This window comes from Sphingomonas sp. P4_G2, assembly GCF_056401155.1.
In genome coordinates, this window is sequence record NZ_JBFUJY010000001.1 from 1,078,608 (window position 1) to 1,136,278 (window position 57,671).

Here is a 57,671-nt window from a genome sequence, read left to right on the forward strand (position 1 = left end):
CATCGATCTCGATCGCGGGATCGCTCAGCCGTTCCTCGAACCGTTCCGGGCCGGGCTTCACGCCGGCGGCGAACTCGGCGCCGGTCAGGCGGCGGACGCTACGCGTGCCGTCGGGCTTTTCCGCGGCGACTATGGCGGTGGCGTCGGGCCGCATCGCCGCGAGGATGATCGCGGAATCGCGGCGGGCGAGGCCGTCGAACATTGCGTTGATCGGCGCCATCACCTGGCCCTCCTCGCTGGCGGGCGGGGGAAGCGGATTGGCGGGCGGGAGCTTGTCGCTCGACTTTTGGTCGGCGACGGATGCGAGCAGAAGGAGGGGGAAGAAGATCATGGTGCGTCCTTAAATTCCTCCCCGGACCGGGGAGGATTTCGTTGGCTACATTTCGCCATCACATCCGGAACACGCCGAAGCGCGGGGCTTCGGGGATTGGGGCGTTGAGGCAGGCGGCGAAGGCAAGGCCGAGCACGTCACGGGTCTGGGCGGGGTCGATGATGCCGTCGTCCCATAGCCGCGCGGTGGCGTGCCAGGGGGAGCCTTGCGCTTCGTAATCGTCGCGGATCGGCTGTTTGAAGGCTTCGACTTCCTCCGGCGTCCATTTGGCGGCATCGCGATGGACCGTCGCCAGCACGGACGCGGCCTGCTCGCCGCCCATCACGCTGATCCGGCTGTTGGGCCAGGTGAACAGGAAGCGCGGACTATAGGCGCGGCCGGCCATGCCGTAATTGCCCGCGCCGAAGCTTCCGCCGATCAGCACGGTGACCTTGGGCACGCTCGCGGTGGCGACCGCGGTGACCAATTTGGCGCCGTGTTTGGCGATGCCCTCGGCCTCGTACTTGCCGCCGACCATGAAGCCCGAAATGTTCTGGAGGAATAGCAATGGGATACGTCGCTGGCAGGCGAGCTCGATGAAGTGCGCGCCCTTGACCGCGCTTTCGCTGAACAGCACGCCGTTATTGGCGAGGATCGCGACGGGCATGCCCCAGATGTGGGCGAAGCCGCACACCAAGGAGCTGCCGTACAGCGCCTTGAACTCCTGGAATTCTGATCCGTCGACCAGCCGCGCGATGATCTCGTGCACGTCGTAGGGCGCACGCACATCCTGCGGGATGATACCGTACAGGTCATACGGATCGAACTTGGGCGGACGCGGTTCGCGCAGCTCGATATCGTGCCCGCGATCGCGTTGCAGCGTCGAGACAATGTCGCGGACGATGGTCAGCGCATGCTCGTCATTCTCGGCGAGATGATCCACCACGCCCGACTTGCGTGCATGCAAGTCACCCCCGCCGAGATCCTCCGCGCTGATCACTTCGCCGGTCGCGGCCTGAACGAGGGGAGGGCCGGCGAGGAAGATCGTGCCCTGGTTGCGGACAATCACGCTCTCGTCGCTCATCGCCGGGACATAGGCGCCGCCGGCGGTGCAGCTGCCCATCACGCAGGCGATCTGGGGGATGCCCTTCGCCGACATATTGGCCTGGTTGAAGAAGATCCGCCCGAAATGGTCGCGGTCGGGGAACACCTCGGCCTGGTGCGGCAGATTGGCGCCGCCCGAATCGACCAGGTAGATGCAGGGCAGGCGGTTCTGTTCGGCGATCTCCTGTGCGCGGAGATGCTTCTTGACCGTCATCGGGTAATAAGTGCCGCCCTTCACCGTGGCGTCGTTGCAGACGATCATCGCCTGGCGGCCCGAGACGCGGCCGATCCCGGCGATCATCCCGGCCCCGGGGACCTCACCATCATACAGGTCGCAGGCGGCGAGTTGGCCGATCTCGAGGAAGGGCGAGCCCGGGTCGAGCAGCCGCTCGACCCGGTCGCGGGGGAGCAGTTTGCCGCGCGCCGTGTGGCGCTCGCGGCTCTTCTCGTTGCCGCCGAGAGCGGCGGTCGCGACGTCGGCACGCAAACGGTCGACCAGCGCGCGATTGTGCGCAGCATTGGCGCGGAACTGGTCGCTGTCGGGGGAAAGGCGAGTGTCGAGAACGGGTGCGCTCATGCCGCACTGACTAGCCGTGCGGATTGGTATTGGGAAGCCGCGCGGGGCCCTAGCGCGGCAAACTGTGTTGGTGTAGCCAGCGAGTCATACACCAGATAAAAAAGAGGGTTCCCGATGAAGCGCTCAATTCTCGCCGCTATGTTGCTCGCCACCACCGCAGGCGGGGTCGCCGTGTGGCAGGCTCCCGCTCTTGCTCAGGCGGTGACGGGGACCAAATCGGGCGTCGACAAATCGCTCATCGACCAAAACGCCAAGCCCGGCGACGACTTCAACGCTTATGCCAATGGCGCCTGGCTGAAGACCGCCGAGATCCCCGCCGACCGCTCGTCGATCGGGGTCGGGCTCGACGTGTTCAAGGTCGCCGAGAGCCGCAATGCCGACATCATCAAGGGTGCCGCGGCGTCGCAGGCGAAATCAGGCAGCGACCTGCGCCGCATCGCCGATTATTACGACGCCTATAACAATACCGCCGCGATCGAGGCGCGCGGGACCGCCCCGCTGAAGCCGATCCTGGCGCCGATCGACGCGCTCAAGACGCGCGCGCAATTGTCGGCGATGCTCGGCGCCAACATGCGGGCTGATACCGATCCGTTCAACAACAACAATTACGCCTCGACCGACAATCTGTTCGGGCTGTTCGTCGGGCAGGATCTCAACAAGCCGACGATCAACGCGCCGTATCTGATGCAGGGCGGCGTCGGCATGCCCGACCGCGACTATTACCTGTCCGACAAGAAGGAGATGGCCGAGCTCCGCGACGAGTATAAGGACTATCTGGAGAAGGTCTTCACGTTGGCGGGGATGAGCGATCCCAAGGCGCGGGCCGGCCGCGTTTTCGCGCTCGAGACGAAGATCGCCCAGGCGCAGACCGACATCGTCACCGCGCAGGATGCGCATAAGGGCGACAATCCCTGGACCCGCGCCGATTTCGCGAAGAAGGCACCGGGAATCGACTGGAATGCCTATTGGACCGCGGCCGGCCTGCCCAAGCAGCAGAATTTCATCGTCTGGAACCCCGAGACGACAACCAAGCTCGCCGGCCTCGTCGCCAGCGAGCCGATGCAGTCGTGGCAGGACTGGCTCGCCTTCCACCGCATCAACGAAGTCGCTTCTACGTTGCCCAGGGCGTTCGACGACGCCAAATTCGACTTTTTCGGCAAGCAGATGACCGGCACGCCGGCGCAGCAGCCGCGCGACAAGCGATCGATCGGCGCGGTCAACGGTGCTTTGGGGTATGAGGTCGGCAAAATCTACGCGGCCAAATATTTCCCCGCATCGTCCAAGGTGGCGATCCAGACAATGGTCAAGAACATCGTCGCGGCGTTCGACAAGCGCATCGCCGCGCTCGACTGGATGGCGCCGGCGACCAAGGCCGAAGCGCGCAAGAAGCTGTCGGTGCTGAAGGTCGGCGTCGGCTATCCCGACACCTGGCCGATGCGTCCTTATTATGCGGTCAGCGCGACCGATCCGGCGGGCAATCTGCTCCGCGCCAGGCTGTCCAATTACCGCTACCAGATCGGCAAGCTCGCCAAGGCGCCCGATCGCGGCGAATGGTGGATGACACCGCAGACCGTCAATGCGGTCAATTTGCCGCTGCAGAACGCGCTCAACTTCCCGGCCGCGATCCTCAACACGCCCTATTTCGATCCGACCTTCGACCCGGCGGCCAATTACGGCGCGATCGGTGCGGTGATCGGGCATGAGATCAGCCACTCGTTCGACAATCTCGGATCGGATTTCGATTCGACCGGCCGCCTGCACAATTGGTGGACCAAGACCGACCTCGCGCGGTTCGAGTCATCGGGCAAGGCGCTGATCGACCAGTATAACAAATATGAGGTGCTGCCGGGCCTGTACGCCAATGGCCAGCAGGAACTGGGCGAGAATATTGCCGACACCGCCGGCCTGACCGCGTCGTATGAGGCGTATCACGCGTCGCTGGGCGGCAGGCCGGCGACGGTGATCGACGGGCTGACGGGTGATCAACGCTTCTTCCTGGCGTTCGCGCAGAGCTGGCGGACCAAGATGCGCGACCGCGCGATCCGGGCGCGGATCGCGACCGACGTTCACGCGCTGGCGCCGCTGCGGGTTGAGACGGTGCGCAATCTCGATGCCTGGTATGACGCGTTCGGCATCAAGCCGGGCGACAAGCGCTATCTGGCGCCGGGCGACCGCGTCCACGTCTGGTAAGGCGCGTGACGCCGGACGATCGCACGCCGGTCATTGTCGGCTGTGGCGAGGCGGTCGATCGTCCGGCGGCGCTCAGTCACGCGCTCGATCCGATCGGGCTGATGGCGCTTGCCGCGCGGCGCGCGGACGAGGATGCTGGTGGCGGGTTGCTTCGCCAGGTTGATCGGCTCGATGTCGTCAACCTCGTAAGCTGGCGCTATGCCGACCCGCTCGGCGAGTTAGCGACGCGGCTTGGCATCGCGCCACGTTCGCTTAGCTATGGGCTGATCGGCGGCGAGACGCCGACCAAATTGACCCACGAAGCCGCGCTGGCGATCGCGCGAGGCGAGGCGCAAGTCGCACTTATCGCGGGCGGTGAAGCGCAGCACAGTGCGGCTCGAGCGCAGAAGGAAGGCACAGACCTTCCCTGGCCACCGTTCGCACATGACGCGCCGGCCCGGGTCGAGCGGGCGACCTATCTCCACCCGCTGGCGATCGCGCTGGGCGCGTCGTTGCCAGTCAACGTCTACCCCTTCTATGAGATGGCGAGCGCGTGCACCTGGGGCCAGACGCCCGCCGTGGCGCAAGCGGAATCGGCTGAACTATGGGCAAGATATGCGGCGGTCGCGGCCGACAACCCGTCGAGTTGGCTCGGGCGCCGATACGCTGCCGACGACATTGCCCGTGTGACGACCGACAACCGGCTAATCGCTTGGCCTTACACCAAGCTGATGGTCGCCAACCCCATGGTCAATCAGGGCGCGGCGGTGATCGTGACGAGCCTGGCCTTAGCGCGAGCGGCCGGGATCGATCCGGCGGCGATGATCTATCTCATCGGAGGTGCTGTAGCCGACGAGCCGCGCGACTACCTGGCCCGCGACGGTTATGCGGCAAGCTCGGCCCAGAACGCAGTACTGGATCGCGCGAGCGGCTTGAACGATGGCCGGCCGTTCGATGCGATCGAACTGTACAGCTGCTTTCCCTGCGTGCCCAAGATGGCGCGGCGGACGCTGGAATTGAGCGAGGATGTCGTGCCGACAGTGACCGGCGGGCTCACCTTTTTCGGCGCGCCGCTCAACGATTATATGCTCCATGCGACCGCGGCGATGGTGCGGCGGCTGCGGTCGGGCGGCGGCGCCGGACTGCTTTATGGGCAGGGCGAGTTCGTCACTAAGCATCACGCTTTGGTGCTGAGTTCCGCCCAGCCCAACCGCTCGTTCGACCAGGACTATTCGGTTGCGAGCGATGCCGAGAACCGGCGCGGAACGGTTCCGCCGATCGTGAGCCCCACCGACGGCGCCGCGACACTCGAAACCGCGACGATCCTCTATCGCCGCGATGGGACGGTCGACCGCGGCGTTGTCATCCTGCGAACCGAGGACGGTGCGCGCACGATGGCAGCCGTGGCACCCGACGACCGCGCGACGCTTGCGGCGATCACCGATCGCGAACGCTATCCCGTTGGCCGTAACGGGACGGTCACGGCGGGGGATGTTCCGTGCTGGGTGATCGCCTGAGGCGATCGACCCATTCTCGACCTAATCGGGCAATTGTCTTTGTCCGTGACCGGTCTAAGCTATCAGGTCGAAGGGGTTGTTTTCGGGGGCGTAACATCATGATCCGGGCGTTGCTGATCGCCGCATGCGCGATGCTGAGCATTGGACAGGCGCGTGCCGACGATGTGTTGCATTTCGGCGAGCGGCCTAGCTGGGCGACCGACATTGCCGAACCGGCGCCGGGCACGTTCGACGGCGCAATCACCGTGCGCCTGATGACCATGCAGCTTCGCTATGATGATAGCGGCACGCATCAGGTCACGCGCCAGATCATGCGGGTCAACACGCCCGAGGGCCTGCAGATGGCGGGTACGATCTACGTCATCTGGCAGCCGACGATCGGCAAGATGACCGTCAATCGAGTGCTGATCCACCGCGGCGCGGAGACGATCGACGTGATGAAGGACGGCAAGGGGTTCCAGATCCTGCGACGCGAAAGCCAGCTCGAATCGGCGATGATCAACGGCATGCTTACCGCGGTGCTGCAAGTGCCGGACCTGCGCGTCGGCGACGAGATCGAACTCGCTTATACTACCGACATGAGCAATCCGGTGCTGGCCGGCCATGCCGAAACGGCGATACCGCTTGACGTGCTGCCGTCGAGCGATCGTCTGACGGTCAAGGTAAGCTGGCCGATCGGTCGCGCGGTGCGCTGGATGGCTGGGCCGCTGGCGCCGGTGCCGGTGCTGACCAAGGCGGGCGGATTCCAGATCGCGACGTTGACCCGCGACGATTGGAAGAAGCCCGAAGCGCCGGCGAGCGCACCCGATCGCTACAGCAGGATGGCGATGGTGCAATTCTCCGACTTCGCCAGTTGGGATGCGGTCTCGGCGTTGATGCGACCATTGTTCGAGACGGCGGCGACCATCACGCCCGATTCGCCCGTCATGGCCGAGGTGAAGCGGATCGCGGCCATGTCCAATGATCCCAAGATTCGCGCGACCGAGGCGTTGCGGACCGTGCAATCGCAAGTGCGCTATCTGGCGCGTGTCGATGGGCTTGGCGCCTACAAGCCCGAGGCCGCCGACGTGGTCTGGAGCGGGCGCAGCGGCGATTGCAAAGGCAAGACCGTACTGCTGCTGTCGATGCTGCACGCGCTCGGCATTACCGCCGATCCCGCGCTGGTTTCGGCGACGGACGGCGATGGGGTCGATGCCGCGCTGCCGATGCCGGGGCGGTTCAATCACGTCATCGTGCGCGCCGTGATCGACGGCAAAGTCTATTGGCTCGACGGCACGCGGTTCGGCGACGGTAATATCGATCGGATCGCGGTACCGGAATTCAAATGGGCGCTGCCGCTCGAAGCACAGATGCCGAAGCTGGTCGCGCTGACCCCCGCCCCGCCGACGGCACCGCAAAGCGAGATGGCCTTCGATCTCGATGCGCGCTCCGGCCTCGACAAGCCCGCAAAGGCGAGCGGAACGCTGGTCTATCGCGGCGAATTGGCCAGCCGGACGCGGATGATGCTGTCGATGCTGGCGGCAACCGATCGCGAGACCGTATTGCGCAAGATGTGGACGGGGCGTTTCGACTTCCTGACCGTTTCGAACGTGGGGTCCAAGATCGACGAGGTGACTGGCGACGTTACGCTGAGCTTTGCCGGTACCGCGGAAATGGACTGGTCGGGTGAGGATTACGGCCGCAAGAGCTATGAAGCCGACAATGCCCGGGTCGGACACTATCTGAAGTCCAAGCGCGACAAGAATCCCGACGCCGCGCCGGTCGAGGTCGATGACAATTACAATGCCTATCGCGAGACCATCCTGCTGCCCGATGGCGGCAAGGGATTCTCGCTCGACGGCGAAGCGGTCGATTCCACCATCGGCGGTGTTCATTATGTGCGCACCGTCGCGCTGAAAGGCGAGCGGTTCGAGATGACGACGATGGCGCGCAACAAGGCGGCGGAGATCAGCTATGCCGATGCCAAGGCGGCCGACGATCAAGTTGATGAATTGTGGAAGAAGCGCGTCTTCGTTCGCGCACCTGCCGGCGCCGCCATCGCGGCCAAGCCGGGAGCGAAGTCGGACGAGCCGGGGGCCGGCCAGCTTGAGGCCGACCTAAGGCAGGTCGCGCAATTCTGGTCGACCGGTAAAAGTGATGAAGCGCTCAAGCTGATCGATGGGCGGATCGCGCGCGGCGACAAGAGTGTTCAGATGCTGGCCGGGCGTGGCCAATCGCTGATGCTGCTCGACCGGATGGATGAGGCGTCGAGCGCGTTCGACCAGGCGCTCGCGAGCGACAGCCGCTTTCCCATGGCAATCCTTGGAAAGGCACAAGTGCTGCAGCGGCAGGGCCGTTTCGATGACGCGCTGATCCTCTACGATCGCATGGTGTTGCTGTTTCCCGACAAGGCCGAGTCGTACACCATGCGCGCAGGAGCGCGGGTGGCCGCCGGACAATATGACGGAGCACTCGCCGACTTGGGCGTGGCGATCGCGAAGCAACCCGATAATGTCGAGGCACGCACCATGCGTGTCCGCATCTATTCTTCGCAATCGAAACGGGATGCGGCGCTGGCCGATGCGCGCGAGGTCGTGAAGCTCAAACCCGACGACGCGACGGCGCACGCGCTGCTTGCCAATATTCTGGCGGTGATGGGCCAGGTCGACGAGGCGCTTGGCGAGACGACCAAATCGATCGCAATCGAGCCAACTGGCGATGCCTATTTCTTGCGGTTGCAGTGGAACTTGCGCCCCGCGCCAAAGGATCAGCTCAACGACGTGCTCGGCCAGATCAAGACCGAACCGGAGCGTGACATCCCACTGATCGTGCTTCGTAAGCTGGTCGCCGACCCCGCTGCGAAAGCGGCGATCCTGGCGGCATATGATACGCAAGTCGCCGCTCATCCGAACGTCAATGCGATTGCCCAGCAACGTGCGATGGTCGCCGCCGTGACCGGCGACGGCAAGGCATTGCTGCCGTTGGTCGACAAGCAATTAGCCAAAGCTCCCACCGACTGGATCGCACTCAATTCCGCGTGCTGGACGCGGGCGACGCTGAAGCTCGACCTTGATACGGCGCTGGCGCAATGCGACAAATCGGTGACCGCAAAGCGCGTGTCCGCCAACCTCGACAGCCGCGGGTTGGTGCATTTCCAGCGCGGCGAATGGGCGGCGGCGATCAAGGATATGGATGACGCGCTCGCCTTGGAGCCGAAACAGAGCGGCAGCCTTTATGTCCGAGGCGTCGCGCGCAAGCGATTGGGTGACGCGGCTGGGGCGAAGGCCGACATCGATGCCGCGATGGTGATGAGCAAGCGGATCGACCAGACCTATGCCGGTTACGGCGTGGTGCCGTGACGCTTCTTTAATGCGCATCCGGCGGTGGCGCCGCGCCGACGCGTGGGGGCCGGCAGAACGGTACCATCACCAGCGCTGCGAGGAACAAATACGCCATCAGCCGGAAGACGTCATCGAACGCCAGGGTCAGTGCCTCGCGCCCGACGATCCGGCTCATCAGTCCTTGTGCCATCAACAGCGCCTGCGCGGGATCCGGCGTCACTGCGCTTAGTTCGTGCGCCAGTGCCGCGGCCGTGTCGTTGGCGGCTTTCGCCGACTGACCCAGCGCCTCGCTCAGCCGCAGTGCGTGGAGCCGCGTATTGTCGGCCAGCCAGGTATTGGCCAAGGCAATCCCGACCGCGCCGCCGGCATTGCGCATCAGGTTGAACAGGCTGGAGGCATAACGCAATTCCGGCCCTTCGAAATTGCCGAGCGCAAGGCCGACCGAGGGCACGATGCACAACATCACCGCGAAGCTGCGCACCACTTGCGGCCAGAACAACGCGGCGAAGCCCCAGTCCGGGGTCATTGCCGAGAACAGCCATAAGCCGAAGGCGAAAAGCGCCAGGCCGAACGTGATGACGATGCGCTGGTCGACGCGCTGCGACAGGCTGGCGGCGATCGGCACGCCAAGCAATTGCGCGCAGCCGGCAATGACGACGGTGCTGCCGATCTCCGACGCATTGTATCCGCGCACGCGGCCCAGAAAGAGTGGGATCAGATAGGTGCCGGCATAGAGGCCGAAACCGATGACAAGGTTAAACACGCAGGCGAAGACAAAGGTGGGTTTGCGAAACGGCGTCAGCTTGACGATCGGCCCCTTCGACCGGAATGACCGTTCTAGGAACAGGACGAAGGCGACGATCGTCAGCCAGGCGCCGATCTGGATGCGGATGTCGGTGAACCACTCGTTCTTGGGCCCTTCCTCCAGCACATATTCGAGACCCGCCAGCGCCACTGCCATCGAGGCGAGGTGGACCCAGTCGATTCGCTTGAGCATGGCGAGATTGGGCGTGTCGACGCGGATCAGCACGAGCGTCAGCGCGGTCACCATCAGGCCCGGCGCGACGTTGATGAAGAACACCCAGCGCCAGCCCATCGCGTCGGTGATCCAGCCGCCGACGGTGGGCCCGAGCGTCGGCGCGAGCACCGAGACCATGCCGAGGATCGCCGGGATCATCGCACGCTGCTTGCCGGTGAACAGGACATAGCCGGTCGCGAACACGGTCGGGATCATCGCGCCGCCGACAAAGCCCTGGATCGCGCGCGACACGATCATCGATTCGATATTCCAGGCAAAGCCGCAGAACATGCTCGAGATGGTGAACAACCCGGCCGACAGCGCGAACAACCAGCGCGTCGACAGCGCCTGGGCGAGAAAGGCCGAGAAGGGGATCATCACCAATTCGGCCATCAGATAGGCGGTTTGTACCCAGCTGATCTCGTCGGGTCCGGCGGACAGGCCGGCCTGAACCTCGTTGAGCGAGGCGGCGACGATCTGGATATCGATCAACGCCATGAACTGGCCGAATGCCATCACGCCGAAGATCAGATATTTCTGGCGGTTGGTCAGGCGAGAGGGATCGAACGGTGCAGCCGGAGCGCGCGCCGACCCCTGGGGGGAGAGTGGTATCGACGCCAACGTACTTGCCTCCGGCTGCGTTTATATTATATGCGTCATATAAAGGAGGCGTTCAAGTGCGCTATTCGAACGAACATAAGGCCGAGACGCGCCAGCGCGTGTTGAAAGAGGCCGCGCAGGAGATCCGCGCCAAGGGACCCGAGGGCGTCGCGGTGGCGGGGGTGATGGCCCGCGCCGGGCTGACGCATGGCGGCTTCTACGCGCATTTCGAGTCGAAGGACGCGATGATCGCGGATGCGATCGGGACGATGTTCGACGACGCGCGCGGACGGTCGGACGCGATCGAGCAGACCGACGATCCGCGCGCCGCGCTCAGGGCCTATGTGGATTTCTATTTGAGCCCGGCGCATCGCGACCGTCGCGAGCGGGGGTGCCCGCTGCCGACTCTGTCGGGTGACCTCGCGCGGTCGGGCGAACAGCAGCGCGGGCGCTTCGGCCAGGGCGTGGAAGCGCTGACGGTCCGATTGGCCAAGGCACTCGGCGGCATCGGCATCGCCGACCCGCATGCCGAAGGATCGGCGATGCTGGCGCAGATGGTCGGTGCGGTGGCGCTGTCGAGGGCGGTTGCCGATCCGGCGCAATCGGACGCGATCCTGGCCGATGCGCACGCCTTACTGGTCGCGCGCTATGGATTGGAGGGGCGGCAGTGAGCGACGTGGCCGATGCGCCTGACGGTCTGCAGCAGGTTCGCGACTTGCTCGCCCGCGGCGCCCAGCCGCCGATCGGACGGACGCTGGACTTCTCCCTGGTCGAGGTCGAGCGCGGACGTGCGGTGTTCGAGGGAACGCCGGATGAGCGCCATTATAATCCGATGGGCGGGGTCCATGGCGGCTATGCCGCGACCTTGCTCGATTCGGCCTGCGGGATTGCGGTACATTCGATGCTTACGCCCGATCAGGGGTTCACCACGCTCGAGCTCAAGGTCTCGTATCTGCGCGGCATGAACGACACGACGGGACCGGTCCGCGCCGAGGGCCGAGTGGTCAATATCGGCCGCCGCGTCGCCTTTGCCGAAGCCGATATCCGCGATGCCGACGGGCGCCTGATGGCGACCGCGACGTCCACCTTGCTGGTGCTTGCCAAATGAATGCTCCCTTCAATTCGACCGACGCCGCGACGGCGTCCGAACTTCCCGCCAGGAAGCGTTTCGCGGTGCCGCGCAGCGCCCTCGTCATGGGGCTGATCGCGCTCGCGGTGGCGATTACCGGCATTCTGTGGCTGACAGCGCCGCGATCGAGCGAGTCGACCGACAATGCCTATCTCCACGCCGATTCAAGCGCGGTTGCGCCCAAGGTCGGCGGGCTGGTTGCCGCGGTGCTGGTCAAGGACAACCAGATCGTGCGCGCGGGCGATCCGCTCGTCCGGATCGATACCCAGGACTATGACGCCAAGGTTCAGGCGGCCCAGGCCGCGCTGACCGACGCCGAAGCCGGCGTTGCGACTGCGCGCGCGTCGCTGGCGGCACTCGGCGCCGACGAGCGCCTCGCGTCGGCGCAGGTACGCGCCGCGAGCACGGTGATCGCTTCGGCCGATGCCGAGCTCAGCCGCGCGAACGCGGACAAGGTTCGCTACGATTCGCTGCTGGGGCTGGGGTTCGCCACGCGCCGCGACGCCGAGCGGATCAAGGCGACCGCGATCGGCGCGGCCTCGGCTGCAGACAAGTCGCGCGCCGAACTCGGCGTCACGAGCGAACAGGCCGATGTAACGCGCGCACGACGTCCGGTGCTCGAAGCGCAAGTCGCATCCGCTGAAGCCGCGGCGCTGAAAGCGCGCGCCGCGCTCGACCTCGCGCGCCAGGATCGCGGGCATACGCTGATCGTCGCCCCGATCGACGGCGTGGTCGGCAATCGCCAGGTCCAGGTCGGCGATTTCGTCCAGCCGGGCAGCCGCGTGTTCACCGTCGTCCCGACACGCTCGCTCTACGTCGTCGCCAATTTCAAGGAGACGCAGACCCGCGGCATGCGCGAAGGGCAAAAGGCGAAAATCTATGTCGACGCTCTTGGCGAAACGCTGAACGGCACGGTCGAAAGTTTCGCGCCGGGATCGGGCAGCGAGTTCACTCTGCTGCCGTTCGAGCCTGGGTCGGGTAATTTCACCAAGATCGTCCAGCGCGTTGGTGTGCGCATCCGGCTCGACCCCGGCCAAGCCGGGCTGGCGACGCTCAGGCCGGGTCTGTCCGTGACGGCGAAGGTGATGCTGCTCTGACGTTTGTGCGCGCGGGCAGCAGTCGCGGATTGCAGAATATGGTCGAGGCGAGCGCGACCGGCAGGGCGACCGGTGCGATTTCCATCGCCGTCATCGGCAGGCGGATCAGCGGGTTGGCGTACATCGTTCGCATGGCGTCGAGGTCCGCGCTCAGCTTTGCGATCTCGACTGCGCTCTTCCCGCTGGCGCGCGCCTTGGCGAGCACGCCTGCGATAAAGTCGTCCATGAAACGATAGTTGGTCGCCGCCAGGTACAGCTCCCAGATCAGGATGTAGGCAATGGTCGCGATCAGCGCGATCAGCAGACCGAGCCCCAGCGCGTGCCAGAATCTGATCACGCCGCCGCCCTCGACGTCGCGATACCGCTTTACGCCGATGAAAACGAAACTCATCGCTACCAGCATGACCGAATAGCCAAAGGTCTGTGTCGCGACCCATTCCACGCGATGATGCAGGAAACCGATCACCGCGATGAAAGCGGCGAGCACGGCACTGGCGAGCCCGCCATAGATGAGCGAATAACGAAGTGTCGGAGTCATGATGTTTCCCCTGTTGCGAACGGCGAGGTCATCACCGCTCGCTCCCCGGGACACTATCGCCCGAACGGGTGATTTTCGCGAATCCGGTCGAAGTCGGCACCAAAAATCCTCCCCGATACGCGGAGGATTTTGCTACTCGATCAATGCTAGGAACCGCGCTTTCTCGATCGCCTTGACCCTACGGTCGACCTCGAGCTTGGCGAACAAATTGGCGAGGTGCGTCTTCACCGTATTGGGCGACACGCCAAGGACGCGCGCCAACTCCTGGTTCGTTTGGCCCGAGGCCAGCAGATCCAGGATCTCACACTCACGCGGGGTAAGACCGAGCGAAGCGATCGCCGCATTGTTGCGCTCGAACGGCGCGGCGGGCTTCTTCGCCGTCAGCCGATGACCCACCCACAACCCCAACGCGGTAAAGCCGAGGGCGAGCAGACCGACATAGAGATCGGTCGAAATCTCATCGGCGGCGTAGCGGAACTTGAGTTGCTCAAGCGCGACCGCGGCGACGGCTAGCCCCAGCGCATAGAGGATGACCGTCCGCCACATCGCTCAGTCGTTGGGCGGTGTGAGTTCATATGGTTGGTAGATCGCGCGGAAGGCAGGCGTCTTTTCGCATGCTTCGGAATGCGCGACCAGCGCCGGCCAGCGGGCAAGGTCGAACTGTCCGGCGAGCGCTTCGCTGATGAAACGAAAGACGGTTGCCGTCAACAAGTCGGCATGGCTCATCGATGAACCGCCGAACCATTTGCCTGCCGCGGCGCGCTCGCGATCGAGCAGATCGAGCGTATCGGTCACCTGCGCGCGGCAGCGCTCGACCCACATTGGCAGGCCGTCGCGGAACGCCTTTTCATAGACCAGGCTCACGCCCTTGTCGGCGGCGCCGGCGGCGAGCGCGCACCAGCGCAACATGGTCCGCAGGTCGGCACCGGTTCGCGTCAACACGGCGTTATTGGCCGCCATCTCGTCGAGCAACGTGACGATGGCGCCGGAGTCCATCACCGACACGCCGTCGTCGAACACCAGAACGGGTACGCGTCGCAGCGGATTGTATGGCGCGATCTTGTCGGCATCGCCGAAGGTCGACCAGGGCAGGTGTTCGAACGCGATGCCATAGAGTGTCAGCGTGATCCCGACGCGGCGGACGAAGGGTGAATCGTACTGACCGATCAGCTTCATGGGCGGATAGCTCCTATGATCCCGCGCCGATCAGTTCGCGGCCGATCAGCATGCGGCGGATTTCATTAGTCCCTGCACCGATGTCGAGCAATTTGGCGTCGCGCGCGAAGCGTTCGACCGGCCAGTCCTTGGTATAGCCGGCGCCGCCCAGCGCCTGGATCGCCTCGAGGCTGACCTTCACCGCATTTTCGCTCGCCAGCAGGATCGCGCCTGCCGCGTCGAACCGGGTGGTCTTGCCGGTATCGCACGATTTGGCGACCGCATAGACATAAGCCCGCGCCGAATTGAGCGCGACATACATGTCCGCGATCTTGGCCTGCATCAGCTGGAAGGTACCGATCGACTGGCCGAATTGCTTGCGCTCGCGGACGTAGGGAATGACGACATCGAGGCAGGCTTGCATGATGCCGAGCTGGATGCCGGCGAGCACGGTGCGTTCGTAATCGAGCCCCGACATCAACACGCCGACCCCGCCGTTAAGCGGGCCCATGATGTTCTCCTCGGGCACTTCGCAATCGTTGAACACCAGTTCCGCAGTCGGGCTGCCGCGCATCCCCATCTTGTCGATCTTCTGGCCGATCGAGAAACCGGGCATGCCCTTCTCGATGATGAAGGTGGTGATGCCGCGCGAGCCTTCGCCGGTCTTGGCATAGACGACGAGCGTGTCGGCATAGGCCGCATTGGTGATCCAGAATTTGGTGCCGTTGAGGACATAGCCGCCCTGAACCTCTTCGGCACGCAGCTTCATCCCGACCACGTCCGATCCGGCACCCGCCTCCGACATCGCCAGGCTGCCGACATGTTCGCCGGAGATCAGCTTGGGGAGATATTTCGCCTTTTGCTCAGGGCTGGCCCAGCGGCGCAACTGGTTGATGCACAGGTTCGAATGCGCGCCATAGGACAGGCCGACCGAGGCCGAGGCGCGGCTGACTTCCTCGCAAGCGATGACATGCTCGAGATAACCGAGCCCGAGCCCGCCATATTCCTCTTCGACCGTGATGCCGTGCAGGCCGAGTTCGCCCATCTGCGGCCACAGCTCGACGGGAAACCAGTCCTCGGCATCGATCTTCGCGGCCAAAGGCGCGATCCGCTCGCTCGCGAACCGCCTGGTGGTGTCGCGGATCATGTCGGCGGTCTCGCCGAGCGCGAAGTCGAGCGTGGCGTCCATTGTCATCTCCCGCGGGACAGTTTCGTCTGTTACGACCTGCCCTAGACGAGCAAATTAGGGGTGCCAATGCCAAGTCTTCTCCGCCGCAAGACCATCACCGAAGCGCCGCCCGAGCATCAGCTCGCGCGGACGCTGAGCTGGCCGCATCTGGTCGCGTTGGGTGTCGGCGCGATCGTCGGCACCGGGATCCTGACCCTGATCGGGGTGGGCGCCGATCGTGCCGGACCCGCAGTGCTGTTGAGCTTCGTTGTCGCGGGCGCGATCTGCGCGGCGGCGGCGCTCTGCTATGCCGAGATGGCGACGATGATCCCGGCTTCGGGGAGTGCCTACACCTATAGCTATGCGACCTTGGGCGAGGTGATCGCCTGGGTGGTCGGCTGGTCACTGATCCTCGAATATTCGCTGGTCGTGGCGACGGTGGCTGTCGGCTGGTCCGGCTACGCTGTCGGATTTCTGAAAGGACTGGAGGTCGTGCTGCCCGATGTGTTGACGCACGGGCCGACGCTCGCCGGGACATTGGCCGGGGGCGATCTCCATCTTGCGACGCCGGGGATAAATGTGCCCGCGATCTTCATCATCGCGGTCGTCGCTGGCCTGCTGATGCTGGGCACGCGCGAGAGCGCGCGGATCAACTCGGCATTGGTGGTGCTCAAGATCGTGACGCTGGCGCTGTTCGTCGCGGTGGCACTGCCGCATTTCGACGCCGCTAACCTGCATCCGTTCGCGCCGCTCGGCTATGGCAGCACGCCGGGCGCGGGCGGGGTCAAATACGGCATGATGGGTGCGGCGGCGATCATCTTCTTCGCTTTCTACGGGTTCGACGCGATCTCGACCGCCGCGGAAGAAACCAAACGGCCCGAACGCGATCTGGCGATCGGGATCGTTGGGTCGATGCTAGCATGCACCGTAATTTACATGGTCGTCGCCGCGGTCGCGGTCGGCGCGCTGCACTTCTCCAAATTCTCGAACAGCCCCGAGCCGCTCGCGCTGATCCTGCGTGAGATCGGGCAGGGAAGCGTCGCGACAGTGGTCGCGGCGGCCGCGGCGATCGCGCTGCCGACCGTCATCCTCGGCTTCCTCTACGGTCAGAGCCGGATCTTCCTGGTGATGGCGCGCGATGGCTTCCTGCCGGCAAGTCTCGCCAAGGTGTCGACCCGCGGCACGCCCGCGCGGATCACCGCGGTGACGGCGGTTTTGGTGTCGGTGCTCGCCGCACTCGTCCCGCTCGACGTCATCGCCAGCCTCGCCAATGCGGGGACATTGTGCGCATTCATCGCGGTGGCGGTGTGCGTTTTGGTGTCGCGCCGGCGCGATCCGGGGGTGACGCGGCCATTCCGCACGCCTCTGGTGTGGCTGGTCGCGCCGATCGCGATCCTGGGCTGCCTCTACCTCTTCACCAGCCTGCAGAGCATTACGCAGATATCGTTCTTCATCTGGAACGGGATCGGGCTGGCGATCTATTTCCTCTACGCCCGGCGTCGCGCGTCGATCGCCTGAGTCAGGACTTCAGCGCCCAGCGCACGACCTCGGCGATGCCGCGCGTGCCGGCATGGACGACCGGGCGGCTCAGGCTCGGACGACGGAGGCCGTGCATGCGGCGTGCCCAGTCGGGCAGCAGGTCGATGGCGGCGCGCATCGTCATCGCCTGGAACGGCAGCAGCATCAGGCTCGGTGGGGGCTGGTCGAGCAGGATGTGGAGCACTTCATGGCTGCGCGTATCAGCCTGCAATTCGGGCAGGAAGTCGCGGATGATCGCGTCCGCCTCGGCGCGGCTGCGCGGGATCGGATCCGCGCCGAGCAGCTCGGCGATCAGCGCAACCTCGGCATAATAACGATCCTGGTCGGCGACGCTCATCGCGGGTTCGCCGTAGCGGATCCAGCCGGCGAGAAAGCTCGACACTTCCGCGACGTGGACCCAGGCGAGCAAATGCGGATCGCTAGCCCGATACGGGGTGCCGTCGGGCAGTATTCCCGACACCGCGTCGTGAATGTTGCGGACGCGTGCGATCTGCTCTTGCGCGGACGCACGCGTCTCGAACGTGGTCTGGGCGATGAAGCGCGCTGTGCCTCTCAGCCGAGCATTCATGTCGTCGCGAAAGCTCGAATGATCCCACACGCCCGCCAGCACGCGCGGGTGCAGCATCTGCAGCATTAGGGCAGCGATGCCGCCTACCATCATACCGGTGACGTCGATATGGACGCGCCAACTGACCGAATCGGGCGCGAACAACCCGCTACCGTCGAACGCGCGCTCGATCGGCCGATTGGCGGGATCGGACAACAAGCTGCGCACCTGGCGCGCGATGGCGGAGCGGAGGCCGATCATGCGCGATGCATAGGCAAAGTCGTTGCCGCAAGCGAGCGGCTGGAAATGCTCGGCGTGGCTAGCTGCCTGTTTTGTGTGCGGACGCAGGAGCCCAGCGGTCGAATGCGGATACCGCCTTGGCGGGTCCGGCATTGAACCAGCTGTACCCGTTGCGCCGTTCCTCGCTCAGTTCGTTGACGTCGTCGTGGATCGTTTTGTCGCGGTCGCCGAAGATCGGCTTGCCGGTGGCGATGTCGTAATAACGCGACCAGAGCGGCCCGGCGCCATCTTTCGCGATCAGCTTGCGGCCGCCGCTGCCGGGCTCGTTGCGGGTCCATTCGACGCCGTACAGGGCATGTGCCTTGAGCCAGCCGATACCGTCGCGCACCGCTGCGATGATCGCGGGCGAGGGGTTGGGGCGCTTCATCAGAAACAGCAGCAGGTCGGCGCTTTCGTCGGACGACAAGGCGATCGGCTCGAAGTTCCTGGCACCGGCGGGCGCCAGCGTCAGCGCGTCGTGCTGCTGACCCCAGATGGTCCGCTTTCCGTCCACCACGACTTGCGTCGTCAGGATGACCTTGATCGCTTTCGCCTCGGCGGCTTCGGCCTGGGCAGCGAGCGGGGTAGGGACAAAGGTATAGTCGCTCCGCCGTACCGCGACGTCGGCGAGCAGCTCGGCGACTTGCGACAGCGCGTCGTCGTTGAAGGTCAGCGCGTCGTGATAGCCGCCTTGCAGCGGATAGACTTGCGGCCAGCCGCCGTTGGGGAATTGCGCGTCGAGCAGATAGCGCACGCCTTTCAGGAAGGCACGGCGATAGGGCTCTCCCGCCGGACCCGGCGCCTGCGCCTGGACGCGGGCGAGGAAGCGCAACTCGGATGTCGTCGCGTTGTTGTCGATCGTGCCGACATAAGCCCAATTGGGATCGGCGGTCTTGATATCCTCGCGGGCATTGGCCGGCAAATTCTCGATCGGCACATAATGCTGGCCGCGCGCCCGCACCGGACCGCTGCGGTCCATGTTCTTGCCCCAGCCGCCGGCGGGAGTCTGGAAGCTGACGATGGTGTCGCCGATGTGCCGCGCCTCGTCAGAGGCATACCAAGCCGGCGGCCGGTCCATCGGCATGCCGCAGCCGCCGGACCGGCCGGGATGCGGCGCCTCGGGATAGGCCGCATTGCCGCGCTCGGCCGCGAGCGCCGCCTTGTCCGCCGCCATCAGCGCACGCGATTTGGCGAGATAGGCCGTCCAAACCGCCCGTTCTGCGGCCGGCAACGTCGCGATCCTGGCCTCGGTGATCGGCGCCGCGGGGGTCATCGAACCGATCACTCTCGCCTCAACCGTCGCCGCCGATCCAAGCGCACCGCCCAGCAACAGTGCCATCGTCCAACTACGCATATCTATCTCTCCCTCGATTTCGATGTCAGGCGCGCGCGCCGACGGCGAGCCAGCGGACGGCATTTTCCAGGAATCGGCGCTGCAACGGCGCCACCATGTCGGGCATGCGATGGACCGCGACGCGCATGCCGGCATGGCGCGCGATCAGCGTCGCTGCGCCGTTGCGGCGGTCATGGTCACGGCTGTAGCCTGCGATCACCTCGACGCCCTCGCCATCGACGATCAGGCCGTTCGACGCCTGACCCTCGACCTGATGCAGCACGCCGGTCGCCATGTCCGCGGGGATGCCGTCGAACAGGGGATGCGCACGGAGGTAATTCCAATTCCCCATCCATGGCGCGCGGAGGTCGCCGACCTGGCCCTCATAACTGAACAGGCCGAGCGCGGAGAGCTGGCGGGCGACCCCGTCGGCCAGACCATCCTCTGGCACGAACGCGAGCAGGGGCGTTCCCGATTTCACCGCATCGAGCACGGCGCCGTCGATCTCGCCCAGAACCAGTTTGGGCTTCTCGCCTTTCTTCGGCTGCGCCTCGAGGCCAGTCTGCTCGCCGATCTGGCGCCGCGCGATCTCGTCGACCTTGAGGCCCTGCGCGACGATGCCGTCGTAGCGGCCGCCCGGCTTCCAATCCTCGGCCGACACGCCGGTGAGGGCCGTCAGCTGCGCGCGGAGGGACTGCGCTACCCCGGTGACCGCGATTCTGATCGGGCGGGCCGGCTTTGCCGCGGGCGCGACGATCCACAAGGTACGTTCGAATGTCGCGTCGGGATGCGCCGAATGCGCGAAACGGACGCGGTGCGGGCCGGGCACTCCAAAAGCGGGAAGTGCGACCTGCTCGGCGATCAAGTGCCGCATCACATCCGGCTCGAATGTTGGAGCAGGATAGGTCGCGACGTCGCGCTCGCTGCCATCGGGTCCGATCACCGACAGGCGGAGCGTTCCCGGCACCTGTTCGCCGCTGTCGTTGAACAGATAGAGGTCGACCTCCGCGCTTTCGCCCAACGCATAAGCCAGCCGGCGCTGCTTCGCGACCGGCCGTATCGGCAACAGGCTCGCGCGGACAAGCGCCGGATCGGCCTTGAAATAGCGGAGATTGTCGACGATTCCCGAATGGTTCTCGATCGCGGTCGTTTCCCATCCGCTGATGCACGCGATGTCGACTTCGTCGCCGATGCGGATATTCTCGAGATAATTCTGCCAGCTGTCATAGGCTTTGCGGCCGATCGACAGGAACAGGCTTTCCGCGGTGGGGAAGGCTTTGCGAAAGCCCCATTTGTCGAGAAACGCCTCGGTCGCGGTCAGGGTCGCGCGATGGTCGGCAAGATCGTAGGAACTGCCTCGCTGGGTGATGTCCGCGACCATCTTCGCGTGGTTATCGGCGACCGCGCAGCCTTCCATCTCGCCGAATTCGACGATGAACGGCTTGCCGGTCTGGCGGTGGATATAATCGTCCTTGCCGCGATAGAATTTGTCGTACCATTGGTCGCCCGCGCCCTGGTGATTGTTCCACCAGCCGCCCCATTGCTCCCTGTCCGACCGATAGAAATGGTTATCGTAAGGCAGGTACATCGCCTGCGCCGCGCCGCGCTGGACGAAGCCGTCGTTGAGCACGACCGTTCGGCTGGGATCGACGTTGTGGATCGCCGTCAATACCGCCTGGACGTCCGGATTGGCGAGGTTGGCGCCAAGTTCGTTCTGCAATGTGTATTGAACCAGCGAGGGATGCGAGCGGAACGCCTTTGCCATCGCGACGCATTTTTCGACGAGGAAGGTGCGGCTGAAGCGATCCGCGGGCGACAATTGCTCGCCCGGCTTCACGTCGCGTCCGATCGCGAAACGGCCGCCGCCTGGCTCCATTACGCGCAGCAGCCCCATTTCGTCCTGTGCGGCGAACACCTCCGCCTTGCCGACATTACGGTGAAAATGGAGGCAGTTGAGCCCCAACGCCTTGGCCGAGGTGACTTCGCGGCGAGCAAGCTCGGGTGTCGGCCACAGCCCGCTATAGCCCCAATAGCCCCAGGAGATCGCCGAATAGAGCCGCACGCGGCGGCCGTTGAGGCGCAACATCGCGTTGCTGCCGACCCCGTCCGGTGCGAACCAGCGGAAGCCGAAACGGACCTTGCGAATGTCGTCGCCCCAGCCGAACCGCGCCAGGTAGAGCGTCGGAGTCTCGAGGCTCCACAATTCGGCTTCGGTCGCGCGCAAGGTGAAGACCGCGGTGGCAATCTTGCCGTTGAGCGTCAGCGAATCGATGCTGGCCGTCGCGGGTAGCGTCGCGCCCCTGGTGTCGAGCAAAGCGAGCGTCGCCTGTGCGCGCAACGCGGCGATATCGCGCGGCGCGCGCTCGAACACGATCTCCATTCGCGCGCTGATCACGCGCGGATCGGGTGTGTTGAGCACCCAGGCGTCGCGTATATGCGCGTCGATCGGATGCGCGCTAAGCGTCAGGCCGCGATCGAGCCCGCCAAAGCCGTGCGACAGGAAGAGCTTGGCGGCCCCCCATTGCATCGTTGTTGAATCGCGCCAGTCGTAGCGCCCTCCGGGATTGGTGATGCGGATCGCGAGCCGATTGGGCTGGCCTGGCTGCATCGCCCCGGTCAGGTCGCAGTCGATCGGCAATTCGGACATGATCGAATAGCCGACCAGCTTTTCGTTGAGATAGATTTCCGCTCGCATCCGCGCGCCGCGGATATGGAGCATGACGCGCTTGCCGCGCGCGGCCACCGGAATGTCGATCGAACGATACCACCACGACACGCCGCGATAGGCGCCGTTCTGTGGGACCGGGTCGGTTTCCGCGTAGCGATATTCGTCGGCGGTATAGGGGCGTTCGCCGAACTTGCCCCACAGATGTTCCTCGACCGTGGTCGGGAGCGTGACGGTCAGCGCTCCGGCTGTATCGAGCGTGTTCCAGCCTCCCGTCGGTGGATTGACCGGCAATGTTGCGAGGTTGACGTCGGAGGGGAGGAAGATGCGGTCGTCGAGATAGCGTGCTTCGCGGTCGATCCACAATTTCCAGCCGGTATCGGGAATCTCGAGCAGAACGGGTGCCGCATGAGTCGTACCGACAAAGCCTGCCGCCACGCCGGCGCTCGCCACGCCCAGGAAACCACGCCGGTTCAGTTCCATCGATCTTCCCCCAAGCCGGTATGCGGTTGCGCGGACGGCATCATGCGAAGCGCACCGGTCGGATCGGTACCGGCTTGCCCGGCACTATCTCGACCTCGATCGATCGCCCGGCACAGCGCACCCTGCGGCTGCCTGGTTCGCTGCCGGTGATCGCCGCGCGCGCGAGCTTCCCGTCGCGCCAGGCGAGATCGACGGTGCAGCCGCCCCGCGCGCGGAGGCCAGAGATCGATCCCGTCGGCCACGCGCTCGGCAAGGCGGGCAGCAGGTCGATAATGTCGTCCTGGCACTGCATCAGCATTTCGGTGATCCCCGATGTGCCACCGAAATTGCCGTCGATCTGGAACGGCGGGTGCGCGTCGAACATGTTGGGATAGGTGCGCTCCGGCCCCAGCAGGAAGGCGAGGATCGAATGCGCGTGATCGCCGTCGCGCAGCCGCGCCCACAAATTGATCCGCCAGGCGGTCGCCCAGCCGGTCGCTTTGTCGCCGCGAATCTCGAGCGATTTCTTCGCCGCGCGGGCGAGGTCGGGGGTGCGCTCGATATCGATCTGGTGGCTCGGGAACAGGCCATAGAGATGCGAGACGTGGCGATGATGCAGGTCGTCCGCCTGCATGTCCCAGTCCATCGGCCATTCCTGGAGCTGGCCCTGCACGCCGATCTGCAGCGGCAACAGCCGCGCGCGGGCGTCGGCGATCTGTTTGGCGAGATCAGCATCCCGTCCCAGGATTCCGGCGGCTGCGACGGTCTGGTCAAACAGGTCGCGCAGTATCTCCATGTCCATCGTCGGCGCGTAGATCAGCGACGATCCGTGGCCGTGCCCGTTTTCGGGTGACATGGACGGATTGGTGACGAGATGACCGGTGGTCGGATCGGTCTGCAGCGTATCGAGGAAGAACAGGCTGGCGCCGCGCAGGATCGGATAGACCGAGGCCAGGAAGGCCTTGTCGCGATCGTAATCGTAATGCGCCCACAGATGCGTGCACAGCCAGGCGCCGCCCATCGGCCACAGCCCGAATTTGGCACCATCGATCGGCGCGGTCGCTCGCCACAGGTCGGTGTTATGGTGACAGACCCAGCCGCGCGCGCCGTACATGTCGCGTGCGGTGCGCTCTCCAGTTTGCGCGATGTCGCGGATCAGCTGGATCAGCGGCTCGACGCATTCGGGCAGGTTGGTCGGCTCGGCCGGCCAGTAGTTCATCTCGGTATTGATGTTGATCGTATACTTGCTGCCCCAGGGCGGGCGGGGGCTCTCATTCCACAGTCCCTGCAGGTTCGCCGCCTGTCCGCCGGGGCGCGAGCAAGAGATCAGCAGGTACCGGCCATATTGGAAATACAGCGCGGCGAGCGCGGGGTCGGCAACGGTCTCGGACTGCTTGATGCGGACGTCGGTCGGCTGGTCGGCGGCATCGGTCCGCCCCAGATCGATCGCCACCCGGCGGAACAGACGGCGATGCTCGGCTGTGGTGTCGGCGGCAATCGCGGCGAACGACCGCGCCGCGGCCTTGTCGATCTGCGCGCGCGTGATCGCGGTCGGATCGCCGGATACGTCGTCATAGCGCCGGTAGCTCGTCGCCATCGCGATCAGCAGGACGATCTCATCGGCACCATCGATCACCAGCGCGTCGCCATCGGGCCGGATCGTGCCGCCGCGCGACCGCGCGCGCAGGCGGGCTTCGAACGTCAGCGCTCCGGCTATCGCGCCTTCCGGATCGTTGCGGCCGCTCAGGACAAGAGTGTCGCTCCGCTCAATGCTCGACCGCGATGCCTTTTCGGGTGAGGTGAACGATAAGCGGCAGGAGATTTTACCCGGCCGATTGGCCGACAGCCGGACCGCGACGACCTGGTCCACCGGAGACGCTAGCACGCTGCGGGCGTAAGTGATGCCACCCGCCGTGAAGCGGGTTTCGGCGACCGCGGAATCGATGTCGAGCGCCCGATGGTAACCGGTAGCATCGATATCGCGGATCCCGACCATCTCGATCGCCAGATCTCCGATCGGTTTATACGACGCCTGGCGCAATGGCGTCGCCATGACATGCGCGTTGGCGAAGGCTTCCGCTTCGGCGTACCGGCCGGCAAAAATCAGGCGGCGCAGTTCGGGCAGATTGGCTTTTGCCTGAGGATTGACGGGGTCGTAGGGGCCGCCGCCCCACAGTGTATCTTCATTTAATTGCAGGCGTTCTTTGGCGATTCCGCCGAAGATCATCGCACCGATGCGGCCGTTGCCGACGGGCAGCGCCTCGGTCCATGCCGCAGCCGGTCGTTCGTACCAAAGTGTCAGAGGAGACTTGCGGACGCGAGTCGCGGACCGGGCGCGGGGAAGGAATGGCAACGCCGCGGCGGCGGACAGCGACCCCATGATCGCGCGGCGCGTCGGCCCGTTTGGCCCCGTTTTCAGGCGCATTCTACCTCTCCTGATCCGGCATTGACACCGGTATCACTCGGCTGGTATCGCTACCATCATAGCCGGAAGATGACAACCTCGCGCCGGCTGAAAAAAGCGGAGAAACCGCTGGGGAGAGGACATGACTGGATGCGGCCGCGACCCCGTCCGGGTTGAGCGGAACCCATTGATGGCTTTGTACGCCCTCGATCGGCGGCGGTTCCTCGCCGGCGGCGTTGCACTGGGCATAGGGTCCCGAGCGCTCGCCGTGCCCGCAAGCAATCGGGGCGCCGCTGTCGATCCAAACGGCCGCCCAGGCACCGTTCCAACCCTCGCCGCCGCGCTGGAGCTGGCGGATCGCGCCGGCGGGAAACCTTTCACGATCCAGCTCGGGCCGGGGGTCTTCACCGAGAAATGCGTCGTCCGCGCGCCTAATGTGACGATCGCGGGCAGCGGGCCGCGGACGATCATCAGCTTCGGTGCCGCGGCCGGCCTTCACCGTCCGGACGGCGGGAAATGGGGCACCGGCGGCTCGGCCACGCTGACCGTTGAGGCGCCGGGCGCCACCTTGCGCAACCTTACCATCCGCAACAGCTTCGATTTTCTCCAGGACCGCATCACCCAGGCGAGTGGTGGCGCGCAGGCGGTGGCCTTGTCGCTCGGCCGTGGCGCCGACCGCTCCCGCGTCGAAAACTGCGCGATCGAGGGCTATCAGGATACGCTCTACGTCCAGGGTCGCGCGCGCTTCAGCGACTGCCGGATTTCGGGATGCGTCGACTTCATTTTCGGCGGCGCGGCGGCGTTGTTCGATCGCTGCGAGATCGTCAGCCGATTGGTCCCCGGCGCGGAGATCCAGGGCTATCTCAGTGCGCCGAGCACGCCGGCCGACCAGCCTTATGGATTGGTCTTCGCCGATTGCCGGATCGCGCGCGAGGCGGGCGTGCCCGACGCTTCCACCTATCTCGGACGGCCATGGCGCGCCGGCGGCAATATGCGGCTGGTGGGCGCCTCCACGTTCCTGCGCTGTTGGATGGACGCGCATATCCGCGCCGAGGGCTGGACCGCGATGGGGTTCACCGATCCCGCCGGGCAGAAGCGCCTGTTCCAGCCCGCCGATGCGCGGCTGTTCGAATTTGCCAGCCGCGGGCCCGGAGCCGGCCGGGCCGCGATCGGCCGCCGGTTGCTGACCGCCAGCCAGGCGGCGGCTTTCACACCCCGTGCCGTGCTCGGCGACTGGCACGGCTGACCGGCAATCGACCAGATCAAAAGAGGGAGGATCAGGAATGTTCAGGACTAGGATCAGGAAGGGCGCGATCGATACGGTGTCCCTGTCGGCATTGGCGCTCGCGGGACTCTTCGTGACACAGGGCGCATACGCCCAAACGGCCGGTCAGCAGGACACGACGCGCCCGCAAGGGACCGGCGCGAACACGACTGAGACCGCGAGTAGCGAGGGCATCAAGGAAATCGTCGTCACCGGTTTTCGCAATTCGATCGCGTCGGCACTCAACGACAAGCGCAATTCGGACGTCCAGATCGACGAGATCAACGCACAGGACATCGCCGACTTTCCCGATTCCAACCTGGCCGAATCGCTTCAGCGACTGCCCGGCGTGTCGATCGATCGCGACAATGGTGAAGGGCGCGGGATCACGGTGCGTGGGTTGGGCGGCGATTTCAACCGCACCCGCCTGAACGGCTTGGAAGCGCTGTCGACGGCCGGATCGAACGATGCCGGTACTTCACCCAATCGCAGCCGCGCGTTCGATTACAACACCTTCGCGTCCGAGTTGTTCAGTTCGCTGCGCATCCAGAAGACGCCATCGGCGGAAACCGATGAGGGGTCGCTGGGCGCGACGATCGACCTCGTGACCGGCAAGCCGTTCGATTACAAGGGATCGAAGTTCGCCCTCTCGGGTCAGGCGAGCTACAATCAGAACAGCAAGAAGATAAACCCGCGCATCGCCGGCCTCGCGTCAGTCAGGTTCGGCAAGGACAAGCGCATGGGCTTGTTGTTCTCCGGCGCATATAACCGCGAAATCAACATCATCGATCAGTACCAGCGTGGTCCGGGCGCGTCGGACTATCTCTACCGCAGCAGCCAATTCCTCGGCGAAGGCAATCCCCAACGCTCCGGCTTCTCGGCGCCGGCCGGGACCGCGCTGCCCTACAAGAACCCCGACGCGCTTGCCTTCCAGACCGGATCTGACCCGGCCGCCTATGCCAAGCTGTATCCCGGCGCACCGTTCAACACGCCGGGACGCTTCGACGATTCGCAAGTTCGCATTCCCGCTTTGCCGTCGCTGACTCATCAGGTGGTCAAGAATCAGCGCCTCGGTCTGACCGGCGCGTATCAATGGGACATCTCGTCCAAGACGCGGCTGACGATCGACGGCCTCTACTCTCGGTTCAAGAATGTCAGCGAGAACGATCAGCTCTCGCCGGTCGGCCTCAATCGCAACAACACCAATGCGGCGTACAACAACGCCACCGGCCGACTTACCCCGACCGCCGCGCGGGGCACCTATCCGGGGCTGTGCACGCCCAATGCCGGCAGCTCGATCGTGCCCGCGCAGGATTGCGGATCGTCGATGTACGGCACCACCCCCGCTTTTTCGACTGCGCTCGACGCCAAGGGCAACCTGGTCCCGGCGGTGCTTGGCAATGCGGCGGTGACGCCAGGCGGTACCAGCCCGGCCAACGCCAATATCTTCAGCACCAATCCCAACAATCTCGACCCCTATGATTATTACAACAACCCGAATTCGGTCGGGTATATCCCCTCGTCGAACGGCCTGGCTTATCGCGGCCAGTTGATCGGGCGGCCGGGGGTCGATGTGCTCGATGCCAATGTGACCAACGGTCTGGCCGATTATCTCGTTCTCCGGAACGTCGATTTCCGGTCGGCGGTCGACTATGGCGCGTACACGACGACTTTCTGGCAGGGCTCGGCACGGCTCGACCACGAATTCGCCGACAATTTCAAGATGACCGCGCTCTATGGCCAGTCCAAGTCGGTGAACTATTCGACCGGCTTGCTGGTCGAGTTCAACCGGATGGATTCGCCGCAGAATTTCGTGTTCGACGAACGCGGCGGCGGGACCATGCCCAAGATGGATTTCGGCTTCAACGTGGCCGATCCGAACAACTGGCAGACGGTCAAGGGTTTCTCGGCGGTCCGTCACTATGAGCGTTATGTCCGGAACACCTATAAAGGCGGCAAGGCCGATTTCGACTGGCAAGTGAACGACCAGTTCAACATCGGTTTCGGGGCCAACATCCGCGAATTCGGTTTCTATACGCAACAGGCCGAGCGCAACACCGACACGCTCAACCCTACGCTGCTCGAGGCCGGATCGACCACCGCAGCGAACAGCAAGATCGTATCGTTCGGCACGGGCATTCAGGTGCCCGACGGCACGCCGACCAGCTTCGTCGTCCCGGATCTCGACAAGTTCAACAATCTGATCGGGTTCGAGTGCAACTGCATCAACAAATGGGGCGATTGGCGCCTGACCACGCTGCGCAACGGCGGGCAGAACAATTACGGCGTCAGTGAGAAGGACAAGGGCTTCTACCTCGAGTTCGACTTCAAGACCGAATTGTTCGGGCGTCCCTTTCGCGGCAATGCCGGCACCCGGGTCGCGATCACCGACCTGACCTCGACCGGCACGTCGCAAGCCGGGCGGCCGATCGTCGGCAAGAACAATTACACCGACTGGCTGCCGTCGATGAACTTGATCTACGAGCCCGTCCGCAACCTGCTGGTGCGGTTCAGCGCGTCGAAGGTGATGGCGCGGCCGCTGCTCGGCAATCTGTCGCCGACGATCACCAGCATCTCCGTCCCGAGCGACGGCAGCACGACCGGCGCGTCACTGACGATCGGCAATCCCAAGCTGAGCCCGTTCCGGTCGACCAACCTCGACGCCAGCATCGAATGGTATTTTGCCAAGGGCGCCCTGTTGTCGGTGGCGGCGTTCTCGAAGCAGATTTCGAGCTTCCCGCAGACCGTGCTGTTCTCGGCGCCCTTGTCCGACCTGGTCGGCGATCCCACGGTGGTCGCTGCGATCCGGGCCCAATATACCAACGTCAACCAGCTGGCGTATCTGGACAACAACTACGCCTTCACCGCGCGCCAATATCGCGATGCGCCGGGCGGATATCTGCGCGGCATCGAGGTCAGCTATCAGCAGAATTTCACCTTCCTGCCGGGCTTCCTCAAGAATTTCGGCGCGTTGGTGAACTACACCTATATCAAGTCGCAACTGACTTATATCCTCGACCCCGGCTCGGCGACCAAGCCGCAGACGGTAGGCAAGGGACCGTTTCTCGGGGTCTCGCCCCAGGCGCTCAATGCAACCTTGTTCTACGAGGTGAAGGGCTTCCGGGCGCGCGTATCGGTCGCGCATCGCAAGGGCTACAGCACGGCCTATCCAATCGCGGCGGGCTCGTGCAGCCCCGGCCTCACCACGGTCGGCAGCGGAGCGGTGGAATCGGTCGGCTGCGACGGTCCGCTGATCAACGACTTCGTCTACAGCCAGGCGACGACCAACGTCGACGCCTCGGTTAGTTTCAACATTTTCGAAAACTTCGCGATCACCGCGGAAGGGCTCAACCTCACCAACCAGACGAGCAACCGCTACGCCTATGAAGGGCAGGAGGCCGTGACCCAATATGCCAGTTCGGGCCGTGTCTTCCGCCTCGGCGCGCGCGTGACCTTCTGATCTGCCCTACCGTCCTCCCTGGGACGGACCTTTCCGCCGGTATGCAGCTCTGCGTACCGGCGGGTATTTTTGGCTCTGGATACCCTGTCGACATAAGGATCTCGAATGACCGTCAATAGAAGAGACGCTTTCGCCATGGCGCTGGCCGGCGGCGCCTCGGCATTGGCCCCGCGGGTCGCGGACGCGGCAGTGGCGCCGGGCAAGCCGGACGCGTGGAAGCGGGGAATCGACAATCAGCGCATCGCCGATCTTGGCGACGGGAGGTTCCTCAATCCGGTGCTGGCCGGCGATCATCCCGATCCCGCGGTGCTGAAGGACGGCGCCGATTACTATATGACGTTTTCCAGCTTCGATTCCTATCCGGGGCTGACCATCTGGCATTCGCGCGACCTGGTGAACTGGCAACCGCGCAAACCCGCGCTGACTCGCAATATCGGCTCGGTCTGGGCGGTCTCGCTCGCCAAGCATGGCGGGCGCTATTTCCTCTACATCCCGACCAAAGGCAGCCCGAATTCGATCTGGGTGATCTGGGCGGACTCGATCGACGGGCCGTGGAGCGAGCCGGTCGATCTCAAGATTCCCAATCATATCGATCCGTGCCACGCGGTTGGCGAAGACGGATCGCGCTGGCTGTTCCTGTCAGGCGGTGATCGCATCCGGCTGGCCGATGATGGCTTGTCGACCGTCGGCCAGGTCGAGCATGTCTATGATCCCTGGCATTATCCCCCCGAATGGGATGTCGAGAGCTTCTCGCCCGAAGGACCCAAGATCCATCGCCACGGTGACTGGTTCTACATGATTACCGCGGTCGGCGGCACCGCCGGGCCGCCCACCGGCCATATGGTGATCGTCGCACGGTCGAAATCGATTCATGGTCCGTGGGAGAATTGTCCGGCCAACCCAGTCGTGCGTACCGTCAGCAATGACGAGAAATGGTGGTCGCGCGGCCACGCCTCGCTGGTCGAAGGACCCGATGGCAGCTGGTGGTCGCTCTATCACGGCTTCGAGAACGGATTCTGGACACTCGGGCGCCAGGCGCTGCTCGATCCGGTGCGATGGACGCCGGACGGATGGTTCCGGATGACAGGAGGCGATCTGTCGCGACCGATCGCCAAACCTAAAGGTGGGCAGGCGTTGCCACACGGCCTGCGTCTGTCGGACGATTTTGCGACGCTCGACCTCGGGTCGCGGTGGAATTTCTTCAAGCCGGGACCGGGCGAACGCGATCGCCTCCGGATCGAGCATAACAGCCTGTTGATGAAAGCCAGTGGCAAGGCGCCGGTCGATTCTCCGCCGCTGCTGATCATCGCAGGCGACCCGGCCTATCAATTCGAATGCGATGTCGAGATCGGCCCCGGCGGCACCGCCGGGCTGGTGCTGTTCTATGACGAAAAGCTCTATTGCGGGCTCGGCTTCGACGAGCGGAATTTCGTCACGCACCAATATGGCATGGAGCGCGGCCGGCCAGCCAATCCGCATGGCCGCAAGATGCGCATCCGGATCGCCAACAAACGGCACATCGTCGCGATCCACACCAGCGGCGACGGCGGCAAAACCTGGCGCCGGTTCGACCGCGGCATGGAAGTGTCGGGTTATCACCACAATGTGCGCGGCGGCTTCCTGATGCTCCGCCCCGGCCTTTATTCGGCCGGACGCGGCGAAGCGCGGTTCAGCAACTTCAAGTTCGAGGCTCTCTGATCATGACGACCAAATTCGGCGCCGTCGCCGTTGCGCTCTCCTTATTCGCGATCCCCGCCATGGCGCAAACCGCGCCGCCCGCCCCGACGGTGCCCGAACCCGTCAGGCATATCCAGCCGTCCAAGATCATCTTGGTCGGCGACTCGACCACCGCAGTGTTCGGCGGCTGGGGCCCCAGTTTCTGTGGCTATCACGTGACCTCGTTCATGGCGTGTGTGAACCTCGCCCGCGGTGGGCGCAGCACCAGCAATTATCGCGCGGAAGGGTCATGGGACATCGCGCTGTCGGAAATGCGGACGCCGGGCTATCGCGACATCTGGGTCCTGATCCAGTTCGGGCATAACGACCAGCCCGGCAAGCCGGGCCGGTCGACCGATCTCGCGACGGAATTCCCGGCCAATTTGAAGCGCTATGTCGAAGAAGCACGCGCGGTCGGCGCACATCCGGTGCTCGTCACGCCGCTGACGCGCCGCAGCTTCGTCGACGGCAAGCTGGTCAACGACCTCGCGCCCTGGGCTGCGGCGACACGCAAGGTGGCGGCCGAACTGAAGGTGCCGCTGCTCGATCTCAATGCCGACAGCGCGGTCGCGGTCGGCGCGATGGGTTCGGCGGCCGCCGATCGCTTTGCCGAGGTTCCGCCGGGCGCGGCGCAGCCCGCTCCACCGACGCCGGCACGATCCACCGAAGTGATGGTCAACCCCATGGCGCAGCCGAAATTGTCGTTCGACCACACCCATCTGGGCATCGAAGGCGCGAATTACTTCGCAACCATGGTGACTCGCGAGCTCTCGGTCGCGATACCCGAAATGCGCCCGTTGCTCGTTCCCTGATCGCGACCGCAACCGCAGCGAAGCGACAGCGTCCTTGATTGCCGCGTGGCGATGCCCATAGGGGAGCGGCGTGGCCGGAGACCGCAATGACTAACCGACCCTCCAGACGACAGCGCAACGCACCGACGATCAGCGATGTCGCAGCGGCAGCGGGCGTTTCGCCGATGACGGTGTCGCGCGTGATCAACGGCGAGGCCAATGTACGCGACCGCACGCGCGAGCTGGTCAATGAGGTGATCCGCAAGCTGAATTACTCGCCCAGCGCCGCCGCGCGGTCGCTGGCCGGGGGCGAGGAGATGCGCATTGGGCTGCTCTACAGCAACCCCAGTTCCGCCTATCTCAGCGAATTCCTGGTCGGCAGCCTCGACCAGGCGTCACGCAGCAATGTTCAGCTGATCGTCGAGAAATGCGACGAGGATGCGCTCGAACAATCGGTCATCGATCATTTGGTACAGGGCAGGGTCGACGGGATCGTCCTGCCGCCGCCGCTCTGCGACGCGACGGCGGTCCTGGCGGCGGTCGCGGAGCACGATATCCCGGCGGTCGCGGTGGCGACCGGCCGACCAATCGACACGATGGCGGCGGTCAGCATCGACGATCGCCGTGCCGCGTTCGAGATGACGCAGCACCTGATCGAGCTGGGGCACCGCCGGATCGGCTTCATCATCGGCAATCCCAACCAGACCGCGAGTGCCGAGCGCCTGGCCGGCTATCGCGCCGCTCTGGCCGGGAGCGGATTGGACGAGGAAGCGGGGCTGATCGTGCAAGGGCTGTTCACCTATCGATCCGGCCTCGACGGGGCCGAGCGATTGCTGACATTGGCCGACCGGCCAACCGCGATCTTCGCGAGCAACGATGACATGGCGGCGGCGGCGGTGGCCGTCGCGCATCGCCGCAGACTCGACGTGCCGCGCGATCTCACCGTGTGCGGGTTCGACGACACCGCGCTCGCGACGACGATCTGGCCAGAGCTCACCACGATCCGCCAGCCGATCATCGAGATGTCGCGGACCGCGGTCGAATTGCTGGTGCGCGAGATCAAGGATCGCAAGAACGGCAAGAGCGGCGCGCCGCAGCATCTGGTGCTCGATTTCGATCTCGTCCGGCGCCAGTCCGACGCACCGCCACTCGGCTAGATCCCGCGCCAGCCCAGGGCTTCGTCAGCGCTTGCGGACGAATTCCGCGCGCAGGACCAGGCCCTTGATGCCCTCGTAGCGGCAGTCGATCTCCTGGGCATCGCCGGTCAGTCGGATCGACTTGATCACCGTGCCCCGCTTCAGCGTCTGATTGGCGCCCTTGACCGTCAGATCCTTGATGAGCGTCACGCTATCGCCGTCGGCGAGCAGATTGCCGACGGCATCGCGGACTTCGATGGCATCGGAATCCTGCGCGTTCGCCGCAGCTGCAGAAGCGCTGATCCACTCGCCGGTGGCTTCGTCATATACATAATCGTCGTTGCTGTCGGTCATGGTCGGGCTTTCGTTCCAGCTATCAATTGAGCGTGGCGGGCGCGGGGTTGGTCGTTTTCACGATGCTTGCCGCAATTCGCAACGCTTCGGGAAAGCTCTCGGCATGGATGATGCCGGCATTGCCTCGCCCGAGATGAACGCGATCGAGCATGGCGAGAGGTTGCGGCTGCACGCCGGACAGAATGACCTGGGTGCCGGCGGCGTTTGACTGGCGCAGGATGTCGGCGATCGTCGTCGCGCCGCTCGCGTCGAGCAACGGCACGCGCCGCATGCGCAGGATGATGACTTTCGGCGTGCTGCCGATGCGCCGCAGCGTATCGAGCAACTCGCTGGCGATGCCGAAAAAGACCGGCCCGTCGATGCGGAATACCTCGACACCCGCGGGAAGAGCATCACGCTGATGAATATCCTCGCTGTCATCGTCGTCGGGCATTTCACCGACTCCCGCGTCGATCTGGACCGTCTCGCTCATCCGCATCATGAACAGGAGCGAGGCGAGCGTGACGCCGACGGCGATCGCCATGGTGAGATCGACCAATACCGTGAGCCCGAAGGTGAGCAGCAGTACCGCGCGATCGCCATTGGGCATGCGCAGCAGGTCGATGAAGCGCTTATGCTCGCTCATTCCCCAGGCGACCAGGAACAGGATCGCGGCGAGCGCAGCCATTGGAACGAACGCCATCAAATTGGTCGCGAACAGGATGAACAGGAGCAGGAACAGCGCGTGCAGCATGCCGGCCACCGGGGTCAGCGCGCCGGCCCGGATGTTCGTCGCCGTCCGAGCGATCGCGCCGGTCGCCGGCAATCCGCCGAACAGCGCCGAGGCGATGTTGGCGACACCCTGACCGACCAGTTCCTGATTGGAACGGTGCCGCGATCCGATCATCCCGTCGGCCACCACTGCCGACAGCAATGCCTCGATTCCCGCAAGGAATGCGATGGTGAAGGCGGACGGCAGAATCGCCTGGAACTTGGCCAGCGAGATCGACGGCAGCGCCGGTACGGGCAGGCCGGCCGGGATGTGCGGAAACCGAGAACCGATCGTCTCCACCGGTAGGTGCAGGAGCGCCACTGCCAGCGATGCGAGCACAACCGCGACCAGGAAACCGGGCACGCGTGGCGCCACCTTGCGCAAGCCAAGGATGAGGAGGAGCGACCCGAGGCCGATCGCCAGCGTCGTGGCATGGATGCTGCCGAGCGCGCCGAAATAGGCCTGCCATTTGGGCAGGAAATCCGCCGGCACTTTGTCGATCGACAGGCCGAGGAAATCCTTGACCTCGCTCGACGCTATGATGACGGCGATGCCCGCGGTGAAGCCCGTCACCACGGGATGTGGAATGAACTTCACCAGCGCACCGAGCTTGGCATAACCCGCGATGATCAGGAGAAAGCCGGCCACCAAAGTCGCGAGGAGCAGCCCGTCATAGCCGTGCTGCGCGATTACGTTGAACACGACTACGACGAAGGCGCCGGTGGGGCCGCCGACCTGCGCTCGCGATCCGCCTAGCGCGGAGATCAGGAATCCGGCGACGACTGCCGTGATCAGACCTTTATCGGGTGACGCGCCGCTCGCGATGCCGAGCGCCATTGCCAACGGCAGGGCAACGATAGCGACGGTCAGACCCGCTATGGCATCCCGCCTGAAACGATCGAATGTATAGCCTTCGCCCAGAACGGTGATCAGCTTGGGCGTATAAGCCGTCCAGCGCGGGTCATTGAGCACTGCCATTGGCTCCCGACGCCTGATCGAACATCATGGACGGCACGTGCTTGAGCGAGTCTCCGCTCAGCGTCTCTTTCAAGCGCACGCCGCGCCCCACTCCAACGCTCGGTGCATTCTCTCCGATCAGTTCGATGCCGGCGCGCTCGAGCGCGGATATCACCTTCACCAGCGTATCCACCACGCCGCGTACTTGGCCGCCCGATGCCTCCATGCGCTGGATCGTCGGTAGCGACAGTCCCGCGAGGTCGGCGAGTCGGCGCTGGTCAATCTCGAGAAGGGCGCGGGCGGCGCGCATTTGCTGGGACGTGATCATGGTGCCTCGTGATGTATAAAACATCAAGTTACAGATTTTGATATTAACTATCCAAACACAATATAGGTAATATGAGTTTCCGCCAAGCCGAATTCAGCGAGAAGCGCGCGCCCGGTCAACGCGAACTCGGTCGACAAGCGGGCGCACGCATCCACCTTGAACTTGCTCACGCCATGCCGCCTTTCCGCGTCCATCGGATCAGAAGCCGAAGTGACTGAGCCCGGGATGATCGTCGGGACGGCGACCCAGCGGCCAACGGAATTTTCGCTCTTCCTCGGTGATCGGCATTTCGTTGATGCTGGCATGGCGCGTCCGCATCAGGCCGTCTTCGGCGAATTCCCAGTTTTCATTGCCATAAGCACGGAACCAATGGCCGCTGTCGTCGCGATACTCATAGGCATATCGCACCGCGATGCGGTTATCGGTGAATGCCCAGAGCTCCTTGATCAGGCGATATTCGTGTTCCTTGTTCCATTTGCGGGTAAGGAAGGCTTGCGCCTCTTCGCGATTTGTCGCGAACTCGACACGGTTCCGGCACTTCGTATCGAGCGTGTAGGCTAGCGCGACCTTCGCGGCATCTCGGCTATTCCAGCCATCCTCGGCGAGCCGGACCTTCTCGATCGCGGTTTCCTCGGTGAACGGGGGTAGCGGTGGACGGGACATGGAATTCTCCTTCAGGGTGGCATTGGTCAATCCGTCGAAGACAGTCTGCTCGAAAGCGCCGGGTTGCTGAATGTCGAAAGCAGACAAGGAACCGTTGCACGCAGCGCATCAATCCCATTCAAAGCACCAGCAGGATGTGCTCTCGGCGTCGCTGAGCTGCAACACGAACGCGGCCGCGATCACTACCGCCCGGGGGACTGGGGGTCTGACCCGGAGTGCTGGCCTACCCGATCGGCCCCGCACCGGTGGAAGGGGAACTCCGGATCGCGCACCATCCAGTTGCTCGGTCAGATCAAAAACTCATCTCCCAGGCGTTCTCGCTGCGCCGAAGTTGACCGCGTGCAAAACGGCTGTGCGCCGCGGTGTGCCGTTCGGCAGCGACGCAGCGATCAGGCTGGTGGGGGCGGCCCCGCGCTCAACCCAGGCTTCGAGCGCGCGTCGCACGTCGTGTTGCGGATCGTCCTGGAGCGGAGGGGCGGGGAGGGATTGTCCGATGGCGTGGGGCGCGGCTCCACCCTGGCAATGCGCCATGCCGGGAATCAGGAACATGCGGTACGTCCGCATCAGTGCCTGGCCGCCACCGACCTCGGCCGCATGGGCGCGGGCATCGGCAACCGCGAATGCAGGGGGCAGGACGGCATCTGCGGTGCCGAAATAGGAGAGAACCTTGCCACCCTTGGCGGCGAAGCGCTCGAGGCTGCCAAGAGCGAACGTGCGACGGGTTGCCGGATCGATCGGGCTCGAGCGATAAGCCGCGATAGTCCAGCGACGCCCGCGGTGGAGCAGAAAGCGTGCGGCCTGCGTGGCAAAAGTCAGCTGCGACGGCACCGCAGGGTCCGGGTTGACGATCCAGCGCCGCCATTCCGCGGGGTCGGCGTCGCCGAGCGGATAGCCCGCCGCATCGATCACGCGCAGCGCCGCGTCCTGTGCGGGCGCGAGGCAGACGGCCTTGCGCCCGCGATCGCAAGCGCGACGAATGGCCTCAGAGGCGCACTCCATTTGCCCTTGGCGGCAGGCGGCATGGGCGATGGCCGCCAGATCGGCAATTCGCTCGGGCGTGATCCATCCGCCGGGGACCGCGCGCAGTGCATGCTGGATCGTGGCGAATGCCTCGAGTCGGCGCGGCCAGTCGGCGGCGGGCGCGCCGGCAATAACCCCGTCCCAATCGTCGGGCCAGCGCGTCGCGGCGACCAGGGCCTGGCGACCACCAAAGGAGCATCCCATGAAATAGCGCCTTGCCGCCGACCGCCCGTAATAGAGCCTGGTCAGCGCCGCCGCGGCATCGGCGGTGACCTTGATCGATCGCCCGGCATAGTCCTCGATCAGATCGGGCCGGTTTGCTGCCCAACTCGCGTCGAACCCGCTCCCCTGGTGTCCGGTATCGGTTGCCGCTGCGACATCGCCGCGGCCGGCAGCCGCGGCCAGTGTCGCGCGATCGATGCTGCCGGCAAAGCCGCCATTCCCCATCTGGTAATAGCGCCCGCTCCAGGCGGCGGACGCGGGCAACCAGAGTTCGATCCTGATCGCGGCATCGCGGTGAGGGTGCGCGATAGCTTCGACCCGGCAAGCACCGTCGGCGACGCCTGCCGCGACGATGTCCAGGTTCGGAATGATCGCTCGGCGCAGCGCCGCGCACGAATCGTCGCGCGCCGCACCGAGTAGCATCAGCGCCGGCAGTGCGGCCACGAGGCGGCGATTACGCAGCCTTGTCTTCCCAGGCGAAGCGGAACTCCTCGGTCGAGGGGTCGATTCCGGCCAGCATCATCCCCTGACCCCGCGAGCCATGCCCTTCGCGCAGCGGCGGGTCGGCCGGATCGCGCAATTGCACCAGCAGCGTGGTGCGCGGCTCGTCCGATACATTGAGACCGGAACCATGGGCGAGGAGATAGGAGAAGAAGATCGCGTCGCCGGCCTTGGCAGGGATCGCCGTCGCCCCTTCGAGCGGGAAATCCTCCTCCGGCAGATGGTGGTCGGCGCCGACCGCGGGAAGCGGCCCCAGTTTGTGGCTACCGGGATAGACCCGCAGGCAGCCTTTCTCCTCGGGCGCATCGTCGAAATGCAGGATCACCGCGATCATAGAATGGTCGCGATGCGGAAAATAGGGGAAGTCCTGGTGCATCGGAAAGGGCGAGCCCTTTTCCGGCGGCTTGATGAACATCTTGCTGTGATGGAGCTGGACATTGGGTCCGATGATCGCTCGCGCGACCCTGGTCAGCCGCTCATCGACAAGGAGGCAGGTGAACGCCGCCGAGCGGAACTGGACGTCGTGGCAATGCGTGATCCGCGTGTCCTGTCCGCGCACGCTTTCCCAGGTCGCGTCGTTCGATCCCTGGCGCTCGGCGATAGCATGGACCTCGGCGCGATAGGCGGCCGCCTCCTCCGGTGACAGAAGTCCGGCGATACGGACATAGCCATTCTCATGGTAGAAGCTGAGCTGCTCCGGCGTGAGACCAGGGATCGCAGTCATGGTGGAAAACTCCTGCTGATATTCCGGCGTTTTGCCACGGATATGCCTTGAGGGCGATTGGCCGAACTCGCTCGATGTGGTAAAAATTCGAAGATGGATGGACTGGATTGGCCGATGCGCGCGGTGCCGCAGATCGAGGTGGCGGGACGCTTCGCGCTTGCCGATCGTGCTTACGAGACGCGCTATCTCGGTGCGACGCATGCGCTGCATCTCCACGATTACGATGGCACCATGCTACTCGCCGGGCGCGAGCAGGCGCTTGCTCCCGGCGATGTGACGATCAGCCCGGCGGGTCAGGCTTCGTCCTACGATCTGGCCGCGCCGGGGCAACATTGGTGCGTGCATTTCGCGGTGGAAGCGCGTGGCGACGATACCGCGCTACTCCCGCTCCACTGTACTGCGGGCATGGTTGCCGCGGTGCGCGAACGCATGGCGCATATCGCTGCGTGCCATGCCCGCGCGAGCGACAGCCCGACCGCCGGCATCCAGGCAGGTCTTGCGCTACAGGCACTGCTGCTAGACCTCGCAACCCCGGAGGAACGCGTCGACAGCGCGGCCGAGCGGGCGGCGTCGTTGATCGACGCACGTTTCGCCGAGCCGCTTGACGTACCGGCGATCGCCGCGGCGGTTGGCCGGTCACAAGCGCATCTCGCCCGCGCTTTCCGCGCGCGCTACGGCACGACCATCCCGCACCGCCTGATCGCGCGGCGGGTCGAGCATGCGCGCTATCTGCTCGAGTCCACCGATCTGCCGATCTGGCGTATCGCCGAGCGCGTCGGGATTCCCGATCCGCAGCATTTCAACAAGAGCGTGCGGTGGATGCTCGGCGCCAGCCCGTCGGCGATCCGTGCCGCGAGCCACGCCGCGACGATCGACCCCGATCGGTAGCCGGCGCTCGGTTGTACGCCGCAGTCATCGTCGCGCGTCCAGAGAATCTAGCCGATTGCCGAGAACATCCCATAATGCTCGCGCCATGCGGCGACCTCGTCCCGCAGATGGGGAGGGGCAGGTTCTCCCGAGATGACGAGGCTGGCGACGTCGGGCTCAGGGTGCATCAGCATCTTCTTCGATCCGTCGCTGAACCAGACCGGGACCAGCCCATCGCACAGGCTATCGAGGATGGTTGCGGCCATGCCATTTTCTATCGCATCGTTGCCCGGGAGTGCACGAACGTTGATCGACACACCCTCGAAGCAATTGCGCGGCTCGCGCTCGAAATTGAGCGATACCAGAAGCCCCGACCGGTCCGGCCGCGCTTCATCGGGCATGTCCGCGACCCTGCGCCAGGCGCAGAACCACGATCGGCAGATATCGGGGCGCGCCGCATGGATTCCGCACCCATGCGAAGCGAGATGCTCGCAAGCTATTCCGGCAGGTTTCTTGAAGTCCGGTGCATCCATTTTGAGGACGGTGCAGCACGCCACGCAATCCCCACAGGCACGATCCGCGAGGACAGGCCCGAGTAAAATCGTTTCCAGGTCTGCCTCGGTGTGCATCCGCGCCCGGAGGTGCCTCGCCGGCCGTGGAAATACAAGTATCCGTTGGACCCCGGCCTTCGCCCGGGTGACGGGACGTTGGTGCCGCGCGGTCAGTCCTCAGACCAAGCCAACTCGATCGCGGCGGTCCAGGAGAAATCGTCGCCGCCCGATCCGCTGCCGTCGATCGGGTTGAACGCCTCGTAGAAACCGGTGGTACGGATCAGGTCGAGCGTGTCGGTGCGCACCTTGTCGCCCCAATTGTCATGGCCGGCCTCGGTCAGCCCGGTGCCGATCATCCAGTTGACCACTGCCCAGACCGGGCCGCGCCAATAGCGGATCATCTGGAAGCCGGGATCCTCGGGATCAAGGCTCGGCATCAGATACCGCACCTTGCCCGCGATCCGCTCGATATGATCGAGCATCGCCGCGTCCTTCGCCGGGTCGGCGATTCCGGCATAGAAGCTCAGGAACGACGCGCTGGTGACGAAGCCCGAGAACCGACCGGTCAGCACGTCGCGCGAGCACCAGGTGTTTGTCGCCTCGTCCCACAACCAGCCGATTCCGGTCTCGGCGCGCGCGATCCAGCCGGCGATCTCACTTCCGTCGCGGCCGAGCTTGCCGGCTAGCGCGAGCAGGTCGCGATTGGCACGTAGCAGGATCATCGACATGCCGATATCGGCGACACGGAACGGGTTGCCCGCTGCGATCTTCTTATGATCCCAGCCTTGCGCGCGGCCGTATTGGACCAGCGCGAGATAGCGGTCGTATTCGAGCTTGGTGGGCCGCATCTTGGCGTCGAGATGCCCGGTGTCGCGGCGGACATAGTCGCCGACGCCCGAAATATCGATCGGCTCGCCGGGCACGTCCCATTCGGGCGAATTGTCGCGGCCGGTTTCCCACGGATGCATCGCGACCACGACGCCGCGCTCTTCATGGTCGCGATTGACGGCGAACCAGCGATGCCAGGCGATAAGCTTGTCGAACAATGCCTCGACGCGCGGCCGGAAATCCTCCGCCGCGCCGGCGGCGACGGCGCTGTCCCACAACCGCCGCACGACGGTCGCCGCGACCGGCGGCTGGGTGATGCCGGAGGTCGGCGGCTCGGTCCCGGTCGACCAGACCGAGGGGCCGGGAAAATAGCCCTCGTCGTCCTGCCAGAATACAATGTGCGGCACGAACCCGTCGGCCCATTGCACGCGGAACAGGGTCTCGACTTCCGCCCAGGCGCGATCGCGGTCGAACGTGTCGAAACCCAGTGCGACGAAGGCTGAATCCCAATTCCACTGGAACGGATAGACCCGGCCGTTTGGGACGGTGTAGCCACCGCGATCGTTGGCGCGCAGGATGGCGCGGGCCGCTTGCTGGAACTGGTCGATCATATCCGCTTCGATAACAAAGCGGGAGCAGGCCGAAACCCGCTCCCTGAGGGAAGAACGTTAGAACTTGAGCGTCGCGCGCGCCGAGATCCGGCGCGGCAGGACCGGGCGGCCGACGAAATAGGCGCCGCCGACCGTCTGGTTGACGTCCTGGCGCGGCGATCCTTCGGTCACCGCGTCGGTGTCGAACAGGTTGAAGACGTTGATCCCGAGCCGAACCGAGCGACGGTCGCCGAACGGCTTCACCTTGATGCCGGCATCGACGTTGAACACGTTCCAGCCGTCGAGGCGGATAGCATTGGTCGAGGCAGTGAAATTGTCGCCGGTATAGTTGGTGAAGAATGACAGATCGACCGTGCCGTCATCGTAATAGAGGCCGGCATTGTAGAGGATATCGGGCTGGCGCTCGAGATCCTTGCCGATCACGTTCAGGTTGGATGTGCCGTTCTGCATGAACTGAGTATATTTCGCGTTCTGCAGCGTCAGGTTGCCGTTGAAATGCAGGTATTTGTGGAGCTTGAGGTCGAGCGTCGCCTCGACACCCCAGGACCGGGTCGCGACCAGATTGACCTGCTCGGTGAACCCGCCCTGGCCGTCGTTGATGAAGTTGATCTGACGCCGGTTGTCGAGCTTGGTGTAGAAGGCGGCCGCGGTCAGGTTGAACCAGCGCTGGTCGATCTTGATGCCGCCTTCCACCTGCTTGATGATCTCCGGCGTGTACGAGGCTGGCTGGCCCAATGCGTTGAAGGTAACCGCGCGGATTTCGGGGAAGAAATAGCCGCGCGATGCGTTGAGATAAAGACTGACGCGGTCAGTGAGCTTGTAGAGTCCGCCAGCGGCCAACGCCCAGGCGCCGGTCTTCGGATGCGCGGTGAAATTTTTGCCGTTGCCCCAGATCACGTCGCGCAGCGCGGGCGCGAGGTTGGGTGTCGTCGAGTCGGTGACGACGACCGAGGTCTGTTCGCGCCGGATGTCGCCGTTGAACCATTCGTAGCGGCCGCCGATGTCGAAGTTGAAGCGGCTGCCGATCTTCATCTGGTCGGCGAAATAGGCGGCGTAACGTTCGACCTGGTGCGTGTTGTTGACGTAACCGGCGCCGGCATTGAGCAGCCCGTTCAAGGACACGATCGTCTGCGCGTTGGTGACCGGGTTGGTCACCACCAGATTGACCAGTCGCGGCTGGTTGTTGAACTCGGCGAGATAGGTGGTGGTGACGTTGTAATCCCGCGCCCAGGCGTTGCCGTAGAATCCGCCCAGCGTGAAGGCATGGCGGATCGATCCGGTATCCGCCGAATAGGTCAGGTTGAGCTCGGCGGTGGTGTCGTGATTGGGCCGGTTACGGTCGGTGATGCGGTTGGCGAACAGCAGCGAATTGGGTGCGACCGCGCCGCCGCCGGCATAAGTGAACTGCGCATTGGCGAGCGAGCCGAGGCCGCGGTTGGTCAAAAAGCTCTGCAGCGTCTCGGGAACGTTGATCAGGCCGTCGCCGTCCGACCACAGGCCGAATTTCGAGGCATATTGCGAATATTTGACCCGGCCGTTGATCGCGAAGCCGCTGTCGCCGAACTTCTTGTCGAACGCGAGGGCGACCTGGCCGCCCTTTGCGGCCGCGCCATCGGCGATGCCCGTGGTGAAGCGGCCATTGGGCGTGTTGAAGCCCAGCCCGAGGGCCGCGGGCGTTAGAACTTGATAGACGTCGTTGCCGTCATTGCCCGGAATGCGATTGCGGGTCTTTCCGTCGAGAGGGACGGGCAGGTAATATTGCGCCTTGTCGTCGATATACTGGCCGTACAGCGTGACCGAGCCGCTATTGTCGGGGAATTCGTATTTGAGGTTGCCGCGGACCTGCCAACCTTTGGTCGGCAAGCCGGTCTTCACCGGCCCGTCGTCGGTGCGGTACCAGCCCGACACCGCGAAGAACAGATTGTGGCCGAGCGGACCGCTGACCGCGAGATCGCCCTTGTAGCGGCCGCGTTCGGCCCATTCGAACTGCGCCGTGCCCTCCAACTGGTCGCCGCCGGTCTTGCTGATATAGTTGATCAGGCCGGCAACCGAGCCCGGGCCGAACAGGTTCGACACGCCGCCGCGGACGAATTCGAGCCGCTCGAGACCTAGGTCGTTGCGATAGTAGACGTCATAAGCGGTCGAGTTAAGCCCGAAGCTCGAGAGAACCGGGACGCCGTCATATTCGAGCGGGGTGAACTGATATTGTCCGCCGGAGGGCAGGCCGCGCACGAACACATTGGCCGCGACCTCGCCGCCACCGCCGTCCGCCTTGATCGTCGGGATGGTGTTGAGGATGTCGGCCTGGTTGGTCATGCTGGTGCGCTGCAGCTGGCTCGCGTTCATCGTCGTGACGGCGAGCGGCGTGTCGAGCGCCTTGCGGCCCACGCTGGTTGCGGTGACGATGATATCGGGCTGCGGCGCAGTCGCGGCATCGCCACTGGCGTCCTGAGGAGCGGCAGGCGCCGGGTCGGCGGGCGCGGTTTGCGCTGTTGCGGCAACCGGCAAGAGCGCGATCGCGGCAGTCGCCGCCAAAAGCGTGGTACGAAGCTGGGTGTTCATCCTGTCCCCTCCAATTTATGGTCACCTTGCGGTGCGGGCGCTGTTATCGCGCCATTTGACCCCTAAAGCCTGCTGGTTGCCGGCCGTCGCCGGAAGCCCGTTATGTCGCAACGATATGTTGCGCAGGATGCAACAATAACCTAGCCGTTGCCGGATGCTCGATCTCGGCGATCTCATGGTGTTCACCAAAGTGGTCGAAACCGAAAGCCTGACACGCGCCGGCAAGCTCCTCGGCTTGCCCAAATCCACTGTCAGTCGGCGGCTGTCGCGGCTCGAGGAACATCTCGGCGTGCAGCTGCTTCACCGTTCGACCCGCGCGGTGACGGTGACGCAGGACGGCGCGACCTTTTTCGAATATTGCCTGCGCTCGATCGGCGTGTTGCGCGACGGCGAGCGCGCATTGCAGAGCCAGGCGCGGGTACCGCAAGGCGTCGTCCGGATCGCGATCCCCTATGTGCTCGGGCAAAGCCTGGTAGGGCCGCTGCTCGCCGGATTCCTGCAGAACTATCCCGATGTGCGGCTGGTCGCGGTGCTGAGCGACGATGCGGTCGGATTGCTGCGATCGGGGTTCGACGTCGCACTCGCGATCGGGCCGTTCGCCGACAGCGGGCTGATCGCGGTCAAGCTCGGCACCACTGGCTGCGGCGCATTCGCCTCGCCGGGTTATTTCGAGCGATATGGCCGGCCGCAAAGCCATGTCGATCTGCCGCGGTTCGACCTGCTCGCCGCGGGAGAAGCCGACCGGCGCCATCGCTGGACCTTGCGCAACGGCAGTACGGAAGTGACCGTCGAGTTCACCCCCAAATTGCTGTGCAACGACATGATCCTGCTACGCGACGCGGCGCTGGCCGAACTCGGCGTCGCCAATCTGCCCGCATTCCTGTGCAAGCGCGACCTTGCCGAGGGACGGCTGGTCGAGGTGCTGCCCGGCTGGCAGGCGAGCGATCTCACCTTCTTCGCTTTGTTCGCCGATCCCAAGGGGGTGCCGGTCCGGGTCCGCACGCTGATCGATTATCTGGTTGAACATCTTCGCCCGACCCTGTCCTGGGACCTGCACTGACAGTTGCGCCTGACGGAACACAGCGTTCCATCAATCCGGGCTTGGCGGGTTCAAACGGAACGGCCAACCCTTGGCAGGACGGCGCCGAACGAGCGAGCGTCAGCGCCAAGGAGGGGATTATCAACGACCAGTCCGCCCTGACCGCCACTAGCGGCGCGGCCCAGCGCAACGACCTGCTCGCCTTCTTCGCGGAAGCCGTGCGAGCGGTGTCGGCGGACGCGGCAATGCCGCCGGCGATTCCGGTGTCCCCGCATGGGCGGACCGTGGTCATCGCGGTCGGCAAGGGTGCCGCGGCGATGATGCGGGTCGCTCTGGCGCGGACGAAAGGCCGCGCGGTCGAGGGATTGGTGGTGACGCGTCACGGCCACGTCCCGGCGGGGACGTCGTGGCCAGGGGTCGAGATTATCGAGGCCGGTCATCCCTATCCCGACGAGAATAGTGTGCGCGCCGCGCTTCGCGCGCTCGAGATCGCGCATACGCTCGACGCGGGCGACCGTTTGCTCGTGTTGTTGTCGGGTGGCGGATCGGCGCTGCTGGCGGCGCCCGCGCCCGGGCTCGACCTCGCCCACAAACAGACGATCACTCGCGCCTTGTTGCAATCGGGCGCGACGATCGAGGAGATCAACCGCGTCCGCAAGCATCTGTCGGTCGTCAAGGGCGGTCGCCTCGCGGTGGCAGCAGGTGCGGCCGCCGTCACCACCTGGATCATTTCCGATGTCCCGGGCGACGATCCGTCGTTCGTGTCGTCGGGGCCGACCGTCGCCGACACGAGCAACCTCGACATGGCGCGTGAGATCATCGAGCGCTACGGCATCGACCCATCGCCGCAGGTTGCCGCGGCACTGAACGACCCGGCCAACGAGACGCCCTCGGCCGACAGCCTGGGCATCGCCGGTAGCGAGACATTGGTGATCGCCCGTGCCCGCGACGCGCTCGCTGCCGCCGGCCGGCTGGCGCGCGACAAGGGCTATCAGGTCACCGATATCGGCGACAACATCCAGGCCGAAGCGCGGCACCTCGGCGCTGCCCACGCCGCTTTGTCGCGGCGGCTGGCGCAGGACGGCGCGCGGCGCGTGATCCTGTCGGGTGGCGAAACCACGGTGACGGTGGTCAACAAGGATGGGCGCGGCGGGCGCAACCTCGAATATCTGCTCGGCCTGGCCATCGCGCTCGACGGCGCGCCGGGCATCTGGGCACTGGCCTGCGACACCGATGGGATCGACGGGACCGAGGATGCGGCGGGCGCGATCATCACGCCAGACACGCTGGCGCGGGCGCGCGAAGCCGGGCTCGACCCCGCGGCATATCTTGCAGCCAATAACGCTTATCTGTTCTTTGATGGCATCGGGGACCTGGTCGTATCGGGCCCGACCCTGACCAATGTGAACGACTTTCGTGCGATCCTGATCGACGCGAAGGCTTGAGAGGATTGCCCATGGCGACCAGTCCACCACGCGCGCGTGCCGCTCCGTCCAGCTATCCCTGGCTGCTGATCGCTCTGCTCTGGGTGGTGGCGTTCCTCAATGCCGCCGACCGCTCGGTAATCGTCGCGGTGATGCCGTCGATCCGCACCGAGTTCGGGCTTAGCGATACCCAGCTCGCGTTGATCTCCTCGGTGTTCTTCTGGTGTTATGCCGCCGCGGCCTTGTTCACCGGCCGGCTCGGCGACGGCGCGCGGCGCACGCGCGTGGTGATTTACGGCCTCGTCTTCTGGAGTGTCGCGACAGGCATGGTGCCGCTGTCGACTGGGTTCGTGATGTTGTTGGGCCTGCGCGCAGTCGTCGCCTTCGGAGAATCGACTTATTATCCGACTGCCACCGCGCTGATCGGCGACTGGCATGGCCCGGGGATGCGCAGCCGGGCGCTGTCGATTCACCAGACCGCGGTGTTCGCGGGGTCGGGGCTCGGGGCAATCCTCGCCGGCGTGATCGCCGACCATTTCGGCTGGCGCGCGCCGTTCCTGGTGTTCGCCGCACTGGGACTGGTCTGGGCGATCGTGCTGGTCCGCACGCTTCGCGACGCGCCAATCCGCCACACCAAGGCCGAACGCGACCGCAACGAAGAGCCTTACGGCGTGGTGCTCCGGATCAAGCCTGCGCTGATGCTGCTGGCCGTGTTCTTCCTTGCCAATGGCGTCGCCAATGGCGTGACCGTCTGGGCGCCGACTTTCGTCCACGACAAGCTTGGCGAAAGCCTGACAGGATCGGCTTTCTATGGCTCCGCGAGCATCAACATCGCCGGCTTCGTGGCGGTGCCGCTCGGCGGCCTGCTGGCTGACGTACTGGCGCGGCGCTCGCCGATCGGGCGCTTCTATACGCTGGCAATCGGGCTGGTGATCGCCGCGCTGCTGCTCGCACCGATGGCCTGGGCGACCTCGGGGTTCGAAGTCGCGCTGGTGCTGATCGGCACGACATTGGGCAAGGGTCTGTTCGACGGCTGCATCTATGCGGCGATGCACGATGTCGTACCGCCGCATGCGCGCTCGACCGCGGTCGGCATGATGACGACGTGTGGCTTCGTTGGTGCGGGTGTCGCGCCGTTGTTTATCGCGCGTGCCTCCAACTCGCTGGGCATGGCGGCAGCGCTCGGATCGCTTGCCGCACTGTATGCACTCGCCGTCGTCATCCTGCTCGCGACGCGCGGCATGACCCGGGCCGCGGTCGAGGCCAATCGCGAACCCGCTACCGCTGAGGAAATAGTCGAATGACCATTGCGCTCGTGCTCAATGCGCCGCGCGAACTCGGTTTCGAGGAAACGCCCGACGCGCCTCTTGGCGCCGACGAGGTGCGTATCGCGACGCTGTTTTCGGGAATCAGCGCCGGCACCGAACTGACCCAGTATCGCGGTACCAGCCCGTTCATGGCGCGGCGCTGGGACGAGCAGCGCCGGCTGTTTGTCGATGGCGAGCCGCCGAGCTGGCCCTATCCGGTCCGCAACCTCGGCTATGAGGAAGTCGGCGAGATCGTCGAGATCGGGACCGCGGTCGCGGACTTGCGGCCGGGTATGCGGGTCTATGGCACGTGGAACCACCGCACCCATCACGTCGCGAGCGTCCAATATGCCCGCGATCGGCTGATGCCCGACGACGCCGACCCGCGGATCGGCATCTTCTCGCATATCGGCGCGGTCGCGCTCAACGGTGTCCATGACGCCCGGCTGCGGATCGGCGACACGGTCGCGGTGTTCGGCCTTGGCGTGCCCGGTCAGATCGTCGCCCAGGCGGCACGGGCGAGCGGCGCGCGGGTCATCGGGATCGATCCCGATCCCGGCCGTCGCGCCACCGCTTTGTCGCTGGGGATGCACGACGCGCTTGATCCGAAAGCGGGAAGTGTCGCGGAGACGATCAAGGCGATGACCAACGGCCGCGGAGCCGACGCGTGCATTGAAGTGTCGGGCGCGCCGCCGGCGCTTGCCGAGGCGATCCGCGCGGTCGCCTATTCCTCGCGCGTCGTCGCGATGGGTTTCTTCCAGGGCGAGGTGTCGGGTCTCCGGCTCGGCGAGGAATTTCACCACAATCGCGTCGAACTGATCTGCTCGCAAATCTCGGGCACCGCGCCCGAGGCGATGCATCGCTGGTCGAAGCCGAGGCTGTGGCGCACCGCGATCGAGCTGCAGCATCGCGGGGTGCTCGATCTGCTGCCGCTGATCACGCACACTGCGCCGTTCGAGCAGGCGCCCGACCTGTTCGCGCGGCTCGACGCAGGCGAACCCGGCCTGCTCCAGGCGATGATCGAGTTCCCGCAATGAGGGTGGCATTGCTCGGCTGCGGCGGCATCGCGTCACGTCACGTCGCCGCGATCAAGGCGCTGGGGCTCGACTTCGTCGGCTGCTGCGGTCGCGACCAGGCGCGCACCGACGCTTTCGCCGGCGAATATGGTGGACATGCCTTTGTCGATCTCGACCGGATGATCGACACCGTCGCACCCGACCTGCTGATCGTGGCCTTGCCTCCTTTCGTACGCAACGGCGAGATCGAGCATGCCGCGTCGCGTGGGATTCACCTGCTGGTCGAAAAGCCGATCGCGCTCGACATGGCGGCGGCCGACCGGATGGTCGTGGCGGCCGAAGCGGCAGGCGTCGTCGCGGCGATCGGCTTCATGTACCGGTTCGGCGAAGCGGTGCGGCGCTGGCGATCGATCGATACCGGTCCGGTCGGGCTCTATGCCGGCGCCTATCATTGCAATGCGCTCCACGCACCCTGGTGGCGTGAACAGGCGAAGTCGGGTGGCCAGATGCTCGAACAGGTGATCCACCAGATCGACCTCGTCCGTCATCTGATCGGCGAGCCCGACACGGTGACCGCGCGCCGCGCCAACCTCTTCCATCGCGACGTGCCGGGTTATGACATCGAAGACGTCTCGGCGATCCTGTTCGGCTGGGACGATGGCCGCATCGCCACGATCAATGCCTCGAATATCGCCATCCCGGGTCTGTGGTACAAGGAATGGGTGATCTATGCCGAACGCATGACCGGCCGGTTCACCAGCTGGAACGAGGCGGTGCTGATGCCGACAGCGCAGGGGGCCGAGGCCGAGATCGTCGCTGGCGCGAGCGATCCCTTCGCCGCGCAACTTGCCGACGTCGTCGGCGCGATCCATGAACACCGCGCACCAGCAATCACGCTGCGCGACGGCGCGGAGACGTTGCGGCTCGCGCTTGCCGCGCGCCAATCGGCCGACGAGCGTCGGGAGATCCGGCTTGCTCGCTGATCTCGATCGTCGCGGCATCGCCTTCTCCACGCCGCGGCCGCTGCTCGACGGCGTGGTTCCGCCGCATGGCACGCCGATCGTAGAGCCCGGCCGGATCGTCTGGCCGCTCGACGCCGGCGGATCGATCGCGCTGGCGGTCGCCCGTGATGGCGACGCGCTCAGCCTCGACGTGTCGGCGACGGCCATCCACCGCGCGATTGACAGCATCGGGCTGCGCTTCGAGGCGGTCCGCGGCGTGCGGCGCTATCTACGCAATGGCTATCAGAGTTGGGACGGCGCCTATTTCGTCGCGCCCGGAACGCCGCCCGGCGACGGTCCGCCGGCCAAGGCGCCGACATTGGGCTTCGCGATGACCGCCTTGTTGCCGGAAGGCGAAGGCGCGGTGCTACTCGGCTTCGACCGGCACGACCGCTACCAGACGCGCTTCGGGTTCGGCGGTACCGCCGAGATGCTGACGATCGATGTCGCGACCCTGCTCGACCGCACCGGCGAGACCCGCGCCGAAACGCTATATCTATTCGACGGCGACGCAGTCGAGCCGACGCTGCGCCGCTGGTCGCAGCGCGTTGCCGCCGCCGCACCGCTCCCGCCGCGCGTGCCCGACCGCCGGCTGACCGGTTGGTGCTCCTGGTACAATCTCTACGCGGCGATCGACGAAAGCGTGATCCGCGAGCATCTCGCGAGCGCGCGGGCTTATCGCGATATGCACCAGGTGGAGCTCGAGATCTTTCAGATCGACGACGGGTTCACGCCCGAAATGGGCGACTGGCTCGACGTGAAGCCGCAATTCCCGCGTGGCATGAAGCCGCTTCTCGATGAAGTTGCCGCGGCCGGGTTCCGCCCAGGCCTGTGGATCGCGCCGCTGCTCGTCGGTAATCGCAGCAAGCTGTTTGCCGCGCATCCCGACTGGGTGGTGCAGGACATCGCGACGCGCGGGCCGCTCGTCGCGATGGAATTCTATGGCGAATTCCGCTGGCACAAACGGTCGGAAGAATATTACATCCTCGACGTCACCCATCCCGATGCCGCCGCCTATCTCGCTCGGGTCATTCGCACCTGGGTCGGGGAATGGGGCGCGCGCTACATCAAGGCGGATTTCCTGCTCCACGGCGCCGAATATGGTCCCGAGCGGGCGCGCTGGCATCGGCCGGGCCTGTCGCGCATCGCGATCTGGCGGCACATGATGACGATCCTGCGCGAGGCGGCGGGTGAGGATGTGGTCATCGCTGGCTGCGGCTGCCCGCTTTGGGCGTCGGTCGGACTCGTCGACGCGGTGCGGATCGGTCGCGACGTCGGCGTGACCTGGAATGGTGATTATTCCGCCGAAAGCCTGCTGCGCGATCTTCAGACCCGCAACCATGCGAACGGCTTGCTGTGGCAGGCCGACCCCGATTGCGTACTGCTCCGCGACCGTTTTCACTATCTGACCGACGACCAGGTCGAAACGCTCGCGCACTTCGGTGCCGGCTGCGGCGGTGTGCTGATGACGAGCGACGACTTGGCGGCGCTCAGTCCGCGGCGCGCGGCGTTGTTCGCGGATCTGCTGAGGCGCCCATCGATAGGGTGCGATTTTCCGCTGCTGGGGATCGCCGAAGGGTCGGTCGAACAACATGTTCACCGTTCCGAGGGTTCGATCGACGTCCTGCAAATGGACGTGCAGCAGGTAGCCGACTAGCCCCTGAAGATCACGCGCCGGCATTGCCCACCCAATCCGACCTCTCGATTGAGGGGAGGGGAGGTGAGAGCGCTATGGCGGGATACCCTCAGATGGGATGACGATATGGGGCAAGCATGACGCCTGGGACGTGGGTATTATGGCATCAACCGCTTGCGCCCCTGCGACAGATGCCAGCGCATCGCGAGCGCTGCACCGTCGGCGTCCTGAACCCGGATCGCTTCGACGATCATCTGGTGTTCGGACAGCATCGCGCTGATCGCCTCGGGCGGCCGCGACCGGAATATGTCGACACCCGCTTTCATGATCCGGTCGATGTTGGCGAACATATGGTCGAACGCGGAGACGAAGGCGGAATTGCAGGTGCCGAGCACGATCGCGCGGTGAAGCGCCATATCTTCCAGATGTGCCGGTCCGCTGGACAGCAAGGCATTTTCCAGGCGTGTCATTTCCTGCTCGATGACGTGCGGCCAACCGCGCTTCCGACGGCAAGCGGTCGCCGGTCTCCAGATGCTCCTGATTGATGATCGCGACGATGCCCGTATAGGCGCGGTCGGCGAGGCGACCCTCACTCATCTTTTACCGCTCCGGCTTTTGGGCGGTGTCATCGGAGCTGCCTGGTCACAGGAGGTAGCTCCCGCCAAGCACGCAGACCAGACCGACGACCGATACGACCGTCTCCAAGACCGACTAGGTGCGAAACGTGTCGGTTGACCAGCGCGACCAGCAACTCGCCCAGGGCGCGCCGGCATTTCCCGCGAGCTTCAGGCCGCTCCGCGCCAATGAGGCTGCGCCATCCGACAGCTGAAGCATCGCGCCCAGCGACAGGCCGAGCGCGACTACCAAGCCCGTTCCGCCGAGAATATCGCCACCACCCTTTTGTAGCGCCGCCACCGTGGCGAGGGGCGACAGGCCGACGCACAAGCCCGCGACGAACGCGCCGCACAGCAGCGCGATGAACGGGTGAAGGCGGCCCTTGACGATCAGGACGACCCACAGGCCGATCTCGAACACTGCCGCCAGCACCAAGCGGAGATCTTCGGGCGTCATCGTGGCGCGTGCCCGTATCGAGTCGCTGTGCGGTTCGCAGTCTTCACGCAGGCAATGTCGTTCGGCATGCGCCTTCCCTCCGATAGCCTGTTGGTCGTTAGGTCAGCTTTTTCCGAGCACTGCTGTATGACAGATATCGCTCGGTCGCCACGAGGAAGGCTTGTTGGCTCTGAAATCGTCGTGAATAGGTGAAAACCTGTCCAACCAATCCGACTCTTCTCAATAGGGAGCCGGTTTGGCCCGAATGAGAGGAAACGTATCGTGGGCATCGCGCAAAATCTGGCAGCAACTAGTCATGGCGAGGAATCGCGCGACTGCGTCGCGGCGGCGGCTCCTGCGTTGCTCTTTTCCCGGCGCGCGCTCGTCGGCGCCGCAATCGCGCTCGGTGCGCTCCCTGCCAGGCTCCTGGCGCAAGGTCCGGTCGAGCTGATCGCCGGAACCTATGCTCGCGAAGGTGGCCCCGGTCTTGTACCGCTGACGGCAAGTGCGAGCGGCTGGGTAGCGGGCCATCCGTTGGGCACAATCCGTAACGCTTCGTTCGGCGTGCGCGCGGGCGCGAGCGGCGTTCGATACCTACTCGACGAACAGGAAAAGGGCCGGGTTGGCATTTACGACCGAGGCTTGCAGCCTCTGGCTGACTTCTCCACGCTCGGTGCCGATCCTTGCCATGCCGCCCTTAGTCCTGACGGGGGCATGCTGGCCGTGGCCAATTACTCCAGCGGAAGCGTCGCCGTTTGGCGGATCGATCGCGACACCGGTCGTCCAATTGGGCAAGCGCACCTGGTCGTACATGCCGGTAGCGGCCCCAATCGCACCCGGCAGGCGGGCGCGCATGCGCATTGGGTGGGTTTTGCGATGGGCGGGAAGCTGCTGCATGCCGTCGACCTGGGTGCAGATGCGATCTTCGCGCACAGATTGGATCAGCGATCGGGTGCGATCATCTCCAGTTCGCTCGCTTACCGCGCACCAGCGGGGTCGGGTCCGCGCCATCTCGCGCGCCATCCGCGCCTAAGGATCGCCTATTTGGTCTCCGAACTGGCTAATATGGTGACGGTCCTTACGGCCCGTCCCGACGGCACATTCGCCGCGAAGGGGTCCGTTTCCACCTTGCCGGCAGCGTTCGTCGGAACGTCGACCGCCGCCCACATAGCGCTTAATAGCGGTGGCACGCGGCTGTACGTCTCCAATCGCGGCCACGACAGCATCGCGGTGTTCGCGATCGACGCGGCCGGAGGATTGACCCTCATTCAGCATGTCGGCTCGGGTGGGCGAGGTCCGCGCTTGTTCCTGTTGGTCGAGGAGCGGGGAGAAATGCTGGTCGCCAACCAACGGTCGGGAAATGTCGCTCGGCTCCCGCTGGGCAAGGACGGGCGCCTCGGTGCTGCCGTCCATGGCACGGCAATTCCCGGTGTGGTATTTCTATCTGCGTAGCCCGTGCAGGGTTTATGGCGGAGGTCGGTTGCTCGACTGTCATGCCCGGGGCGAGCTTACGCGCGCTGATCCTGGCCAAGCGAAAGAATCCGCATCGCGCGAATGAGAGTTGCAGCGCGCATCGAGCGTATAGTTGACGACCTGAAAGTCGCGCTCAACGGCGAGCGGTTCTCGCCGCTCGCGGGGATGCACGTCGGCGACGTCAGGCCGAACAGTCGCGGTTGATGGGAGCCGACAGAATTATAGGTTGATCACTCATCACGTTGGAACCTTTCGCCGACAAATTGGGAAGATCGTCCCGAAGGGTCAGTCGCACTTGAGCGATAAGGCGAACAGCTCTGGCAAACAAATTAGTGAGAGATGCCGAACCGTATTTTGAGCAGCGTCGGCTTCGTCAGGTTGAGGCCGTGATCTACCTCGTCACCGTTCCAACGGCGCTTCATGAGCCAGCGGCCATTCTGGAACGTGCCTTCCTCGACCACCACGAAACGTCCACCGCCATCGGGTGCCGGAGCGGCTTCGCCGAAGGCGATGCGCACGTCGGACCCGGCAAGCAGAAACTCGTCCGCCCCCAGCTCGATGACGGCTGCGCCGCCAACAGGACGGTCCTTGTTGGGATTTGGCGGCGCATCGCGGCCCCCGAACTCCCACAGCCCGTATTGCGCAGTGATTTTCCAGCGGCCGAGGGTCGCGGATTGATCCGACACGTCCTCGCCCTTTGCGAAACCGACCGTGGGATGGTCGTATGCGAGCCGAGCCCAGTCCTGTGCGATCGGCGCCATCAGCGCGAATTTGGACGAGATGGCTTCGAGATTCTCGGGCGTGTTCAGACCGCCGAGCGGGAAATTGGAAAAGGTCGGATCCATCCCGAACGGCGACCAGCCGATCGCCCCTTTGCCGAGCGCCAGCCAGAAGAACCGCGCGAATCCCAGGTCGTTGCCCGTTTCGGGAATGAACAGCGGATTATCCGGCCGCGCGTAATGATCCATATATGCCGCAACGGCCGTCGAGTTGCGCTCATAGATGTCAGGCGCTTCGATCGCGATGTGGGGAGCCGCGGTCTTCCAGATGTCGATCACTGCCCAGTCTGGCCCGCTATTGCCCCCGGCGTCGTTAAAGGCGTCGCTGAGCGCGGCATTGACGTACATCGGCAGGTTGAGTTCGGCTTGGCCGGCAGCCGCGATCTCGTCGATATAGCGTGCGAGGTACCAAGCGGTGAAGTTTCGCGCAGCGGTCTTGCCGAACGCCTCTGTCCAGGTGCCGCTTTTCCCGGTCCGCCGCGCGAGCTCTGCCGGGATAGGAGCCGCGAACAGCCGGTTGGCTTCGGGCGAATAGTCGCGATCGAGGCCATAGCTCCCGACTTCGTTCTCCGGCTGCACCATGATGACGGTGTGATCCGGGTCGATCTCGCGGAGGTGGCGCATCAGCGCTACGAACGCGCGCTTATCGGCTTCGAGCGTATTTCGGCCGAGTGGCGTATGAACATAATGCTGTTTGCCATCCTTGGTCATCATGTGCGGAAACCGCTTCGAATCCGCCTTCACCCATTCCGGCGCATAGCCCGGCCCGGTATTCTTCCAGGTCCCGAACCACAGCAGGACCAGGCGTACATGGTTCTCGCGGGCCTGCGGAACCAGGGCGTCGACCCACGAAAAGTCGAACTTGCCTTCGGCCGGCTCGATCTGCTCCCAGGCGACCGGAATTTCGAGCGTATTGGCATGAATGGCGCGAATCGTCGGCCAGACCTCGGGCAGCATGGCCGGATAATTGCTTGAATTGTGCGCCTGCCCGCCGAGGATCAGGAACGGTGCGCCATCGACGTACAAAGCGTGCCGGCCGTTCTTGGAGACGATCCGCGGCAGTTCGGCGGCAGAGGCGGGTAGGGCAAGACACAGCGCGAGAAGCATGCCGCAGAGGCTGCGAAACAGGTTCATTCTCTCTCCCTTGAGTGGTCGATGTCTCGGCCGAGGAAAGGCTGCGCCCGACGGCATTGCTTGTGCGATCATTCGCGGCTCCTCCCCATCGTCCGCCGCGGCTGCATGTTGGCAAAGCGGTCAGACTCCGGGTCGGCTGGTAGACAGAATCACGCGCTCAAGTCCAATGGCGGTGTGCTGAATTCATGGGAGAAGATGTTGTAAATATAAGAAAAATCACCAACCTAATCCCGCTTATCGGGTTGCCGGACTGTCCTGAATAACGTCAGTCCGCTTCGTAACTTTTTTCGCATTCGAGACAGACTAATTGCCCGATGCGTTGCTCGAACCACGATGGGCTGGGGCTATTTTGCTACGGTCTCGAGCTGAAGGCGCTGCGTCGGCAACCCCTCGACGTCGACGTCGACCTTGACGGGACCGGTTCTGATGCCCGCGCGCAATGCCGCAACGACGCGTCCGTGAAAACTCTTGCGCGCTCCCGACTGGAAGCTCGATGCGTCTTGCGGGTTGCCGTTGCCGATACCCGCGAGCGTCGCGGCGCCGAGGGCCTGCACCGTCACGACACGGTCGGCGTGCTGGTCATAGACGGGCGTTCCGGCGGCATCGACGAGTTCCACCGTCACATAAGCGAGATCTTCGCCATTGGCGGTGAGGCGGCGGCGATCGACGGTCACGCGGGCCCTGGCCGGCGGGCCTGCGGTGCGCAATTCCCAGCGCGCGACCTCGCGCCCATGGTCGTAGCCGATGGCTGTCAGCCTGCCTGGCGCATAAGGAGTCTTGAACACGGTCTTGAATTCGCTCTCGACGCCTACCTGCTTGCGCCCCAGGCTGACTCCGTTGAGCAACAACTCCACTTCCGGAAGTTCGGAATAGACCACGACCTCGAGCGGCTTGCCTTCCTGTCCCGGCCACGTCCAGCTGGGATGGACGTCGTCGAGCGCCCAATCGAGATGGGGGGGCGTAATCGGATAGAAATGCCGGTCGGGAAGGTCCTGGCTTCCTTCGGGCTGGCGAACGAACGCCGAGATCGGATCGATCCCCGTCTTCCACAACGCTTCGCGGTAATAAGCGGCGGGCCTCTTGCGCCCTGTCGCGTCGATTTCGCCGCAATAAGCGAGATGCCAGGGGTAGGGGCCGAGCTTCTGCCAGTCCTGGCTATAGCCCATCCAGCCAATGCCGGATTCGCCGAGATAGTCGACGGCGGTCCAGACGAAATCACCGATCACCCAGGGCATGGTTTCGACCGGCCGCCAATAGTCAAAGGCATCCCGCGAGGTCGATTCCGAGGTGTACATGACGCGTTGCGGGAATTTCAGGTGGTCGCCCGCGAACAAATGCGCTCGATAATTGTATCCGGCCACATCGAGCGCCGCGAATTGTTTGTCGCTATCGGGCGGATCGATGCTGACCGCTTGGGTCACTGGCCGGGTCGGATCAAGGGCGCGCACGCGTTCGGCCAGCTTCCGCGCCGTTTCGACTCCCGGCGGCGATCCCTGTTCCGGGATTTCATTGCCGATGCTCCAGAAGATCACACTCGGGTGATTGCGGCCGCTGACCACCATGCTGGCAATATCC

Annotated in this window: 44 protein-coding genes and 1 pseudogene (2 of these 45 cut by a window edge); 20 read left to right on the plus strand and 25 right to left on the minus strand. The window is 64.8% G+C overall.

The features are described 5' to 3' along the window. Together AC1DRD_RS04970 and AC1DRD_RS04975 are read right to left on the minus strand one after the other, a co-directional pair. A protein-coding gene (locus AC1DRD_RS04970; protein WP_478040525.1) for a nuclear transport factor 2 family protein crosses the window boundary here: on the minus strand, window positions 1–331 show its 5' portion. 158 nt of this gene lie to the left of the window's left edge; 331 of the gene's 489 nt are visible here — the first part of the coding sequence; it begins with the start codon at window positions 329–331; its stop codon lies off the left edge, out of view. 58 nt (window positions 332–389) lie between these two features. After that, window positions 390–1,991, minus strand: coding sequence for a carboxyl transferase domain-containing protein (locus tag AC1DRD_RS04975; protein ID WP_478040526.1), 1,602 nt, complete (start codon window positions 1,989–1,991; stop codon window positions 390–392). Between the two features lie 114 nt (window positions 1,992–2,105). On the opposite strand from AC1DRD_RS04975, the gene AC1DRD_RS04980 reads away from it, so the two are divergent. The 3 genes from AC1DRD_RS04980 to AC1DRD_RS04990 all read left to right on the plus strand — a co-directional run bounded on the left by AC1DRD_RS04980 (window position 2,106) and on the right by AC1DRD_RS04990 (window position 9,015). Further along, the gene (locus tag AC1DRD_RS04980) at window positions 2,106–4,181 is read left to right on the plus strand and encodes a M13 family metallopeptidase (RefSeq protein WP_478040527.1); all 2,076 of its coding nucleotides are present in this window, start codon (window positions 2,106–2,108) and stop codon (window positions 4,179–4,181) included. A gap of 5 nt (window positions 4,182–4,186) precedes the next feature. Then, a complete protein-coding gene (locus AC1DRD_RS04985) occupies window positions 4,187–5,677 on the plus strand; it encodes an acetyl-CoA acetyltransferase (RefSeq protein WP_478040528.1) in 1,491 nt (496 codons plus the stop codon). A 98-nt stretch (window positions 5,678–5,775) separates the two neighbouring features. Continuing rightward, window positions 5,776–9,015, plus strand: a complete 3,240-nt coding sequence (locus tag AC1DRD_RS04990) for a DUF3857 domain-containing protein (RefSeq protein WP_478040529.1) — start codon at window positions 5,776–5,778, stop codon at window positions 9,013–9,015. 7 nt (window positions 9,016–9,022) lie between these two features. Here the strand turns inward: AC1DRD_RS04990 and AC1DRD_RS04995 are convergent, their stop codons facing one another. Further along, window positions 9,023–10,636, minus strand: a complete 1,614-nt coding sequence (locus AC1DRD_RS04995; protein ID WP_478028583.1) for a DHA2 family efflux MFS transporter permease subunit — start codon at window positions 10,634–10,636, stop codon at window positions 9,023–9,025. Between the two features lie 56 nt (window positions 10,637–10,692). On the opposite strand from AC1DRD_RS04995, the gene AC1DRD_RS05000 reads away from it, so the two are divergent. Genes AC1DRD_RS05000 through AC1DRD_RS05010 form a run of 3 tightly spaced genes read left to right on the plus strand, consistent with a single transcriptional unit; the run spans window position 10,693 to window position 12,841 of the window. Next, window positions 10,693–11,286, plus strand: a complete 594-nt coding sequence (locus tag AC1DRD_RS05000) for a TetR/AcrR family transcriptional regulator (protein WP_478028584.1) — start codon at window positions 10,693–10,695, stop codon at window positions 11,284–11,286. Continuing rightward, entirely contained in the window at window positions 11,283–11,723 is a 441-nt protein-coding gene (locus AC1DRD_RS05005; RefSeq protein WP_478028585.1) for a PaaI family thioesterase, read from the plus strand. The genes AC1DRD_RS05000 and AC1DRD_RS05005 overlap by 4 nt, the downstream gene beginning before the upstream one ends. After that, the gene (locus tag AC1DRD_RS05010; RefSeq protein ID WP_478040530.1) at window positions 11,720–12,841 is read left to right on the plus strand and encodes an HlyD family secretion protein; all 1,122 of its coding nucleotides are present in this window, start codon (window positions 11,720–11,722) and stop codon (window positions 12,839–12,841) included. The genes AC1DRD_RS05005 and AC1DRD_RS05010 overlap by 4 nt, the downstream gene beginning before the upstream one ends. On the opposite strand, the gene AC1DRD_RS05015 is transcribed toward AC1DRD_RS05010, so the two are convergent. The 4 genes from AC1DRD_RS05015 to AC1DRD_RS05030 all read right to left on the minus strand — a co-directional run bounded on the left by AC1DRD_RS05015 (window position 12,798) and on the right by AC1DRD_RS05030 (window position 15,723). Then, window positions 12,798–13,379, minus strand: a complete 582-nt coding sequence (locus tag AC1DRD_RS05015) for a DUF4199 domain-containing protein (protein ID WP_478040531.1) — start codon at window positions 13,377–13,379, stop codon at window positions 12,798–12,800. The genes AC1DRD_RS05010 and AC1DRD_RS05015 overlap by 44 nt on opposite strands. Before the next feature lie 132 nt (window positions 13,380–13,511). Beyond that, the gene (locus tag AC1DRD_RS05020) at window positions 13,512–13,925 is read right to left on the minus strand and encodes a helix-turn-helix domain-containing protein (protein WP_478040532.1); all 414 of its coding nucleotides are present in this window, start codon (window positions 13,923–13,925) and stop codon (window positions 13,512–13,514) included. A gap of 3 nt (window positions 13,926–13,928) precedes the next feature. Continuing rightward, complete coding sequence (locus tag AC1DRD_RS05025; RefSeq protein ID WP_478040533.1) at window positions 13,929–14,555, minus strand: glutathione S-transferase family protein; 627 nt, start codon at window positions 14,553–14,555, stop codon at window positions 13,929–13,931. A gap of 13 nt (window positions 14,556–14,568) precedes the next feature. Beyond that, on the minus strand, window positions 14,569–15,723 hold the full coding sequence (locus AC1DRD_RS05030) for an isovaleryl-CoA dehydrogenase (RefSeq protein WP_478040534.1): 1,155 nt from the start codon (window positions 15,721–15,723) through the stop codon (window positions 14,569–14,571). Between the two features lie 66 nt (window positions 15,724–15,789). Between AC1DRD_RS05030 and AC1DRD_RS05035 the strand changes: the two genes are divergently transcribed. Further along, entirely contained in the window at window positions 15,790–17,220 is a 1,431-nt protein-coding gene (locus AC1DRD_RS05035) for an amino acid permease (RefSeq protein WP_478040535.1), read from the plus strand. Window position 17,221: 1 nt separating this feature from the next. On the opposite strand, the gene AC1DRD_RS05040 is transcribed toward AC1DRD_RS05035, so the two are convergent. The 4 genes from AC1DRD_RS05040 to AC1DRD_RS05055 are packed head-to-tail and all read right to left on the minus strand — an operon-like array spanning window position 17,222 to window position 24,952. After that, window positions 17,222–18,049: an oxygenase MpaB family protein gene (locus AC1DRD_RS05040; protein WP_478040536.1), complete on the minus strand. Its 828-nt coding sequence runs from the start codon at window positions 18,047–18,049 to the stop codon at window positions 17,222–17,224. Window positions 18,050–18,107: 58 nt separating this feature from the next. After that, window positions 18,108–19,421: a pectate lyase gene (pelA, locus tag AC1DRD_RS05045; RefSeq protein ID WP_478040537.1), complete on the minus strand. Its 1,314-nt coding sequence runs from the start codon at window positions 19,419–19,421 to the stop codon at window positions 18,108–18,110. A 25-nt stretch (window positions 19,422–19,446) separates the two neighbouring features. Next, window positions 19,447–22,548: a glycoside hydrolase family 2 protein gene (locus AC1DRD_RS05050; protein ID WP_478040538.1), complete on the minus strand. Its 3,102-nt coding sequence runs from the start codon at window positions 22,546–22,548 to the stop codon at window positions 19,447–19,449. Between the two features lie 40 nt (window positions 22,549–22,588). Then, a complete protein-coding gene (locus AC1DRD_RS05055) occupies window positions 22,589–24,952 on the minus strand; it encodes a glycoside hydrolase family 95 protein (RefSeq protein ID WP_478040539.1) in 2,364 nt (787 codons plus the stop codon). Between the two features lie 169 nt (window positions 24,953–25,121). Between AC1DRD_RS05055 and AC1DRD_RS05060 the strand changes: the two genes are divergently transcribed. From AC1DRD_RS05060 to AC1DRD_RS05080, 5 genes are all read left to right on the plus strand, one after another. Next, entirely contained in the window at window positions 25,122–26,177 is a 1,056-nt protein-coding gene (locus AC1DRD_RS05060) for a pectinesterase family protein (RefSeq protein ID WP_478040540.1), read from the plus strand. Window positions 26,178–26,214: 37 nt separating this feature from the next. Then, window positions 26,215–29,655 carry a TonB-dependent receptor domain-containing protein gene (locus AC1DRD_RS05065; RefSeq protein ID WP_478040541.1) on the plus strand — a complete coding sequence of 1,147 codons (3,441 nt, stop codon included), beginning with the start codon at window positions 26,215–26,217 and terminating at the stop codon, window positions 29,653–29,655. Between the two features lie 105 nt (window positions 29,656–29,760). Next, window positions 29,761–31,353 carry a family 43 glycosylhydrolase gene (locus tag AC1DRD_RS05070; protein WP_478040542.1) on the plus strand — a complete coding sequence of 531 codons (1,593 nt, stop codon included), beginning with the start codon at window positions 29,761–29,763 and terminating at the stop codon, window positions 31,351–31,353. A 2-nt stretch (window positions 31,354–31,355) separates the two neighbouring features. Next, window positions 31,356–32,183: a rhamnogalacturonan acetylesterase gene (locus tag AC1DRD_RS05075; RefSeq protein ID WP_478040543.1), complete on the plus strand. Its 828-nt coding sequence runs from the start codon at window positions 31,356–31,358 to the stop codon at window positions 32,181–32,183. Between the two features lie 86 nt (window positions 32,184–32,269). Next, window positions 32,270–33,319, plus strand: coding sequence for a LacI family DNA-binding transcriptional regulator (locus tag AC1DRD_RS05080; protein WP_478040544.1), 1,050 nt, complete (start codon window positions 32,270–32,272; stop codon window positions 33,317–33,319). A gap of 24 nt (window positions 33,320–33,343) precedes the next feature. Here AC1DRD_RS05080 and AC1DRD_RS05085 read toward each other — a convergent pair whose 3' ends face one another. The 7 genes from AC1DRD_RS05085 to AC1DRD_RS05115 all read right to left on the minus strand — a co-directional run bounded on the left by AC1DRD_RS05085 (window position 33,344) and on the right by AC1DRD_RS05115 (window position 38,818). Continuing rightward, window positions 33,344–33,652, minus strand: a complete 309-nt coding sequence (locus tag AC1DRD_RS05085; protein WP_478040545.1) for a zinc ribbon domain-containing protein YjdM — start codon at window positions 33,650–33,652, stop codon at window positions 33,344–33,346. A gap of 22 nt (window positions 33,653–33,674) precedes the next feature. Beyond that, window positions 33,675–35,381, minus strand: coding sequence for a SulP family inorganic anion transporter (locus tag AC1DRD_RS05090; RefSeq protein ID WP_478040546.1), 1,707 nt, complete (start codon window positions 35,379–35,381; stop codon window positions 33,675–33,677). After that, the gene (locus AC1DRD_RS05095) at window positions 35,365–35,688 is read right to left on the minus strand and encodes a helix-turn-helix domain-containing protein (RefSeq protein WP_478040547.1); all 324 of its coding nucleotides are present in this window, start codon (window positions 35,686–35,688) and stop codon (window positions 35,365–35,367) included. Before AC1DRD_RS05095 ends, AC1DRD_RS05090 begins: the two co-directional genes overlap by 17 nt. 47 nt (window positions 35,689–35,735) lie before the next feature. Next, on the minus strand, window positions 35,736–35,858 hold the full coding sequence (locus tag AC1DRD_RS05100; protein WP_478040548.1) for a hypothetical protein: 123 nt from the start codon (window positions 35,856–35,858) through the stop codon (window positions 35,736–35,738). Between the two features lie 28 nt (window positions 35,859–35,886). Further along, a complete protein-coding gene (locus AC1DRD_RS05105; RefSeq protein WP_478040549.1) occupies window positions 35,887–36,351 on the minus strand; it encodes a nuclear transport factor 2 family protein in 465 nt (154 codons plus the stop codon). Window positions 36,352–36,651: 300 nt separating this feature from the next. Continuing rightward, window positions 36,652–38,037, minus strand: coding sequence for a tannase/feruloyl esterase family alpha/beta hydrolase (locus AC1DRD_RS05110; protein ID WP_478040550.1), 1,386 nt, complete (start codon window positions 38,035–38,037; stop codon window positions 36,652–36,654). Between the two features lie 10 nt (window positions 38,038–38,047). Then, window positions 38,048–38,818: a phytanoyl-CoA dioxygenase family protein gene (locus tag AC1DRD_RS05115; RefSeq protein WP_478040551.1), complete on the minus strand. Its 771-nt coding sequence runs from the start codon at window positions 38,816–38,818 to the stop codon at window positions 38,048–38,050. Between the two features lie 93 nt (window positions 38,819–38,911). Between AC1DRD_RS05115 and AC1DRD_RS05120 the strand changes: the two genes are divergently transcribed. Beyond that, window positions 38,912–39,706: a helix-turn-helix transcriptional regulator gene (locus AC1DRD_RS05120; protein ID WP_478040552.1), complete on the plus strand. Its 795-nt coding sequence runs from the start codon at window positions 38,912–38,914 to the stop codon at window positions 39,704–39,706. A 47-nt stretch (window positions 39,707–39,753) separates the two neighbouring features. On the opposite strand, the gene AC1DRD_RS05125 is transcribed toward AC1DRD_RS05120, so the two are convergent. The 3 genes from AC1DRD_RS05125 to AC1DRD_RS05135 all read right to left on the minus strand — a co-directional run bounded on the left by AC1DRD_RS05125 (window position 39,754) and on the right by AC1DRD_RS05135 (window position 44,237). Further along, complete coding sequence (locus tag AC1DRD_RS05125) at window positions 39,754–40,314, minus strand: YkgJ family cysteine cluster protein (protein WP_478028612.1); 561 nt, start codon at window positions 40,312–40,314, stop codon at window positions 39,754–39,756. Window positions 40,315–40,406: 92 nt separating this feature from the next. Beyond that, entirely contained in the window at window positions 40,407–41,675 is a 1,269-nt protein-coding gene (locus AC1DRD_RS05130) for an MGH1-like glycoside hydrolase domain-containing protein (protein ID WP_478040553.1), read from the minus strand. A 57-nt stretch (window positions 41,676–41,732) separates the two neighbouring features. Beyond that, window positions 41,733–44,237 (minus strand): TonB-dependent receptor, encoded by a 2,505-nt coding sequence (locus AC1DRD_RS05135; protein ID WP_478028614.1) that lies wholly within the window; start codon window positions 44,235–44,237, stop codon window positions 41,733–41,735. 154 nt (window positions 44,238–44,391) lie between these two features. On the opposite strand from AC1DRD_RS05135, the gene AC1DRD_RS05140 reads away from it, so the two are divergent. Genes AC1DRD_RS05140 through AC1DRD_RS05165 form a run of 6 tightly spaced genes read left to right on the plus strand, consistent with a single transcriptional unit; the run spans window position 44,392 to window position 51,681 of the window. Continuing rightward, window positions 44,392–45,297 carry a LysR family transcriptional regulator gene (locus tag AC1DRD_RS05140; protein ID WP_478040554.1) on the plus strand — a complete coding sequence of 302 codons (906 nt, stop codon included), beginning with the start codon at window positions 44,392–44,394 and terminating at the stop codon, window positions 45,295–45,297. 41 nt (window positions 45,298–45,338) lie between these two features. Next, window positions 45,339–46,721 carry a glycerate kinase type-2 family protein gene (locus AC1DRD_RS05145; RefSeq protein ID WP_478040555.1) on the plus strand — a complete coding sequence of 461 codons (1,383 nt, stop codon included), beginning with the start codon at window positions 45,339–45,341 and terminating at the stop codon, window positions 46,719–46,721. Window positions 46,722–46,732: 11 nt separating this feature from the next. Next, window positions 46,733–48,004 (plus strand): MFS transporter, encoded by a 1,272-nt coding sequence (locus AC1DRD_RS05150; protein WP_478040556.1) that lies wholly within the window; start codon window positions 46,733–46,735, stop codon window positions 48,002–48,004. After that, window positions 48,001–49,044 carry a zinc-dependent alcohol dehydrogenase gene (locus tag AC1DRD_RS05155; RefSeq protein WP_478040557.1) on the plus strand — a complete coding sequence of 348 codons (1,044 nt, stop codon included), beginning with the start codon at window positions 48,001–48,003 and terminating at the stop codon, window positions 49,042–49,044. The genes AC1DRD_RS05150 and AC1DRD_RS05155 overlap by 4 nt, the downstream gene beginning before the upstream one ends. Next, window positions 49,041–50,006: a Gfo/Idh/MocA family protein gene (locus AC1DRD_RS05160; protein WP_478040558.1), complete on the plus strand. Its 966-nt coding sequence runs from the start codon at window positions 49,041–49,043 to the stop codon at window positions 50,004–50,006. Before AC1DRD_RS05155 ends, AC1DRD_RS05160 begins: the two co-directional genes overlap by 4 nt. After that, window positions 49,996–51,681 carry a glycoside hydrolase family 36 protein gene (locus tag AC1DRD_RS05165; RefSeq protein WP_478040559.1) on the plus strand — a complete coding sequence of 562 codons (1,686 nt, stop codon included), beginning with the start codon at window positions 49,996–49,998 and terminating at the stop codon, window positions 51,679–51,681. Before AC1DRD_RS05160 ends, AC1DRD_RS05165 begins: the two co-directional genes overlap by 11 nt. Before the next feature lie 137 nt (window positions 51,682–51,818). Here the strand turns inward: AC1DRD_RS05165 and AC1DRD_RS05170 are convergent. Next, window positions 51,819–52,257, minus strand: a pseudogene (locus AC1DRD_RS05170) (FadR/GntR family transcriptional regulator). A 114-nt stretch (window positions 52,258–52,371) separates the two neighbouring features. After that, entirely contained in the window at window positions 52,372–52,731 is a 360-nt protein-coding gene (locus tag AC1DRD_RS05175; protein WP_478040560.1) for a GntT/GntP/DsdX family permease, read from the minus strand. Between the two features lie 261 nt (window positions 52,732–52,992). On the opposite strand from AC1DRD_RS05175, the gene AC1DRD_RS05180 reads away from it, so the two are divergent. Continuing rightward, window positions 52,993–54,162 carry a lactonase family protein gene (locus tag AC1DRD_RS05180; RefSeq protein WP_478040561.1) on the plus strand — a complete coding sequence of 390 codons (1,170 nt, stop codon included), beginning with the start codon at window positions 52,993–52,995 and terminating at the stop codon, window positions 54,160–54,162. Between the two features lie 350 nt (window positions 54,163–54,512). Here the strand turns inward: AC1DRD_RS05180 and AC1DRD_RS05185 are convergent, their stop codons facing one another. Then, on the minus strand, window positions 54,513–56,096 hold the full coding sequence (locus AC1DRD_RS05185; RefSeq protein WP_478040562.1) for a DUF5597 domain-containing protein: 1,584 nt from the start codon (window positions 56,094–56,096) through the stop codon (window positions 54,513–54,515). A gap of 344 nt (window positions 56,097–56,440) precedes the next feature. Beyond that, window positions 56,441–57,671, minus strand: partial view of a glycoside hydrolase family 2 TIM barrel-domain containing protein gene (locus AC1DRD_RS05190; protein WP_478040563.1) — the 3' portion only. The gene runs 1,205 nt beyond the window's last position; only the last 1,231 of its 2,436 coding nucleotides appear in the window; its start codon lies off the right edge, out of view — the gene reads right to left on this strand; its stop codon occupies window positions 56,441–56,443.

Bases quoted from the DNA above. Each gene is read 5' to 3' on its own strand.
- AC1DRD_RS04990 (WP_478040529.1), top strand. From the start codon at position 5,776: ATGATCCGGGCGTTGCTGATCGCCGCATGCGCGATGCTGAGCATTGGA.
- AC1DRD_RS05185 (WP_478040562.1), bottom strand. From the start codon at position 56,096: ATGAACCTGTTTCGCAGCCTCTGCGGCATGCTTCTCGCGCTGTGTCTT.
- AC1DRD_RS05035 (WP_478040535.1), top strand. From the start codon at position 15,790: ATGCCAAGTCTTCTCCGCCGCAAGACCATCACCGAAGCGCCGCCCGAG.
- AC1DRD_RS05085 (WP_478040545.1), bottom strand. From the start codon at position 33,652: ATGACCGACAGCAACGACGATTATGTATATGACGAAGCCACCGGCGAG.
- AC1DRD_RS05075 (WP_478040543.1), top strand. From the start codon at position 31,356: ATGACGACCAAATTCGGCGCCGTCGCCGTTGCGCTCTCCTTATTCGCG.
- AC1DRD_RS05115 (WP_478040551.1), bottom strand. From the start codon at position 38,818: ATGACTGCGATCCCTGGTCTCACGCCGGAGCAGCTCAGCTTCTACCAT.
- AC1DRD_RS05140 (WP_478040554.1), top strand. From the start codon at position 44,392: ATGCTCGATCTCGGCGATCTCATGGTGTTCACCAAAGTGGTCGAAACC.
- AC1DRD_RS05050 (WP_478040538.1), bottom strand. From the start codon at position 22,548: ATGGAACTGAACCGGCGTGGTTTCCTGGGCGTGGCGAGCGCCGGCGTG.
- AC1DRD_RS05070 (WP_478040542.1), top strand. From the start codon at position 29,761: ATGACCGTCAATAGAAGAGACGCTTTCGCCATGGCGCTGGCCGGCGGC.
- AC1DRD_RS05160 (WP_478040558.1), top strand. From the start codon at position 49,041: ATGAGGGTGGCATTGCTCGGCTGCGGCGGCATCGCGTCACGTCACGTC.
- AC1DRD_RS05125 (WP_478028612.1), bottom strand. From the start codon at position 40,314: ATGCACACCGAGGCAGACCTGGAAACGATTTTACTCGGGCCTGTCCTC.
- AC1DRD_RS05020 (WP_478040532.1), bottom strand. From the start codon at position 13,925: ATGTGGCGGACGGTCATCCTCTATGCGCTGGGGCTAGCCGTCGCCGCG.
- AC1DRD_RS05065 (WP_478040541.1), top strand. From the start codon at position 26,215: ATGTTCAGGACTAGGATCAGGAAGGGCGCGATCGATACGGTGTCCCTG.
- AC1DRD_RS05010 (WP_478040530.1), top strand. From the start codon at position 11,720: ATGAATGCTCCCTTCAATTCGACCGACGCCGCGACGGCGTCCGAACTT.
- AC1DRD_RS05175 (WP_478040560.1), bottom strand. From the start codon at position 52,731: ATGACGCCCGAAGATCTCCGCTTGGTGCTGGCGGCAGTGTTCGAGATC.
- AC1DRD_RS05105 (WP_478040549.1), bottom strand. From the start codon at position 36,351: ATGTCCCGTCCACCGCTACCCCCGTTCACCGAGGAAACCGCGATCGAG.
- AC1DRD_RS05015 (WP_478040531.1), bottom strand. From the start codon at position 13,379: ATGACTCCGACACTTCGTTATTCGCTCATCTATGGCGGGCTCGCCAGT.
- AC1DRD_RS05120 (WP_478040552.1), top strand. From the start codon at position 38,912: ATGGATGGACTGGATTGGCCGATGCGCGCGGTGCCGCAGATCGAGGTG.
- AC1DRD_RS05155 (WP_478040557.1), top strand. From the start codon at position 48,001: ATGACCATTGCGCTCGTGCTCAATGCGCCGCGCGAACTCGGTTTCGAG.
- AC1DRD_RS04980 (WP_478040527.1), top strand. From the start codon at position 2,106: ATGAAGCGCTCAATTCTCGCCGCTATGTTGCTCGCCACCACCGCAGGC.
- pelA (WP_478040537.1), bottom strand. From the start codon at position 19,421: ATGCGTAGTTGGACGATGGCACTGTTGCTGGGCGGTGCGCTTGGATCG.
- AC1DRD_RS05095 (WP_478040547.1), bottom strand. From the start codon at position 35,688: ATGATCACGTCCCAGCAAATGCGCGCCGCCCGCGCCCTTCTCGAGATT.
- AC1DRD_RS05030 (WP_478040534.1), bottom strand. From the start codon at position 15,723: ATGGACGCCACGCTCGACTTCGCGCTCGGCGAGACCGCCGACATGATC.
- AC1DRD_RS05150 (WP_478040556.1), top strand. From the start codon at position 46,733: ATGGCGACCAGTCCACCACGCGCGCGTGCCGCTCCGTCCAGCTATCCC.
- AC1DRD_RS04975 (WP_478040526.1), bottom strand. From the start codon at position 1,991: ATGAGCGCACCCGTTCTCGACACTCGCCTTTCCCCCGACAGCGACCAG.
- AC1DRD_RS05055 (WP_478040539.1), bottom strand. From the start codon at position 24,952: ATGCGCCTGAAAACGGGGCCAAACGGGCCGACGCGCCGCGCGATCATG.
- AC1DRD_RS05090 (WP_478040546.1), bottom strand. From the start codon at position 35,381: ATGGCAGTGCTCAATGACCCGCGCTGGACGGCTTATACGCCCAAGCTG.
- AC1DRD_RS05130 (WP_478040553.1), bottom strand. From the start codon at position 41,675: ATGATCGACCAGTTCCAGCAAGCGGCCCGCGCCATCCTGCGCGCCAAC.
- AC1DRD_RS05025 (WP_478040533.1), bottom strand. From the start codon at position 14,555: ATGAAGCTGATCGGTCAGTACGATTCACCCTTCGTCCGCCGCGTCGGG.
- AC1DRD_RS05135 (WP_478028614.1), bottom strand. From the start codon at position 44,237: ATGAACACCCAGCTTCGTACCACGCTTTTGGCGGCGACTGCCGCGATC.
- AC1DRD_RS05080 (WP_478040544.1), top strand. From the start codon at position 32,270: ATGACTAACCGACCCTCCAGACGACAGCGCAACGCACCGACGATCAGC.
- AC1DRD_RS05040 (WP_478040536.1), bottom strand. From the start codon at position 18,049: ATGATCGGCCTCCGCTCCGCCATCGCGCGCCAGGTGCGCAGCTTGTTG.
- AC1DRD_RS05060 (WP_478040540.1), top strand. From the start codon at position 25,122: ATGGCTTTGTACGCCCTCGATCGGCGGCGGTTCCTCGCCGGCGGCGTT.